Genomic DNA, 56,097 nt, shown 5'->3' on the forward strand with positions numbered 1-56,097 from the left:
CCCGGCTGGAAGATGCGCTGTGGATGGTGGCAGCCCTTGCCGCCTGCGGCTTTGGCAGCGTGCTGGCCAAACGCTACGCTTATCTGGGTATTACGCGGCTGACCACGCGGGTCATGCAGAAAATCGGCATGGAATCGTTTGCGCATGTGCAGCGCCTGAGCACCGACTGGCACGCCAACACCTTTGCAGGCTCCACGGTCAGGCGGCTCACCCGTGGGATGTGGGCGGTGGACATGCTGGACGACACGCTCCTGCTCATGCTGCTGCCCGAGTTCTGCCTGCTGGTGCTGACAACCTTTGTGCTGGGTTGGCACTGGCCCGCCATGGGGGTGCTGCTTGGGGTTCTGTCAGTGCTGTTTGTGGCGCTGTCCTGCACCTTGACGCTGTATTATGTGGCGCCTTTCGCACAGGCTGCCAATGCGGGGGATAGCAAGGTTGGTGCGGCCCTTGCCGATGCAATGACCTGTAATGCTGTGGTCAAGGCATTCGGGGCCGAAGCGCGGGAGGAAGCCCATCTGGCCCGGATACTGGACCAGTGGCGCACCGCAACCGCCCGGATGTGGATACGCGGCACGGATAGCGCCAATATTCAGGCCGCGGCCGTGGTGGTCATGCGCCTGTCTCTGGCGGCTGCGGCTATCTGGCTGTGGTGCAAGGGCCGCGCGGGGCCGGGGGATGTGGCCTATGTGCTGACCATGACCTTTCTGGTGCAGGGCTACCTGCGTGAGATCGGGCAGCAGGTTTCCGTCGTGCAGCGCTCGGTGAACGAAATGGAAGAGCTGCTTCTGCTCTGGCGCACCCCCGCAGGGGTGGCAGACCCCGCACAGCCGGTTGAACTGCGTGTGACACATGGGGAGATCGCGTTCGAACACGTGACATTCCAGTATCCGGGGCAGCAGACACCCCTTTTTACCGATCTGTCAGTGCATATTGCACCGGGTAGCCGTGTGGGGCTGGTCGGGCCTTCGGGGTCGGGGAAGTCCACATTGACCAAGCTGCTTTTGCGGTTATACGCGCAAAACAGCGGTCGTGTGCTGGTTGATGGTGTGGATACGCAGAGCGTGCGTCAGGCCGACCTGCGCCGCCAGATTGCCCTTGTGCCGCAGGAGCCAGTTCTGTTCCATCGCTCGCTGGCCGAGAATATTGCCTATGGCAGGCCGGATGCCACACCCGAACAGATTGTGCAGGCGGCTCGTCTGGCCAATGCGGCGGATTTTATAGAACGCCTGCCCGAAGGCTACGCAACTCTGGTGGGTGAGCGGGGTATCAAGCTTTCAGGCGGGGAGCGCCAGCGCGTGGCCATAGCCCGCGCCTTTTTGGCGGATGCCCGTATTCTGGTGCTGGATGAGGCCACGGCCAGTCTGGATTCCGCATCCGAAGCCTTGGTGCAGGAGGCCATGGAACGGCTGATGGAAGGCCGCACGGTGCTGATTGTGGCACACCGTCTTTCCACCGTTGTCGGGCTGGACCGCATACTGGTGTTTGAACACGGCCAGATTGTGGAGGACGGCACCCATGCTCAACTGGTCCAGCAGGAGGGGGGGCTGTACCAACGGCTCTATAACCTCCAGAGCCTGTAAGACTGGCGTAGGGTAAAGCGACGTGACCCGGTTTATAAAAAATGGGGAACAGGCTGAAGATATAAGGATTTTTTGAATAAAATCTCCATGCTCTGTCCACTGCTGTGCTGGCAGTCTGGGGCAGAAGCTGGCTGGATATGCCCGGAAAAACGGGAGGTAAGCCGCGCTCATCCCGCATCACCATGACATTTGATGAACTTGCCGCCCGTCACGATGACTGAAGACGCAGGCTCAGAGGACGAACAGAAGGTCTATAAAGTCGGGTTCGACGACAAAGCGCTGGAGGAATGGGACGCACTGGATGGAAGCATCTGTAAGCAGTTCCGGAAGAAATTACAGAAACTCAGGCACAATCCCTATTCCCCCGGCAATGCGCTTACCGGAGGATTGTCGGACTATTACAAGATCAAGCTGAGAGATGCCGGTTACGATCATGGTGGGCGTGTGCGTTGACTGTCTGTTCCACAGCAGCGATGCATGCCCTGATCGATGCGTTGAAAGAGTCATTACGGGAGTAGTGTCTGCTTCTGGGATAACCAACGTGCCCAAGCATCTTCCGAGATGTAGGCGATTTCCGTCTATCTGCTGGATGCTCACGGAACCGACAGGCAGTTCTGGCAGACCCGCCGAGCGTTATGTTGTCGGCGGGATTGCCCGACGCAAAGATCGTCACCTGCGATGATGCCGTTTCGGTTGGCACGATAGGACTGTGACACCAGCCGTATCTTCAAAATCGCCCGGATGTGCCGTGAGAGGCATGGACACGACATCGTCGTTCCGATGGTCGGCATAGACGAACGTCAAATAGTAAGATCGGTCGTCGTTCGAAGGATCGCCATCAAACATCTTGTTCCATTCCAGCAGGTTGCGTCGCAGCGGTGATCCGACGTCGCCGCTGCGGGTCCAGACCGCCGACACACAGGTCGAAACACGCTCGACGCGCACGATCAACCGCCCATTGAGAAACGCTTTTCCATCAAGCTCCTCGTTGAACATCGTATTGCCGTTGTAAGACTGTTCCTCCAAAGACTCCGGTCTGGCGCCCGCGTGCGCGGTGCCGCTGATACAGACAGCGCAAATCAGGCTTAGGATAGCGCGGAGCATCAATATCGTCCTTCCAGCAGCAGCATGGCCTCGTCATGCCGTCTCCGGACCAGACCACGCAAGACCTTGCCTTTCGAGCGTACCTGCGCCTCGATGATTCCGACGGCCTTGCGTTTGTCGCCGCTGTTGATAGCAGCACGGACACCCGGCCAACCTCTTCCTGGATTGTAGACGAACGACACGAGGGCATTGAACTCATTTTGTGTCAGGGAGATATGAATGCCCCGACGAACAATCGCTTCATAGCTGGGAAGATTGACCTGTAGAAGACGACTCTGCTGATCGTCCGTCAGATTGACGAGATTTTTATTATCCCGTGCGAATTTTTTGGCCGCTTCGCCACGCAGACCAGCACCCGCCGCCGCCTTGGTCGCCAGATCGGAGGGGAGTTTTATAAACCGCAATTTCTGCTCGACCTCCGCTCGGGAACGGTCGCGCATGTCATAACCAGGTCCGAGCGTTACGCCGGACGCCCCGCCCGGCCAGTGCAGACGGTTGCTGACGCCCCTCATCTCTTCGTGGCGTTCAATAAAACTGCTTCCTTGAAGCGACGTCTTAGTCGCGCTGGGAACTCGTGACGATTCTGATGGTGACCGGGTGTGGGACGGATTGCAGGTACAGTTTGATCCAGACATATTTCCTCATTTCCTGTGGCTTGATGCCACAGATAAGCTAAAAAGTTCATCAGCACGGAGCCAGAGAAAGACGCGTGGCCCCGGCCATTTCCACAGCCCCGAAGCCAACCGTAGCCAGACCTTCGGCCCGGTTAAGGGTTTTCTGGCTTGGTAGATAGCGTCTGACGAGTTGGTGTTCGCTCATGACAAATGTCAGGACGGGATGCCGGTTGGTATTCGACATGACGTGTCCTGAAATGCAGACACAAAAAAAACCCGCCGGGCCAAGGCGAGCTTTGCGTGTCGCGTGGGTGATCCTTGCCACAGCTCTGCCATAGCAATTTTGGGGAGGATCATGATTTTGTGGAAAAGTCCGAATCAGTGGATATCACTATCCGAACTATATTTAATATATAGCAAAAGCCGCGCGCGGATACCAAAGGAAAATAAACTGGCGGAACTTTACCAATGTCCGGTTTTGCGAAACTTTTAGCCATCCGCAAATGTTTAATATAAGGGCGAGTGCTGCCCGTCTGCTCAATTCTCGAAGCCTACAGGCAGAACAGCGAAGTCACGCATGAAGACGATTCGTCTCCTGTACTGCGCCTCGCTTGGTCAGGGTTACCTGTTTGAGGTACAAGTCGATGACATCCGAAAGCGAGGTCTCGCGCTCTCTGGTCTGGTCAACATAAGTATTCCCGTCAATCTTGCTGACCGTCTCTGTTTTGAATTGGACGGCCTCGGCAAAACTGTCGAAGGTTCGGCCGGCCGCGACCCCCTTTGCGTCGGATCTTGACCTCGTATTGGCCTGGACCGCGACGGTAAATCCCTGGCTCTTTCGTCTTCTCGTGCTTTGCCATTTTGCCATCTCCATGACGGACAGACCCTGTCCGTTTCTGGATATGATTTTAGTAATTGTCGCAAATTGTCGCAAAAAAGGCTGCTGAACGCACGAAAAAGCCTTGGAACAAAGCCGGAATGTCCCGGAATCCATTTTCTTAATCTATTGATTTATATGGATACTTTGGCGGAGGGGAAGGGATTCGAACCCTCGATACGACTTGACATCGTATAACGGTTTAGCAAACCGCCGCCTTCAGCCTCTCGGCCACCCCTCCGCCGAAGAGTGCAGACACGACGTTTGCATCGCTGCTTTTAGGGGGTTTGGCGCATTCCGTCAAACCCCCTGATGCGTAATTTGGTGTTATTTTTTATCTGGTCGTTTTTACGCGTCCAGATGGGTCTTCAGGGCGTCGTTCACCATGGCCGGGTTGGCCTTGCCCTTGGTTTCTTTCATCACCTGCCCCACAAAAAAGCCGAACAGCTTGTCTTTGCCGGAGCGGTATTCGGCCAGTTTGTCGGGGTGTTTTTCCAGCACGGCGGTAATGGCCGCATCAATCGCACCCGTATCGGTAACCTGCCGCAGGCCCTTCTTTTCCACGATGGCATCGGGGCTTTCGCCCGTTTCCACCATGTCTTCAAAGACCTCCTTGGCAATTTTGCCGTTAATGGTCTTGTCCGCAATCAGGTCCAGCATCTTGCCCAGTGCATCAGCACTGACCGGGCTGGTCTCGATCGTGTTGCTGGTGCGGTTGAGGGCGGCAAACAGGTCGCCCATAACCCACGTTGCTGCCAGCTTGCCGTCCCGCCCACGGGCAACGGCCTCGTAATAGTCGGCTACGGCCTGCTCGGCTATCAGCACCCCGGCATCGTAAAAGGCAATGCCGTATTCGGCCTGAAAGCGTGCGCGTTTGGCATCGGGCAGTTCGGGCAGTCTGGTGGCCAGTTCGTCCACCCATGCCTGTTCCAGCACCAGCGGCAGCAGGTCTGGGTCGGGGAAGTAGCGGTAGTCATGCGCATCTTCCTTGGAGCGCATGGTCCGCGTTTCGCCCCGACTGGGGTCGAACAGGCGGGTTTCCTGATCTACTTCGCCCCCGTTTTCCCAGATTTCCACCTGACGGGCGGCTTCCACCTCAATGGCCTGCATGACAAAGCGGATGGAGTTGACGTTCTTGATCTCGCAGCGCGTGCGGAAGGGTTCCCCCGCCTTGCGGACCGATACGTTGACATCGGCGCGCATGGAGCCTTCTTCCATGTTGCCATCGCAGGTGCCGAGGTAGCGCAGGATCTGGCGCAGCTTGCGCAGGTAGGCCCCGGCTTCTTCGGGCTCACGGATGTCAGGTTCGCTCACGATTTCCATCAGCGCCACGCCGGAGCGGTTGAGGTCCACAAACGACTTTGTGGGGTCCTGATCGTGCAGCAGCTTACCCGCATCCTGCTCAAGGTGCAGGCGGGTAATGCCGATTTCGCGCACATCCCCGTTCTGCAGTTCGATGCTGATGGTGCCCTTGCCCACAATGGGGTGCTCGAACTGGCTGATCTGGTAGCCCTGCGGCAAATCGGCGTAAAAGTAGTTCTTGCGGTCAAACCGGCTGAACAGGTTGATCTGCGCGTTAAGCCCCAGCCCTGTGCGAATGGCCTGCGCCACACATTCGTGGTTGATGACGGGCAGCATGCCGGGGAATGCGGCATCCACCAGACTGACCTGTGTGTTGGGGTCCCCCCCAAAGGTGGTGGACGCACCGGAGAACAGCTTGGAATGGCTGATAACCTGTGCGTGGACTTCCAGCCCGACCACAATTTCCCACGTGCCGGTGCGGCCTTCAATCGTGTAGCTCATGCGCCTGCTCCCGCATGGACGGATGGCGTGTGCGTAAAGCCTGCCGCCGCTTCCAGCGCGCCGCCAATGGACAGCACGGTTTCTTCATCAAAATGCCTGCCAATAACCTGTAGCCCCAGCGGCAGTCCGGCATCGTTCAGCCCTACGGGAACGGAAAGTGCGGGCACACCGGCCATGCTGGCGGGCACGGTAAAGATGTCGTTAAGGTACATCTGCACCGGGTCGTCCATGTTCTCGCCCTGTGCAAAGGCGGCGGACGGGGCGGTGGGGGTCAGCAGCACATCCACGTTTTCAAACGCGTTTTCAAAGTCACGTTTGATCAGGGTGCGGACCTTCTGCGCCTTCAGGTAATACGCATCGTAATATCCGGCGGACAGAACATACGTGCCCATGAGAATACGGTTGCGCACTTCCTGCCCGAAGCCTGCGGCACGGGTGGCTTCGTACACACCATCCAGCGAGGGGGCGTCCTTGCGCAGGCCAAAGCGGATGCCATCATACCGTGCAAGGTTGGAGGAGCATTCGGCTGGGGCAATAATGTAGTAGGTGGTCAGCCCGTAGCGCGTATGGGGGAGGGAGACATCCACCACTTCGCAGCCTGCGGCCTTCAGCCATGCAATGCCCTGTTCCCACATGGCCACAATTTCGGCTGGCAGGCCGGGGGCGCGGTATTCTGCGGGAATGCCCACGCGCAGGCCCTTAACACTTTTGCCCACGGCTTTGTGGAATGCGGGCACGGGGCGGTTGGAGCTTGTGCTGTCCTTGGCGTCAAAACCCGCCATGGCTTCCAGCATCAGCCCGGCATCGGCCACGCTGCGGGTCATGGGGCCTGCCTGATCGAGCGAACTGGCAAAGGCAATGGTGCCCCAGCGGCTGCACCGGCCGTAGGTGGGTTTAAGGCCGACAATACCGCAATAGGCTGCGGGCTGGCGGATGGAGCCGCCTGTATCTGTGCCCGTTGCGGCCAGCGCCATGCCTGCGGCAACCGCAGCGGAGGACCCGCCGGAGGAGCCGCCGGGCACAAGGGCGGTGGCCTCGTCCCCCTTGCGCTTCCACGGGTTTGTGGCCGGGCCGAAGGCGGAGTTGATGTTGGCCGAGCCCATGGCGAACTCGTCCAGATTGGTCTTGCCAAGGAACACTGCGCCTGCGTTCAGCAGATTGGCGGTTACCGTGCTCTCATAGGGGGGCACAAAGTCGGCCAGTATCTTGCTTGCAGCCGTGGTGCGCACGCCCTTGGTGCAGAACAGGTCTTTTACGCCAATGGGCAGGCCGTCCATAATACCGGCCGTGCCGGCTGCGTAGCGGGCATCTGCGGCGTCGGCGCTGGCCAGTACGTCGGCTTCGGGCAGGACGGTAATATAGGCGTTAAGTGCGGTGTTCAGGCGGCCAATGGCGTCCAGATGAGCCTGTGCCAGTTCCCGCGCGGAAAACCTGCGGGCGGCAAGCCCGGCGCGGGCTTCGGTTAGGGTTAGACCGGTCAGCATTATTCCACCACCTTGGGTACGGTATAAAAGGGGCCAGATGTTTCGGGCGCGCAGGCCAGCAGGGCATCGCGGCAGTTGCCGTCGGTCACCCTGTCTTCACGCTGGCGCAGGGTTTCGGTTTCTGTTCCCACCATGGGCGGCACACCCGTAACATCCACTTCGGCAAGCTGGTCAATCCAGCCCAGAATGCCATTAAGCTTCTGGCGCGTGGCCTCCAGCTCGTTTTCCTCAAGCCCTATACGGGCCAGTTTTGCGATGCGTCGGGTGGTCGCAAGGTCTAGCGACATGAGAGTGGGCCCCTCTTTCTTCAGTCTGATATAGAGAATTGCACCTAGCATAATCGCGCGGAAGGCAACATACCATGGGCATGACTCTTCTTACTCTTCCCCAATTAGCTGCCACCCTGCCCAGACATGCCCGTCTTCTGGGCATAGACCCCGGGCGCAAACAGGTGGGGCTGGCGCTGTCCGATGTCTCCCGCATGGTGGCCTCCCCCTTCCAGACCGTAAAGCGCGGCAAGCTGGGGCAGATGGCCACCTTTATCCGTGCTGTTGCGCAGGAGCATGGGGTGGCGGGGCTGGTTGTGGGGGTGCCTCTCTCGCTCGACGGGTCGTTTGGTCCGGCGGCGCAGGCCAGCCGGGACTGGGCCATGGACCTGTCGGCCCAGACCGGCCTGCCCACCTGCCTGTGGGACGAGCGTCTGTCCTCCTCCGCAGTCAACCGGATGCTCATACAGGAGGCCGATCTGTCCCGCGCGAAGCGGGCGGAAGCGGTGGATAAACTGGCCGCCGCCTATATTTTGCAGGCAGCGTTGGACAGCATGCCCAGCGCCATCACGCCTTTCTGATTCCAGATTGGGGGCTTTTTTTTGCCACAAAAGGGCTTCAGACCCAGAGAACATAAGAGACATTACAGGATATTCAGAAAGGAACGGCCCAATGACCAAGCAGTCATGTGCTACCGCGTTAGTGACCATGGTGGGTGCTGCCGTATTTGCTGTCAGCCTGCCCGCAGCCCCTGTGCATGCGGAAGATGGCGCTCTGACAAAAGCATGGAATTCCACCCGTCAGGGGACGGAAAAGGCGTGGGACAAAACCAAAACCGGTACGTCCGAGGCATGGGACAAGACGAAAGAGGGCACATCCAAGACGTGGCACAAAACCAGAGCTGACACCGACAAGGTCTGGGACAAGACCAAAACCGATACGGACAAGGCCTGGGATAAAACCAAATCTGGCACGGAAAAGGCTTGGGACAAGACGAAGTCCGGAACCGAAAAAACGTGGGACAGGACCAAAACCGGCACCACGGATGCAGCGCATGACGTAGGCAAGTGGGGCGAACGCACGGGCCAGAAAATTGGTAACACCAGCACTGCCGTCGGGCACGATATCCGTAACGGCTTTACGGATGATAACAAGAAATAGGTCCGGATCGGTCTGGCCCATAAAAAACCCCGCCCTCCGGTCTGGAAAGGGCGGGGTTTTTTATGGGCTTCGCACGGCTGGCCGGATGTGTCCGCTCCGGATCAGGCGAAGGTGTCCAGTCCGCTGGTGTCGTTCTGTGCGGAGTTGGAGGCCGAACCCGAGGAACCACCCGTTGTGGTTGTGGAAAGGATATCCCCGCTGGCATCCTTGACGATGGTTGTAATGGAGCCGTCGGCATTAAATGTCTGGCTGGTCGTGGTGGTGGAAGAAGAGGAACTGTCGCTCCCCGAAGCAGAAGAGCCCGAAGCCGTGCCGTTGGAAGAGGACGTGCCGAACAGGCTGTTGACAGCGCTGCTGCCGCTCAGATTCGAAATGGAAGAAGACATAGGGACACCCCGTCTCTCTGATGGTTTAAAAAAACTCGCGGTATTGTCGAACCGGGGCGAAAGGGATGTCAATCTTTATCCATCAGGTCCGCCCTGCGGAGACTTTAGAGGCGGAGGACGGGCTGTGCGTTAATGGTCCGCGTTATGGACCTGCCAGTAGGTGCGGTGCGCGGAGCGGAGCGTGGCCAGCCCGGTTTTCAGGGCCAGCCAGTAAGCTGCGAAGGCAGTCATGCGCGTGACCTCCATCAGTTTAAATTCTTTTTTATCCTAATGGGGAATCATGGCCTGACTATGACCCCGGCCTGACCCGCGCAGGCAACAGCCCGTGACCGGCACATACACAAAAGGCGACTCCCCCGCCCCCGTGGGGGAAGGAGAGCCGCCTTTTGCAGCAGGTTTAGTCCCGTAAGGGGGAGCTGATCAGGCTTTGGCTTCTTCGATCAGGATCTGTTCAATAATGTCCAGCCCTTCATCAAGCAGCGCGTCAGATGCGGTCAGGGGGGTCAGAATGCGGATGGTCGCACCCTGCACACCGCAGGCCAGCAGGATCAGCCCTTTTTCGCATGCTCTGGCGCAGAGCTTGGAGGCAAAGCCTGCCCGCTGTTCCACGCCTGCGTGGCGTTCAAGAATGTCAAAGGCGATCATGGCGCCCAGACCGCGCGGCATGCTGATGGGCAGCATGTCCGTGCGCCTGTGCCATGCGGTTATGCGTGCCTTCAGGCGTTCGCCCATGGCGTTGGCGCGGTCGAGCAGTTTTTCCTCGTCAATCACGTCCAGCACGGCAAGGGCTGCGGCACAGGCCAGTGGCGCGCCTGCATAGGTGCCGCCCAGCCCGCCGGGGGGGACGCTGTCCATCAGGTCCGCATGGCCAATCACGCCAGAAAGCGGCAGGCCACCGGCAAGGGATTTGGCAACGGAGATCAGGTCCGGTTCCACGCCGGAGTGTTCAATGCCAAACAGCTTGCCGGTCCGGCCAAAACCGCTCTGCACTTCATCGGCAATCAGTTTAATGCCGTGCTGGTCGCACAGGGTGCGCAGGTGCCTGAGCAGGGCCGGAGGGGCTACGCGGAACCCGCCTTCGCCCTGTACGGATTCAATGATAATGGCGGCGACATTGCTGGGGGCAATATCGGCGGCAAACAGGAAGTGCAGCATTTTCAGGCTGTCTTCCACCGTAATGTCATGGTCGGGGAAGGGGACATGGTACACTTCGCCCGGCAGCGTACCAAAAGGCGCCTTGTAGGGCAGTACCTTGCCGGTCATGGCCGAAGCCAGCAGCGTGCGGCCATGGAACCCGCCACAAAAGGCGATCACGCCATTACGGCCGGTAGCGGCACGGGCGATCTTGACCGCGTTTTCGGTTGCTTCCCCACCGGTGGTGAAGAAAATGGTCTTGGCCGGGCCGGAAAAGGGCGCGCGCGCGTTCAGCTTTTCGGCCAGTTCAATGTAGGATTCGTAAGCCGAAACCTGAAACGCCGTGTGCGTAAAGCGTTCGAGCTGCTTTGCCACCGCAGCCATCACCCTGGGGTGGCGGTGGCCCACGTTCAGCACGGCAATACCGCCAGCAAAATCAACGTAGCGGCGGCCTTCCACATCCCACAGCTCCGCGTTTTCGGCCCGGTCGGTAAAAACGGGGGTGGAGGTGGAAACCCCGCGCGGCACGGCGTTGTTACGGCGGGCCAGCAGGTCTTTGTTGGTGGTGCTCATGTCAGGTTTGGCTCCGGTTGACGGTCTATGGTCCGGCCCATGCCTGAGGCGGGGCAGACATGTTTGTTCCGTAAGTGGTTTTATTGCACGCGGGGAGGCGCTTTTTTGGTGCCTGGGTGGTGATGAAAAATCAACACCCGATCAACCGGCGCCAGACCGCAACCTGCTGGCAGTTTACGCCGGAGGGGGCGGGATGGTGTCGGCCTCCTGCGCGACCTGTTCCATCAGCCAGATGCGGAAGGTGCGCAGGGAGGGTTTTTCCCACATCTGTTCGGAGGCGCGCAGCACGTAGGCCCCCAGCGGCGTGGCCTTGAGCGGGGTCTGTGTGGGTTGTACGCGCACCAGCCGCCCGCTCAGCAGGTCATCACCCAGCAGGAACGGGTTGCCAAGGGCTATGCCCTCCCCCGCGCGGGCGGCGGCCAGCGTAATATGGGCCTGCCATAGCCTGCCTGCGGTGGGAATAATGGCGGCATGGACCCCCTGCGCTGCAAACCAGCGCCGCCATTCCGTATCGTCCTCCTCATGCAGCAGGGGGGCGTCCAGCAGGTCTTCGGCTGTGTGGGGCTGGCCGCCAAGGGCCTGAAGGCACTGGGGCGATGCCACGGGAAAAACCGGGGGCCGCGCAATGACCATGTGCCGGATGGTGCGTGGTTCTGGCGTTGTGCTGCCATCGCGCACATAGCCGATCTGGGCATGGTTGGTGGATTCCACACCGCTGATGTGGAAGGCCGCACTGGCGTCCACCGAGCGGAGCTGCACCTCCATATGGGGGTGCAGTTTGCGAAAGGCGTAAAGCCGGGGCAGCAGCCAGTGGTAGGCGAACCCGTGTACGCAGGTCACGGTCAGGGGGGCTACGCGGTTGCGCATATCTGCCGTAGCCGTGGCCAAACCGTCCAGCAGGGGGGCTATGCGGTCGTAATAGGTCTGGCCTGCCTGGGTTAGTCCGCCGGTCGTCCTGTCCCGCAGGGTGATCCCGAGCGAGACTTCAAGATCGCGGATATGGCGGCTGATGGCGGCGTGGTCCACGCGCAGTTCCGTGGCTGCCCGCCGGATGCCACCCGTGCGGGCAAAGGTGACAAAGGCGTTCAGGGCGGACAGGGGGGGAATGCGGGAGCGTGGGTCCATGGGTCTGGTGTGCTGGGTCATGTCCGGCGGGGCTGGTCCGCCATTGGAGGGTAAATGGCCCAAAAAGCAAGCACCTGTCCCATGTTTGCCTCTGCCTGTGTTGGGGCGGTATGGCGCGTGGGTAGGGTTTTTGCATTGCAAATCGGGTAAGAGATGGGTTATTGCGCAATCCATTATAGCCAACGGTCCCGCGCAAGCGGAATAAAAGGGAATGCCGTATTCTCCCTCTGCGGGAGATCAGTCGGCGACTGCCCCCGCAACTGTAGGCGGAGAGTATCTGGCCCGAGCGGTGTTCTGCATCGCTGCCACTGGTTGCCTCGCAACCGGGAAGGTTGGGCCTGATGCGTTGATCCGCAAGTCAGGAGACCTGCCGTTGCCGCTCATGCCCTGATCGCCGGACGGGGGTGCCGGAGGTGGATGCTTGACCATGCGACTTTATTCCTGACCGTCTTTTTTCCCACAGGCACATTCCATTCAACAGCACGCCTCACTTTGGGGTGGGGAAAACAGGCTTGATTTCATGATTTTCTTACAAAAAACAGCCCGCAGGCGGTGGAGTCTGGCGCTTTTGTGCCAGTCCGTAAGCATTGCGGGCGTTCTGCTGCCCGCTGCGGCATTTGCGCAGAATGCGGAGACGCAGCTGGAGCAGGACCGCAGGCGCCTGGGCAATTCCGGCCCTCTGGTTTCCGAGGTGGACCCGGCTACGGTGCGTGACAGCATGCGCGCGGCAGAAGCCGCCGCCACCGCAAAAAATGACGAGGACCATCCCGACCTGAGCGACCACCTGCTGGGCAATATGTGGGGCGCGCGCGACTGGATGGGCCGCCATGGCGTAACCTTCGACCTTCAGGAAGTGGACGAACTGTGGGGCAATACCTCAGGCGGCACCGCATCCTCGGCCGACGGGCCGGATGGCTCGGGCACCGGACCCTCCTATAATGGTATGACCATGCCAACCCTGACCGTGGACATGGAAAAGTTCATCGGCCTCAAGGGCGGGATTTTCAACATCAGCGCGCTCCAGCTGCGGGGGCGCTCGATCTCGCAGGATCATCTGGCCGTGTTCAACCCCGCATCCGGGTTTGAGGCAGACCGCTCCACCCGCCTGTTCGAACTGTGGTACCAGCAGTCCTTTCTGGGCGGCAAGCTCGACGTCAAGATCGGGCAGCAGGATATGGATACCGAATTCCTGATCAGTAATTACGGCAGCCTGTATCTCAACGCCAACTTCGGCTGGCCCATGGCGCCATCGGTCAACCTGTATGGGGGAGGGCCGTCCTGGCCGCTGGCGTCGCCCGCCATCCGTATCCGCTACCGGCCCACGGACCAGTTTACCGTCATGTTCGCCGCAGCGGATGATAACCCGCCGGGCAACCGCTACAACTCCACCGCCATCCAGCAGGCCACGGGCTCGAACGCAGGGCAGACCAACGACCCGACCAGCCAGAACGCCAACAACAACGCCTCGGGCACCCAGTTCAACATGGGCACGGGGGCCCTGCTCATAACCGAGCTGCAATACGCCCTCAATCCCCAGCCCGATGACATGTCCAAGGTCACCAAAAACCCCGGCCTGCCCGGTATTTACAAGCTGGGTGGTTTTTACGACACCGCCAAGTTCGCCGATTACCGCTATAACAGGAACGGAGGCTCGCTGGGGGTTGCCGCGGCCAATGCGGCCAATGGGGGCGATGTGTCCCAGAGTGATCTGACCCCACGCTGGGACCGTGGCAACTGGATGGTTTACGGCATTGTGGACCAGATGCTCTGGCGGCCCTCGCTCCAGTCTCCCCAGTCAGTGGGTGTGTTCGTCCGCGCCACGGGCAATGGTGGGGACCGCAACCTGATCAGCTTTGCAATGGATGCGGGGATCAACCTCAAGGCCCCCTTCAAGGGGCGTGACAATGACACGCTCGGCGTGGGCTGGGGTATTGGCCGCACGTCCTACGGGCAGCGCCAGTTTGACCGGGATTATGGCAAGCACCCGCAGGCGAATGAAAACCATCTGGAAGTCACCTATCAGGCGCAGGTCATGCCCTGGTGGGTCATGCAGCCGGACTTCCAGTATGTCTGGAACCCTTCGGGCGGGGTTCCTCTCTCATGGGGGGACTCACCCAAACGCGTCGGAAACGAAGCCATCTTCGGACTCCACTCCAGTATCACTTTCTGATGACCCAGCAGGCAGGGGGAATGATGCAGGAGGATGGCGGCCCGTCGGTTAAAACTCTTGCCGTGTGATGCCATAATTCTATGATGCACCCACGACAACCATGAGAGTACGCAGTTTTTCTGACTGACCCGCACATGTTTTGCGTTGTGTCACCTTGCCAAGATAGAAAAGGATAACATCATGAACACATCCGTTCATACAAATGCCCCCGTACTGGTGGCTGATGCCGGGATCCCCCTGCGTGAGATTCTGCCCTGGGCCGTGTTCGGCCTGATCATGGCAGCACTGCTGATTTATTTTGTGGGTGCGGAACAGGGTGCCACCTCCCTTATTTCTGGTCATTCCGTGCATGAATTCGTGCATGACGGCCGCCACCTTCTTGGCTTTCCCTGCCATTAAATAACGAACTGTCAGGAAAGAACTCATCTCATGGTTGGTCGTCTTCTAGCCCGCGGCATGGTCGCGGGTATTGTGGCTGCGTTGTTGACCTTTGTGTTCGCCAAACTGTTTGGCGAGCCACAGGTGGCTCTGGCCATTGCCTTTGAAGCTGCACAGGACGCCGCAGCAGGTAACGCGCCCGAACCCGAACTGGTCAGCCGTTCGGTGCAGGCATCCTATGGCCTGCTGACCGCAGTGCTCATGTATGGCGCGGCATATGGTGGTGCGTTCGCCATTGTGTTTGCTCTGGCTTACAAACGCCTGAACCTGTCCAGCCCCCGTGTGTTGGCCCTGCTGCTTGCCGGGGTTGGTTTTTTAACCTTTGTCTTTATCCCCGACCTTAAATATCCGCCAACCCCCCCCGCTGTAGGGCTGGAGGAAACCATTGGTCTGCGCACGGGCATGTATTTTGCCATGGTGGGGCTTGCCATTGCCATTTCCATGATTTCGCTGCTGGTTGGTCGGGCTCTGGTTGCATCTCTGGGGTGCTGGAACGCGGTATTGTGCGGTATCGCTCTTGGTCTGGCGCTTGTGGTGGTTGCGCAGTTCGGCCTGCCAGACATTAACGAAGTACCGGGTAATTTTCCCGCCATTGTGCTCTGGCGCTTCCGCGAGGCGGCCATTGGCATGCAGCTTGTCATGTGGTCCACTCTGGGGCTGGTTTTTGGCGCACTGGCCGAAAAACTGTTGCAGTCCCCGCGTGCGCAGGCGCGCTAACGCAAAATACAGTCTTCATACAGGTATAAAAAAAGGGCCACGCATTTGCATGGCCCTTTTTTATTGGATCGTACGGCTTTGCCTGAACAGGCCATATGTCCGGCAGATCAGAAAGTGATACTGGAGTGGAGTCCGAAGATGGCTTCGTTTCCGACGCGTTTGGGTGAATCCCCCCATGAGAGGGGGACCCCGCCCGAAGGGTTCCAGACATACTGGAAGTCCGGCTGCATGACCCACCAGGGCATGACCTGCGCCTGATAGGTGACTTCCAGATGGTTTTCATTCGCCTGCGGGTGCTTGCCATAATCCCGGTCAAACTGGCGCTGCCCGTAGGACGTGCGGCCAATACCCCAGCCCACGCCGAGCGTGTCATTGTCACGCCCCTTGAAGGGGGCCTTGAGGTTGATCCCCGCATCCATTGCAAAGCTGATCAGGTTGCGGTCCCCACCATTGCCCGTGGCGCGGACGAACACACCCACTGACTGGGGAGACTGGAGCGAGGGCCGCCAGAGCATCTGGTCCACAATGCCGTAAACCATCCAGTTGCCACGGTCCCAGCGCGGGGTCAGATCACTCTGGGACACATCGCCCCCATTGGCCGCATTGGCCGCGGCAACCCCCAGCGAGCCTCCGTTCCTGTTATAGCGGTAATCGGCGAACTTGGCGGTGTCGTAAAAACCACCCAGCTTGTAAATACCGGGCAGGCCGGGGTTTTTGGTGACCTTGGACATGTCATCGGGCTGGGGATTGAGGGCGTATTGCAGCTCGGTTATGAGCAGGGCCCCCGTGCCCATGTTGAACTGGGTGCCCGAGGCGTTGTTGTTGGCGTTCTGGCTGGTCGGGTCGTTGGTCTGCCCTGCGTTCGAGCCCGTGGCCTGCTGGATGGCGGTGGAGTTGTAGCGGTTGCCCGGCGGGTTATCATCCGCTGCGGCGAACATGACGGTAAACTGGTCCGTGGGCCGGTAGCGGATACGGATGGCGGGCGACGCCAGCGGCCAGGACGGCCCTCCCCCATACAGGTTGACCGATGGCGCCATGGGCCAGCCGAAGTTGGCGTTGAGATACAGGCTGCCGTAATTACTGATCAGGAATTCGGTATCCATATCCTGCTGCCCGATCTTGACGTCGAGCTTGCCGCCCAGAAAGGACTGCTGGTACCACAGTTCGAACAGGCGGGTGGAGCGGTCTGCCTCAAACCCGGATGCGGGGTTGAACACGGCCAGATGATCCTGCGAGATCGAGCGCCCCCGCAGCTGGAGCGCGCTGATGTTGAAAATCCCGCCCTTGAGGCCGATGAACTTTTCCATGTCCACGGTCAGGGTTGGCATGGTCATACCGTTATAGGAGGGTCCGGTGCCCGAGCCATCCGGCCCGTCGGCCGAGGATGCGGTGCCGCCTGAGGTATTGCCCCACAGTTCGTCCACTTCCTGAAGGTCGAAGGTTACGCCATGGCGGCCCATCCAGTCGCGCGCGCCCCACATATTGCCCAGCAGGTGGTCGCTCAGGTCGGGATGGTCCTCGTCATTTTTTGCGGTGGCGGCGGCTTCTGCCGCGCGCATGCTGTCACGCACCGTAGCCGGGTCCACCTCGGAAACCAGAGGGCCGGAATTGCCCAGGCGCCTGCGGTCCTGCTCCAGCTGCGTCTCCGCATTCTGCGCAAATGCCGCTGTGCTGGAGAGTAGGGATAAGGTGAGAGATACAAAAACAGTTTTTGAAAACGCCCTGTTTTTATGCCTGTTACCAGGTGGTGTAAGGTGTGGCGCCAGACAGGAGATTGACATCGGGTTGCATCCTATATGCGAATAATTCTCAAATTCATTAATATGGGAATGGGGCATAAGTCAAATATGTTTTAATGACAACCGCGAAATATAAAAAAAGGGCAGGGATTTGATATAATCCATGCCCTTTTCACAAAAAATCAGAAAAAATTATTTCTGGGGGTAGTTAAACGTAAAGCTTTCGGTAAACGGCGCCCAAAAACCCGGCGTGCCGGTTTCCTTGTCGGTGTGATGCAGGAAGCCGTTGGTTTCGGGCGAGCTGTAGCGGAACATAACCGTATAGGTGCCCGGGCCATCCATTTTGACATTGTTGGCGTAGTGCGCACCATCTTTTGCAGTCATGGCGTGCAGAATACCTTCATTTTTCCAGTTGGAGCCCTTTTTGGTCAGGGTGTAATCCACGCCGATGTAGGGGATCCATGCACCATCGGGAAAACCCCAGGGATTATCGGCAGTTGCATGGACATCGGTTTCCAGATGGATGGTGTCCGGGCCCATGGCCATGTCCTTGGGCATGGGGGCCATTTCCACCCCGATCAGGTAGTTTGCGGCAATTTCCATATCGTGGGCCTGCACGGGGCCACCAATGGGGTATTCACGTGCCATGGCCGGAGCGGCATGGACGGCGGAAAGGGCGGTCAGAACGGAAAAGACTGTGATGCAACGCTTCATTTCAGGTCTCTATGATCAGAGGTGCCTCAGGCACAGGGTTGAGGAAGTGGGATTTTATGGTGAGGGGGAGGGGTGTGGGCGGGTGCGCACAAAGCGTTCTGTCGCCAGCAGGCATACAAGGGTCAGGCCCCAGACCAGAATCTGGACCCCTGTTGGCCTGTCGGTGTAACCGGCAAGGGCTTTGGCCGTGCGGCCGGCAAGGCTGCCATCGGACAACAGCCAGGATGTATCCCAGATGTCGTAACCCAGTGCCGGAATCAGGTCATCCGATGCGAGCAGGGCCGCGGCCTGAGAGGCCATGCCAGCCGCCAGAAGGGAGACCAGAATATTGGTAACGGCAAAAAGATGCCGCAAGGGAATAATGATCAGCCCGCGATACAGGGCATAAGATAGGGCGGCCCCCCCCAGAACACCCAGCAGACCACCGCTGAGCAGGGAAAACGCGCCAACATGGGTGGATACGGCAATACCATACAGGAACAGCACGACTTCCATCCCCTCGCGCAGCACGGCTACGGCCACCACAGTTGCCATGGCTCCAAGGGAGCGGCTGCCCGAAGAGACGGCAGCACCCATCTGCTGCATTTGCTGGGCGAGTTCGCGCCCGTGCCGGGCCATCCAGATGACGTGCCAGGAGAGCATGAGCACGGCCAGACACAGAATGGCGGCGGAAAAAATGTCCTGTCCATTGCCTGAAAATGCTGTGGAGAGCGCACCGGCAAAGGCCGCCGCAATGGCAGCACCCGCCACACCTGCGGCCACACCACCAGCCACCCACCAGCCACGTCCGGCAATACCCCGTGTTGCCGCAAGAACAATGCCAACAACCAGCCCGGCTTCTATAACTTCACGAAAAACAATGATCAGACTGCCAAGCATGGTTTACGGCTTTGCTTCTGCGGTGACTGTTCCCTTGGCCTGATCGGGGTGATAGTCATCAAAAAAAGTATAATGTCCGGGGTGTAGTGGGCCTGCGTGCACGCGAATTTTCGATCCGGGGACAATAATTTTTTCAAATTTCATGTCATAGCTCTCAAGCTCGTCTGTCGTGCTGTCCTGATTTTCCAGTTCAATGATAAACCGTTCACCAGCAGGCACGCTCAGATGCTCAGGTTCAAAATGGTGATCTTTAAGTGTAAGATGAAAAACGGTTTGCGCCTGAGCCTGTAAGGGAGGAAAAAGATACATCCCGGTTAAAAGGGGGAAGGCCGCAAAAAGCCGTTTCATTTTCTGATTCTCCGCATGTCTTGACTGTTTGGGTTAGTGAGAATCATTATTAAAGTCAATGTTTATAGCGATCGGTGAATTGTAAGCTCATGTCAAACCATCCTCTGGCTTTTATGCGTCTGCCAACCGACCTGCTTATGGTGCTTGATAGCCGGACGTTCCATTTCTGGTTCCAGCCGGTGCATTATCTGGTCAGAATGCTGCATATTCTGAGCATGGGCGGGTTTTTCGGGATGGAGCTGCTGTTCGCGCTCGCTGTTGTCCAGCAGATGGACAGGGATGCGCTGGTCAGGCTTTCACGTTTTATGCTGCGTCCGTTGCATATTAGCTATGCCATAGCCATGATCACTGGCTTCGCCCTGTTTTTTTACGATCCAGTGCATATTGGCGCACGTGCCTATATCACGCCCAAGCTGCTGGCGCTGGTTTTGTCGGGGCTGCTGGAATGGTACGGTCACAAGGCCCTGTACTGGCCGATCATGAAGGGACGGGACGAAAAAGTTTCCTTGTGGTGCAAGGTGTTTTGTTTTTCCGCCTGCCTGGTCTGGGTGGCGGTTATCGTGTTCTCGTGCCTGAATTCAGAAGGCGTGCCAAAAGTGTTTCTGCGGCATTATTTTTAACGGAATGTGTCAAAAAATATGGAGAACAGGCAAACCCATTCTCCATATTTATAAATATTCAGGCAGTTATACGCCGGCATACCTTATTCGGCGGCAACATACACCTTGCCGCCTGCCTGCCGGAATTCCTTATTCTTCTGTTCAATGCCCGCAAGGCGCGCGGCATCTTCCTTCAGGTCCTGGCTGATGCGCATGGAGCAGAACTTGGGACCACACATGGAGCAGAAATGCGCCGTCTTGTGTGCATCACGCGGCATGGTTTCGTCATGGTACGCGCAGGCCGTATCGGGGTCGAGCGAGAGGTTGAACTGGTCCTCCCAGCGGAAGGAAAAGCGTGCGCGGCTCAGGGCGTCATCACGCAGCTTGGCCCCCGGGTGCCCCTTGGCCAGATCGGCCGCATGGGCGGCAATGCGGTAGGTGATCACCCCGGTTTTGACATCGTTCCGGTCGGGCAGGCCCAGATGCTCCTTGGGGGTAACGTAGCAGAGCATGGATGTGCCGAACCAGCCGATCATGGCCGCCCCGATAGCCGAGGTAATGTGGTCGTAGCCGGGGGCAATGTCGGTTGTTAACGGACCAAGCGTGTAGAACGGGGCTTCGTCACATTCGCGCAGTTGCTTGTCCATGTTCTCCTTGATCTTGTGCATGGGCACATGGCCCGGCCCTTCGATCATGACCTGACAGCCTTTGGCCCATGCCATCTTGGTCAGCTCGCCCAGTGTTTCCAGCTCGGCAAACTGTGCGGCGTCGTTGGCATCCGCAATGCTGCCCGGGCGCAGGCCATCACCGAGGGAGAAGGACACGTCATACGCACGCATGATGTCGCAGATGTCTTCAAAATGTTCGTACAGAAAGCTTTCGCGGTGGCCGTTCAGGCACCAGCTCGCCATGATGGACCCCCCGCGCGAGACAATGCCCGTGACGCGGTTGGCGGTCAGCGGCACGTGTTGCAGGCGCACACCGGCATGAATGGTAAAGTAGTCCACGCCCTGTTCGGCCTGCTCGATCAGCGTATCGCGGAAGACCTCCCAGTTCAGTTGGCTTACATCTCCGCCCACTTTTTCCAGCGCCTGATACAGCGGCACCGTGCCAATGGGGGTGGGGGCGTTACGCAGGATCCAGTCGCGGATGTTGTGGATGTTGCGGCCCGTGGACAGGTCCATGACCGTATCGGCACCCCAGCGGATGGACCAGACCAGTTTTTCCACTTCATCCGCGGCGGAGGAGGTAATGGCCGAATTGCCGATATTGGCGTTGACCTTGACCAGAAAATTGCGCCCGATCACGACCGGCTCAAGCTCGGGGTGGTTGATGTTGGCCGGAATAATGGCGCGCCCGCGTGCAATTTCTTCCCGCACGAAGTCAGGGGTCACAAACTCGGGCAGGGCGGCGTTAAAGGAGTTGCCGTCCCCGAGCTGTGCTGCGGCATCGTCCAGCGCCTTCTGGCGGCCCAGATTTTCGCGGTGCGCCACATAGATCATTTCCTCGGTAATGATCCCGGCTTTGGCGAATTCATACTGGGTAACGGGTTTGCCCTCTGCACCCTTGAGCACCGTGTGCGGGGCCGGGCAGGGCTGGACCAGATAGCTGCCCTCGGCCCCGCCGTTGTCTTCCGGGCGGATGCTGCGCGGGGTTGTGGCGGTCAGGCTGCGTTTGGCAAGCCATGCGCTGCGCAGTTTGGGCAGGCCCGTGCGCACATCAATTCTGGCGGTGTGGTCCGTGTAAGGGCCGGACGTATCGTACACCCGCAGGGGCGGCTCGTTGGCTGCCGGGTCGAGTGCGATCTCACGGAACGGCACGCGGATTTCGGGGTGCCCATCGGGGCTGGAATACACCTTGCGCGACCCGCGGATGGGGCCAGTGGTGACCTGCCCGGGGGCTGGGGCAGCCGTGTTGGCCGGTTTGGGGTTGCCGCCCTGTGTGGGCTGTGTGGTGGTGGCAGACATGCTTCAAAGTCTCCTCAGGCGCGAGGAGGACAGGCCCGTACGATAAGGAGTGCGACCACTGCTGGCAACGCCACGCGCAGACTGGCGGGGCGTTTGTTCCTTAACAGGCACCAGTCCCTCCGCCGGTATGAGCCGGATCAGGTTCCCCGCCAGAACCTTATGTTGCTGGCGGCAGGGTCGCCACGGTGCCCTGCGATGGACGCAGTGCAAAAAGTGGCCTCTCAGTTCCTTGGCCCGGAACCCCCCTTGGTTATGTGCAAGCAGATAGCCAGAGGTGTGCCTGTGTCAAGCATTTACACCAATATGTGACCCAATGCAGGGGACAGACACGGGAAATGCATAAAAGGAAAAGGGGCAGGAGGGCCGTAAAACGCGGCTTTTGCCATGTGTCTGGTGAATGGCATGCACCATCCCACATACCACGATAAATAGAAATTAGTAAGATATGCAAGTTTTTTCGAGTATGTCATGATTGTCTCATGCAGACAGAAAGAAATAAAACGCTTGATGCGGTAAAAAATCTCGAAATATCCCCGCGCGCTCATTACGTCTTGTGGATAGCGGCATTTGTGTCTGCCATATGCGGTGGTCTTTACGGATACGATACGGGAATTATTTCCGGCGCACTCCTCCTTATTGCCAAGGACTTCCATTTAACCTCCGTGCAGGAGGAAATGGTCACCTCGGCCATTCTGGTCGGGGCGGTTATTGGGGCTGTTGGGGTTTCCTGGTTTTCCGAGCGGTACGGTCGCCGGATTTCGGTCATGCTGGTTACAGCGGTGTTCGTGCTGGGGGCTATTGCCTGCGCTTATGCTTCAAGCGTGACCATGCTGGTGATCGACCGCGTGTTCCTTGGCTTTGCGGTAGGCGGGTCCACGCAGGTGGTGCCGACCTATATTTCGGAACTTGCCCCCGCGGCCAGGCGCGGTAACCTGGTGACGTTATTCAACGTGGCCATTGGTATTGGCATTTTCATGGCCAATCTTGTGGGCTTTACCATGCGGGATGCATGGGGCTGGCGGCCGATGATCGCCATTGCCGCCATTCCCGCGGCCGTGGTGTTCGTGAGCATGTTCTTCCTGCCCAAAAGCCCCCGCTGGGTGGCCGAAAACGAGGGCATGGTTTCTGCCGTCAAGCAGCTTGGGCGCGTGCGCACATCGCGCAAGGTCATCCAGCGTGAGATCAGCGAAATCCGCAAGAACGTGCTGGGCATGGATGAGGATGAACGGGGCTGGAAAGGTCTGCGCCTCCCCTGGGTGCGTCCAGCACTGGTGGCGGCACTGGGCATTGCGTTCTTTACGCAGGCCGGTGGTCTGGAGATGATGATCTACTATACCCCGACCTTCCTTTCGGATGCCGGGTTCAACAGTTCATCCGCTCTGCTGACCAGCCTTGGCGTTGCCATGGTCTATCTGGTCATGACCCTGCTGGGCTGCCTGTTCGTGGACCGTATTGGTCGCCGCCGTCTGGTGCTGGTCATGGGGCCGGGGTCCGTGCTCAGCCTGATCGGGCTTGGCGTCATGTTTGCCCTGCACCCCGATAAGGGCAGTGTCGGGAGCTGGATGATCGTTGTATTCCTGCTGCTGTTCATGGTGTTCAATTCTGGTGGTATTCAGGTCGTGGGTTGGCTGCTTGGGGCGGAACTGTTCCCCCTGCCCATGCGTGCGGTTGCCACCAGCCTGCATGCCGCCGTGCTGTGGGGGGCCGATCTGCTGGTAACGGCAACAGCGCTCTCTCTGGTTCAGCTGGTTTCCCTTGGCGGAACAATGTGGATTTATGCCGGGGTTAATCTGGCGTCGGTTGTTTTTGTCTATTTCTGCGTGCCCGAAACCAGTGGGGCCACGCTGGAAGATATTGAGATGGCCCTGCGTGATGGTGAGTTTGTGCCACGGGCCCGGAACAACTACGCCATTCCCCAGTATGAGGTGGATGAGGAGGGGTCTTCCCCCGCCCCCATCCAGCAGGCCAGCCGCCCGGCCTGAAAGTGCGATAACCGTGCCCCCTGCCGCCATGTACGGTGGGAGGCTCACAGAAAAGGCCGGTCCAGAGTATGGACCGGCCTTTTTGCATAAGCTGTTCGGCTTGTGGCGGCTTAGTGCGTGCGCGCCATAAACTGTTCCAGCCAGTGAATGGTGTATTCCCCGCTCTGGAAAGCAGGGTCTTCCAGAATGGCGCGGTGGAGTGGAATGACGGTTTTAATCCCTTCCACCACAAACTCGTCCAGTGCGCGCTGCATGCGGGCAATGGCCAGCGCGCGCGTGGGGGCATGGACGATCAGCTTGGCAATCATGCTGTCGTAGTACGGGGGAACGCGGTAACCGGTATAGAGTGCGCTATCCACCCGCACACCCAGACCACCGGGAGGATGGTACACCGCCACGGTGCCGGGGCAGGGGGCAAAGGTAGCGGGGTCTTCGGCGTTAATGCGGCATTCAATGGCATGGCCGGAGAATGTGACATCCGCCTGCGTGTAACCAAGCTGTTCGCCTGCTGCCAGACGGATCTGCTCGCGCACCAGATCCACATCGCACACCATTTCGGTAATGGGGTGTTCGACTTGGAGGCGGGTGTTCATTTCAATAAAGCAGAACTGTCCGTCCTGATACAGGAACTCCAGCGTGCCCGCGTTACGGTAGCCCATGCGCGAGAGCGCTTCGGTTGCCGTGCGGCCAATGGTGTCGCGCTGTTCGGTGGAAATGGCGGGGGAGCCCGCTTCTTCCAGCACTTTCTGGTGGCGGCGCTGGAGCGAGCAGTCACGCTCGCCAAAATGGACCACGTTCCCGTAATTGTCGCCCAGAATCTGGAGTTCGATATGGCGCGGGCGGTCCATGTATTTTTCCATGTACACCGCATCGTTGCCAAAAGCTGCGCGCGCTTCGGTGCGGGCCATGCTCCATGCATCGGACAGTTCATCGGCGGAGTGGGCGACCTTCATGCCGCGCCCACCACCACCGGCGGCGGCCTTGATCAGCACAGGGTAGCCAACGCGGCTGGCCACTTCGTATGCTTCCTCAAGGTTGGCCAGTTCCCCGTCCGAGCCGGGGACCAGTGGCACGCCAAGGGCGAGCATGGTGGTTTTGGCGGTAATCTTATCGCCCATCATGCGGATATGCTCCGCCGTGGGGCCAATGAAGACCAGACCGTGGGCTTCCACCGTTTCGGCAAAATCCGCGTTTTCGGACAGGAAGCCGTAGCCGGGGTGAATGGCTTCCGCCCCGGTTATGGTCGCAGCGGACAGGATGGCCGCCACATTCAGGTACGAATCGCGCGAGGAGGCCGGGCCAATGCACACGGCCTCATCCGCCAGACGCACATGCATGGCATCGGCATCAGCGGTGGAATGGACCGCCACGGTTTTGATCCCGAGTTCCCGGCAGGCGCGCAGGATACGCAGGGCGATCTCGCCACGGTTGGCGATAAGGATTTTGGAGAACATTACTCGATAATGACGAGTGGCTGGCCAAATTCGACCGGGTCGCCCGAAGTCACCAGAATGGCCTTGAGCGTGCCGCCCCTGGGAGCCTTGATCTGGTTGAAGGTCTTCATCGCTTCAATCAGCATCAGGGTCTGCCCTGCGGTTACGATCTGCCCTTCGCTCACAAACGGGGCGGAGGACGGGTCGGGCGTCAGGTAGGCCACGCCCACCATGGGGCTGGGCACCGCACCGGGATGGCGGGAGAAGTCAGCCGGGGCGGCACTTTCCCCAGCTGCGGGGGCTGCGGCCACGGGGGCGACAGGGGCCACCGGCGCGGGGGCTGCTGCCTGCACGGTTGCGGGGGCACGGGCCACGCGAATGCGGCGGTCTTTTTCAGACACCTCAATTTCGGTCAGTCCGGTTTCAGTCAGAATTTCGGCCAGAGCCCGAATGGCATCCGCGTCCACGAGCAGTCCGCTCATTGGTCATCCTCATCCAGAATAAGATCAGTCATTGCCTGCAGGGCCAGAGAATACCCGCCAACGCCCAGCCCGCAGATAACGCCGCTGGCGGCGCGCGAAACGTAGGAGTGGTGGCGGAATGGCTCGCGACGGTGAATGTTGGAGATATGGACCTCAATTACCGGCAGGTCCGTAGCCAGCAGTGCATCCAGCAGGGCGATGGACGTATGGGTATATCCTGCGGGATTGATAATAATGCCTTTGGCCCGCCTGCGGCACTCCTGCACCCAGGAGATCAGCTCGCCTTCAATGTTGGTCTGGCGGAAGTCTATGGCCAGTCCCAGCTTCTCGGCGGTCTGAAGGCACAGCTGTTCCACGTCGTCCAGCGTCGCCCGCCCGTAGATTTCGGGCTGGCGCTGGCCGAGCATGTTCAGGTTGGGGCCGTTCAGCACAGCAATGAGAGGTCTTTCCATGACAGACGGGGCCGTAGCACGATGCGCCTGCGTATCTCAAGAGAAAGCGGCACGAAAAGTGGCTCCATACCCCCCGATCCTGCGTTTTGCCTTGAATGTGAGGGGGCAGGTGCGTCATATTTTTGCCATGTGGGCGGGCAATACAGGGTGGGCTACCCCACGTGGTGGTCGAAAAAGGTTGCCTTTGGGTGGTTAAAGCGCCCATTAAGGAATGGTCTATTACGGAAACGGAGTTAACAGGCGGATGTCAGCCCTGCGCCGGGCACTTCTTGGAAGTGTATTTGTCACAACCTCTTTGTTTGCGCTCCCTTCGGCCCATGCGGCCACGGCGGAGGCGTCGAGTGGCACTGCATGGGCCGAGTCCGTGCAAAAAGCCCTTGCCGCGCGCGATGCGCAGGATGTGACCAATGCTGACCCCGTCTCTGGCCACAAGGCCTCCCAAAAGGGGATGGCAAGCTGGTATGGCGCGCGCCAGCACCTGCGGCGCACATCCTCGGGCATAAAGTTTGACCGGAACCGCCTGACCGCCGCCCACCCCACGGCTCCTCTTGGCAGCAAGCTGCTTGTCACATCGGAAGAGACCGGCCGCTCCGTTGTTGTAACGGTGAATGATCGCGGGCCTTACAGTCAGGGGCGGATTATTGATCTTTCACAGGCCGCCGCCGCCCGGATTGGCATGCTGAACACGGGTGTCGCGCATGTGAGTGTGCAGGCTGCAACACCGGAGGAAGTGGCCGCCGCGCCTGAGACAGGCACGTCTTCCACCTTGAGCGCATCGCCCAAACAACAGTCTGGCAAGCATGGTCGCCCGCTGCACCTCCAGCGCAAGCGCTTTGGTCACCCGTAAATAATTTAAAGTGCGTCACGGCCCGGTCGGGCCGGGCGTGCAGCTTGTTTACAGGTCCGCGCGTGGTGCCTGAGGGCAATCCGTTGGTGTTGCAGGCTTGCTGGCCAGCATGGAATCGGTTTCGGGGGGATGGATAAGCCCCAGAGCATACCCCTCCATCTGGGCATTCAGTTCCGCCCCCATCAGCACCACCCATGCGGTGACAAAAAACCACATCATGATGGCGATAAACGCGCCCAGTGGCCCGTAGGTCGCGTTGTAGCTGGCCAGATGCGCCACGTAGTATGAGAATCCGAGCGAGGCTATGATCCACGTAATGGTGGAGGTCAGCGCACCGGGCAGCACCCAGCGCCATTGGGTACGCCGCTTGCGGTCCGGGCCAAAACGGTACAGGGCCGACAGGGCCAGCGTTTCAAACGTAAACATGACCACCGGCCCGCTCCACCGGGCCAGAAACTCGATGGAGCCGGGCGGGGTGGGAATATGCAGGATGGCGGGCAGCGTTAAAAACAGCGGCATGGCCACCAGCAGGGCCAGTGTGAGCACAGCGCCCAGAATGCCAGACAGGGTCATGGCGAAGGCGGTGGCCTGAAAGACCAGAAAATTCCGGTTCTCGCGCGTGTTGTAGGCAATGTTCAGGGCCGACAGGATGGAGCGCGTGGCGGCCGATGCCGACCACAACGCAACCGAGAGCGAGATGATCAGGTTTACGGTCAGGGAGGACGGCGGCTCGGCCACCAGTGTCTGCACCCGCTCATAGAGCAGGTTGAAGGCGCTGGGGGGCAGCAGGTTGCGCAGGATATCCATCTGCGGGGCCACGGTCTGCACGTCAAACACCAGCCCGTAAATGGAGATCATGGCGCTAATGGCGGGGAACAGCGAGAGGGTGGTATAGAACGCGCACCCCGCAGCCACCAGAGTTGTCGGCCCGAACACAAGGTTCTTGACCGTGTTGGAGAGAATGGTCCGCCAGTCCCCGCGGCTCATGACCCAGGGGCTTGCAAAGCGCAGCCTGGCGACCTGAGTGGGCGCATCGTGCCCGGTACGACGGGGGAGCGGGGAACGGTCCGACTGCCAGAGAGCCTGCATGAATCCAGAAAAATCCTTGATCTGTGGTCCGGCCCGATTGCGGTATCGGGCGTTCCACGTGCGCACCATGGATTCGGCCAGCGGGGGGCCGGTTGTGGAGTCTGGCAAGGTTTACTTCACAATGGGGCGCACTAAAGATTTTGCGTGAAAAAGCAGGAGAAAAGCGTGAAGCAACCGTAATGTTTCCAAGTCTTATCGGGGCTTGGGGGGGTATGCCAAGTTTTTTTGGTTTGTCTGGATTTTTTACTTGCGCTTGTGTCGGTTTGGCCGCATATGCACGCCCCTACGCAGCAACGCACGTGCCACTGGCCCTCTGAGGTTACGCAACGACGTCAAGCGTTCTGGCTAATCCGGACCTCTTTGCAGGTCTGCCTTTCGCTGGTCCGTTAGACCGTTTCGCAACGTCCTTCTCCGCTGTGCAGGCGGGGGAGCCTGATACTGGGGGAGTGGGGACATGAATCCCAAAATCACCCGTTTTCTTGCCGAACAAAAACCGGCAACGCCCTGCCTTGTCGTCGATGTTGACCAGGTGGAAGCCCGTTATCGCGCGCTGGGCAAGGCTCTGCCGCTCGCGCGCATTTACTATGCCGTCAAGGCCAACCCGGCCATGCCGATCCTGACCCGTCTGGTCGGGCTTGGCTCCTGCTTTGATGCCGCATCCTGGGAGGAAGTCTCCCTCTGTCTTGAGGCAGGGGCGGACCCTGAGGATATTTCCTTTGGCAACACGGTTAAAAAAGTGTCTGCCATTCAGGCAGCCTACAGGGCTGGCGTGCGCATGTTCGTGTTTGACTGCCGCGAAGAGCTGGAAAAAATTGCCCAGCACGCACCGGGCAGCCGCGTGTACTGCCGCCTGCTGGTGGACAATTACGATGCGGAATGGCCGCTCTCACGCAAGTTTGGCACCACGGTTGAATCCGCACGGGACCTGATGCTTGAGGCCCGCGCGCTGGGGCTGGACCCGTATGGCCTGTCCTTCCATGTCGGGTCGCAGCAGCTTTCGGCCGAGGCTTACGAAGCCGCCATTGCCCGCGTGGCCAGCCTGTTTACGGACCTGAGCGATGCCGGGCTGGACCTGCGGATGATCAATCTCGGTGGGGGTTTTCCCATCCGTTACCGCGAGGATGTGCCCGAGATCGACCATTTTGCCGGGGCGATCTGCCGCGCCATGACCGAGCATTTTGGCAATGCGCTGCCGGAAATGCTGGTCGAGCCGGGCCGTTTTATTGTGGGCGAGGCAGGCGTTGTGCATACCGAGGTGGTGCTGGTGAGCGCACGTGGCCGGCAGGACGGGCCACGCTGGGTTTATCTGGACATCGGGCGTTTTGGTGGTCTGGCGGAAACGGAGGGCGAATCCATCCGCTACGCCATTCGCACCGCGCGTGATGGCTCCCCCACGGGGCCGGTGGCGCTGGCGGGACCAACCTGCGACGGGGCGGATATCCTGTACGAAAAAAGCCATTACGACCTGCCGCTGGACCTGCGCTCGGGCGAACAGATCGACCTGCTGGGGACGGGGGCTTACGTTTCCACCTACTGCTCGACCCGCTTTAACGGCTTTGCGCCCCTGAGCGAGTATTACATCTGAGCACACGCCTTACGGGGTGTTCAGCTAGTGGTTTTTCCCTTCCTCCGCCGGGTTGTGCTGGCCCGGTGGAGGAGGGGTTTTTCTTTTCTGCCCAGCCTCACCCCCTGCCGTAAAGGCAGCCCTGTATTGTGTGTGCAGCCCTTTGCAGATGCTCCGATGCGCTTAAACATTACCCCCGATACAGGCTCATGATCAGGGGTCTGGATAAAGGGAGTTATCATGACACGAATGGGTATGCTGCTGGGTACGGTTCTGGTGGCAACAACTGTTGCAACACCTTTGTATGCACAGCAGGCGCAGTCTGGTGCCGCAGCGTCCAGCACGATTGCACAGTCCGCCGCCACGCAGGACTTCAGCCGTCTTTCCGATGATGGCAGCATGGCGTTCGAATATCTGACCCTCGCACGGAGCGCCATTTTTGATGGTGATCTGGTCGGGGCCAAGGCGCTTATCGCCAATGCCCAGCAGGCACTGACCACGGCCCGCTCGGACAATACCGCCTTCCAGAAGGCCGCCGCTGAACTGATGCCGAGCAAAACCGGCCAGTCCCGCCCCCGCTCCGCTGCGCCCACAACGCAGCAGGTGGCGTGGCTCCCTATTGATGGGGAACTGGTCCTGAACGCCAATACAGAAGAAACACCGGAAAAAACCGCCGTTGTGGCCGCTGCCAACCGGCACCTCAAATCCGGCAACCCCGCCCGTGCGGCTGAAGTGCTGCGCGTGACCAGCGTGGATGCGGATTATGTGATTGCCGCCGTGCCGCTGGAGCAGGTGACGCAGGACGTGGCCCGTGCCGCCAAGCTGATCGGCAAAGACCCCTACAAGGCGAGCGAAGCGCTGCGTGATGCGCAGGAAGCCGTGCGTTATGCCTCGGTGGATATTCAGGCCGCGTCCAACCCGGCAACAAACGCCAAAGCCGCTCCGGCTCCGGCGGCCCCGGCTGCTGCTCCGGCAAAATAAGCAGACAGGCCGGCCCGCTGTGCCGGACAGGTTAAAAAGAAGGGGGATGGCCACAACATGGTCGCCCCCCCTTCTTTTTATAGTGTGGCTTACTCCGCTGCTGCGCGTAATCCGGCCCCTGCGGCAAGGGGGCAGAGCGGGAGCGTGCCTGCAACAAATGCACCCAGCAGTTCAAGGTCTGGCTGCCAGGGCAGGCCGTTGGCGGCTGCGTCTATGGCGGCCGCGCCAAAAATAAGGGCAGGTGTTGCCAGAGGCAGGGTCAGCAGGGGGAGCAGCACGCCACCCCGCCGTGCACCCAGAACAATGGATGCGCCCATCCCCCCGATAAGCGAGAGCACGACAGACCCCAAAAACAGCCCCCCCAGCAGCACCGGCAGGGCGGACGAGGGCAGCCCCAGCATGACCGCAAGCGGAACCGCGGCCAGCAGCAGCGGTACGCCGGTTGTCAGCCAGTGAGCTGTTATCTTGGCCAGTGCCACCAGTGCGGGCGGCAGGCCAAGCAGGAGCAACTGGTCCAGAGAGCCATCTTCCAGCTCCGCGCCAAACAGGCGGTCCAGCGGCAAAAGGGCGGCCAGCAGGGCGCATACCCAGATAATGCCCGGTGCCATATGGCGCAAAAGCTCGGGCGAAGGGCCAAGAGCCAGCGGGAACAGTGTTGCCGTCACCACAAAAAACAGCACGGCCCCCAGCGTGTCCGCCCCGTGGCGCAGCGCCAGCCGCAGGTCCCGCATGACAATGCCCCAGAACAGCCGGTTCATGCGTAGTCTCCCTCAAACGCGCCAAAGGGGCGGGGGTCGGCGGCACCGGGCAGGTCCAGTGCGCAGGTGTTGTCCAGTGGCAGGGGAACATGGGTTGTGGCGATCAGGATTCCGCCGCGCGCACGGTGGGCCGCCATGGCGCGGCCCAGCAGGGTTATGGCGGCCGAATCCAGTCCCAGACTCGGCTCGTCCAGTAGCCAGAGCGGTGCCTGCGCCAGCAGAACGCGGGCAAGGGCGGTGCGGCGCTTCTGCCCCGCAGAAAGCAGGCGTGCGGGCAGATCGGCCAGTGCGCGCAGGTCCATGGCCTCCAGCGCTTCGCTCAGGTCTGCGCCGGGGCGGGTGAACAGGTGCAGGTTTTCGCTCACGCTCAGGCCGGGTTTTAGCGCGTCCTGATGGCCAATATAGGCCACGCGCTCCGTATGGGCGGCGCGGTCATCAAAAATGGACTGGCCATTCCATGTCAGTTGCCCCGAATCCGGTTTGCGCAGCCCGGCCAGCACACGCAGCAGGGTGGATTTGCCCGCGCCGTTGGGGCCGGTCAGCAGCATGGCGTCCCCCGCATGCAGGGTCAGGCTTACGCCGTCGAGCACCAGACGGTCCCCGCGAAACACGCAAAGAGAGTCCGCCTCCAGCACCGTGCCGCTGGGGGTGGGGGGGCCAGATGGGGTTCTGGCACGGGGTTCAGACTGGCTCACGGAGATGGGACTTCTCCTTTTTGTTACCGTAATAACACAAAAAGCGGGAGTGCTCGCGCGGTCGTGGTCATTCCCCCGCTTGTGCCTTTTATTAGTGCCGGTATGTTCTAGCCCCAACGGGATATCAAGCCGGTTGTCCGAAGAGCGGACACGCACGCAACGCCGTGCGGAACAATACGGAACACAACGGTGTCCTGAACGCATCACCAGCCATCGGCTGTGATCGGGGAGAAAGCGACGATGAAATCGGTTGGCCACGACTCACTCAAAACAGGCCGCACCCTTGAGGTTGACGGCAAGACCTACCACTATTTTTCCATTCCCGAAGCGGCAAAGACCATTGGCGACGTAAGCCGCCTGCCGGTTTCGCTCAAGGTTCTGCTGGAGAACATCCTTCGGTTCGAAGATGCGCGCTCCTACAGCGTGGAAGACGCCAAATCCATTGCTGGCTGGCTGCCCAAGGGCAGCAGCTCCAAGGAAGTGCCCTTCAAGCCTTCGCGCATTCTTATGCAGGACTTCACGGGGGTTCCCGGTGTTGTGGACCTTGCAGCCATGCGCGACGGGATTGTCAACCTCAAGGGCGACCCGCAGAAGGTCAACCCGCTGGTGCCGGTCGACCTTGTGATCGACCACTCCGTGATGGTGGACTTTGCCGGGACCGATGAAGCCCTGCAGGAAAACATCACCCTTGAGTTCGAGCGCAACGCGGAACGCTATGCCTTCCTGCGCTGGGGCCAGGAAGCGTTCGAGAACTTCTCCGTGGTGCCGCCCGATACGGGCATCTGCCATCAGGTGAACCTTGAATACATCGCGCAGGTGGCATGGACCGCCAACGTGGGTGGCAAGGACTACGTGTACCCCGATTCGCTTTACGGCACGGACAGCCACACGACCATGATCAATGGTCTGGGCGTTCTGGGCTGGGGTGTTGGCGGGATCGAAGCCGAAGCCGCCATGCTGGGCCAGCCCATTGCCATGCTTATCCCCGATGTGATCGGCTTCAAGCTGGTTGGCAAGCTGCCCGAAGGCGCTACGGCCACCGATCTGGTGCTGACCGTAACCCAGATGCTCCGCAAGAAGGGCGTTGTTGGCAAGTTTGTGGAATTCTTTGGCCCGGCTCTGGACCACCTGCCCGTTGCCGACCGTGCCACCATTGCCAACATGGCCCCCGAATACGGCGCAACCTGCGGCTTCTTCCCCGTGGACGAACTGACGCTGGACTTCCTGCGCCAGACCGGCCGCGACGAACACCGCATTAAACTGGTCAAGGAATACCTGCAGGCGCAGGATATGTTCCGCACCGAAAAAACGCCCGAACCCGTGTTTACGGATGTGCTGGAACTGGACCTGAGCACGGTTGTGCCGTCTCTGGCTGGCCCCAAGCGTCCGCAGGACCGCGTGGAACTGAAGAACGCCACCACCGCGTTTGAAAAAGAACTGACCTCCTCCCTTGGTGTTCCCGCAGCCGAAGCCAACAAGAAGGTTCCGGTCGCTGGTACCAATTACGAGCTGGGCAGTGGCGATGTGGTCATTGCGGCCATTACCTCGTGCACCAACACCTCCAACCCGGCGGTGCTGATTGCTGCTGGTCTGGTGGCCCGCAAGGCGCGCGCTCTGGGCCTGACCCCCAAGCCGTGGGTCAAGACCTCGCTTGCCCCCGGCTCGCAGGTTGTGACCGACTACCTCAACCGCTCCAACCTGACCGCAGACCTGGACGCCATGGGCTTCAACACGGTTGGTTACGGCTGCACCACCTGCATCGGCAACTCCGGCCCGCTGCCCGGCAACATTGTGGACGCGATTGAAAACAACAACCTGGTTGCTGTTTCCGTCCTGTCCGGCAACCGTAACTTTGAGGGGCGTATTTCCCCCAACGTGCGCGCCAACTATCTTGCCAGCCCGCCGCTGGTGGTTGCCTACTCGCTGCTGGGCACCATGCGGCAGGACATTACCACAGCCCAGCTTGGGACTTCCAAGGATGGCAAGCCGGTGTACCTGAAGGACATCTGGCCTTCCAACAAGGAAATTGCCGACCTGATCGCCTCGTCCATCACGCGCGAAGAGTTCATCAAACGCTACGCAAACGTGGGCAAGGGCACCAAGGAATGGCAGGGCCTCAAGGTTGCCACCGGGTCCGAAACCTACAAGTGGGACCCCAAGTCCACCTACGTGCAGGACCCCCCGTACTTCAAGAACATGGCGGTTGAGCCCACGGCTCCGGGCAACATCAGCGGTGCGCGTATTCTGGCCCTGCTGGGTGACAACATCACCACCGACCATATCTCTCCCGCTGGTTCCATCAAAAAGGACAGCCCTGCTGGCCGCTACCTGATCGAACACGGTGTGGAACCCAAGGACTTCAACTCCTACGGGTCCCGCCGCGGGAATGACCGGGTGATGGTGCGCGGCACGTTCGCCAACATCCGTATCAAGAACGAAATGGTGCCGGGCACCGAAGGGGGCTATTCCAAGCACTACCCCGACGGCAAGGAAGGCGCGATTTACGACGTGGCCATGGAATACAAGGAAGCGGGCGTGCCGCTGGTTGTCTTCGGTGGCAAGGAATACGGTATGGGCTCCTCGCGCGACTGGGCTGCCAAAGGCACCCTGCTGCTGGGCGTCAAGGCCGTGATCGCGGAAAGCTTTGAACGTATCCACCGTTCCAACCTTGTGGGCATGGGCGTTCTGCCCCTGCTGTTCAAGGAAGGTACAACCCGCCAGACCCTGGGTCTGAAGGGGGATGAAGTGATCAGCATTTCCGGAATTGACAAACTCACGCCTCGTATGGACGTGATTATGACAATTACAAGAAATGACGGTTCCAAGCAGGAAGTACCGCTGCTTTGCCGGGTCGATACTCTGGACGAGGTAGAGTATTATAGGCATGGTGGCATCCTTCAGTACGTCTTGCGAGGGATGACGAAAGCTGCCTGAGAACTTATCCGTTCAAGGTGAACGTCTTAATGCCGGCCCGGTGCAAACCGGGTCGGCTTTTTCTATGAATGACCCCGTGGTTCTGAGTGCGGAACGGTTGCACAAGGACTTTGGCGAAGGGGAAGTCCTGTGTGGTGTGTCCATGCAGGTTCGCAAGGGGGAGCTGGTGTCCATCATCGGTCCTTCGGGTTGCGGCAAATCCACCTTCCTGCGGTGTCTCAATTTTCTGGAAATACCTGACCGTGGCACGGTAACGGCCATGGGGGTGACCATTGCGCGCAATGGTGGCCCGTGGCGGAGCGCGGATGAGCATATGGCCCATCGGCTGCGGACCCATGTGGGCATGGTGTTCCAGAGTTTTAATCTGTTTCCACACCTGAGCGTGCTGGATAACGTGATGCTGGCCCCCCGTGTGGTCAAAGGTGGTAACGCCGAAGCTGACCGGGAAGAGGCCATGGCCCTGCTGGAAAAAGTGGGGCTGGCCAAGGTGGCGCAGCGTTACCCTGTTTCGCTCTCTGGCGGTCAGCAGCAGCGTGCGGCCATTGCCCGCGCTCTGGCCATGCGGCCCGAGATCATGCTGTACGACGAACCCACCTCCGCGCTGGACCCCATTGTGGCCGAGGAGGTGCTTAACGTCATGCGCACACTCGATGATGAGGGCATGACCCAGATTATCGTGACCCATGACATGCGCTTTGCCGAAGTCGCGTCCGATACGGTGGTGTACATGGACGGCGGGCATGTGGTTGAGGCCGGTCCGCCAGAAGTCCTGTGCGTGAACCCCGAACATGAACAGACCCGCCGCTTTATGAGGACCGTCCTGTGATGAAGACCGCACAGCCCCGCCCTCGCCGCCTGCCGGGTGTCCTGTCTGGCCTGTTTGCAGCGCTGCTGGTGCTGGCAGCCGCCCCCGGCGCAGCTCCGCTTGCCCATGCGCAGAGCAGGCCGTTCCACTGGGCAGCCGATTCCTCGGCCGATGTGCCCTACACGTTCCATGACCTCAAAGACCAGAACAAGCTGACGGGCTTTGAATATGACCTGATGCAGGAACTCAGCCGCCATATGGGCGCGCCGCTGGACTTCATCAACAACGACTGGGACGGGCTTATTCCCGGCCTGCAACGTGGCCTGTACGATATGGTCATCTGCGGGATCGAGATAACCGATGAACACGCTGAAGGCATTGACTTCAGCATCCCCTATTACGTGACCTCCGAACGGCTGGTGGTGCGCCGCAAGGGCAGGCAGTTCACCACACTGGCGGATCTTGAAGGGCACAAGGTTGGTACAATCAAGGATACGCAGGCCGAGCGTATGCTGACCAACAACACCAAAATATCCCTGAGCACCTATGACGAAGAAACAGATGCCTTCATGGATCTGGTCAATGGACGCACGGATGCCATCCTGATCGACGGCCCCATTGCCAAATATTACGGGGACACCAACCCCGCCCTGCATATTGTGGGCGAGCCCATTGGCCGGGTGCAGTATGGCATTGCCTTTGCCAAGGGTAAGAACACGGACCTGCGCGAGCGGGTGAACGCAGCACTGCTGGCCATGCAGCAGGATGGCAGCCTGCACCATATTCTGGTGCGCTGGGACCTGTGGACGCCAGAAATGGCGCAGCTCACCAACGACCACACCCAGCCCAACGTAACCCCCGCGGCATGGAACAACTATGTGGCCGAGTTGCAGGGCAAGGGCGGGTTGCGCGTCAGGCTTGAGCGTTATGCCGGTTTTGTGCCTCAACTCGTCAGAGCGGCAGGGCTGACCCTGCTGGTCTCTCTCTGCGCCATGGTTGTTGCGGTTGCACTGGGGCTGGGGCTTGCGCTGCTGCGCCTGTATGGTCCGCGCCCGCTGGCATGGTTTGCCACAACCTATGTAGAGCTTGTGCGCGGCACACCACTGCTTATTCAGGTGCTGTTCATTTTCTATGGCCTGCCTGAATTTGGCATCAGCATGTCCCCCTTTGTGGCCGGTGTGGTCAGCCTTGGGCTGAACTACGCGGCGTATGAGGCGGAAAACTACCGGGCCGGTCTGCAATCGGTGGCCCATGGGCAGATGGAAGCAGCCCTTGCCCTTAACATGACCCACCCGCAGGCCCTGCGTTATGTGCTGGTGCCGCAGGCGTTCAGGCTGGTCATGCCGGTCATGACCAACGACTTTATCTCCCTGCTCAAGGATTCGTCTCTGGTCAGCGTGATAACCCTGACAGAACTGACACAGACCTATATCCGCCTGTCCTCTGCCTATTTTGACTATTTCGGTACGGGGCTTATGGTCGGTGCCGCCTACCTGCTGCTGGGTCTGCCCTTTGTGCGTCTGGCGCGTCTGGCGGAAAAACGCCTTGCCATGCCGCATACCCGCCACCGTCAGGGGTAAGGGGTTGCGGTCGTGTCCATGGCGTGAATGCGTTATGGGCATGGCCGCTTCTTGCTCAGTCCATGTTGTATCAAACCTGACCTTGCTGCAATAAGGGGGGTGATAAACTCGTAGCCTGACACAGCATGCTGGTTACAGGGCGGGATGGTTGGTGGCCTGGTTTTCGGCATACCCGGAACTGTCTTGCCTGTTGTTGTCGGCAGCACTGGAGAGGGCTAGCCGCCTACACAGGAAACGGTGCCGACCTCCATGGATCTTCTTTCCGCACTTCACAGTTTTGTGCGTGTTGCCGCTACAGGCTCATTTTCCGCCGTCTCGCGCGAGACGGGGGTCAGCCAGCCAACAATTTCGCGCCATATTGCCTTGCTGGAGGCGCATTACGGCACCACGCTGTTTGCGCGTACCACCCGCAGCCTGACCATGACCGAGGACGGTCGCAGCCTGCTTCCCCATGCCTATGAAGTGCTGGAAATACTGGAAACGGCAGAAACCGTTCTGGGCCGCAGGCGTGCTTCGGTTTCCGGTCTTGTGCGGCTGGGTGTGACCACCGCCTTTGGCCTGTGCCTGACGCGCAGGATGGGCGAACTGCTGGACCGCCACCCCGATCTGTCGGTGGAGGTGGTCATGCGCGACTCGTTTGGAGATCTGGTGGAAGAAGGGCTGGACCTGGCCGTACGCGTGGGCGAAATTGCCGAAGGCACGCTCATCGCGCGCAAACTGGGGCTGGTGCACAAGTGGCTGGTGGCGTCTCCCGCCTGTCTGGAACGCCACAACACGCCCGAGCACCCGCGCGCGCTCACCGAATATCCCGGCGTTGTCTATAATTACGGTTCCAGCCGTCTGGACTGGAATTTTGAGCGGGATGGGGAGGAAAGTGTGATTGTCCCTACCGCCGTGTTTCGCGCCAATAGCAGCGAAGCCGTGATGTATGCGGTGGAAGCGGGCATTGGTGTTGGTCTGCTCCCCGCTTTTCAGGTGCGGGATGCGGTGGCCAGTGGGCGTCTGGTGCGCCTGTTCGCGGACTGGAACATTCCCGGCCTGCCTTTTTACGTCGTGCATACCGGCCCGCGCACTCTGCCACTGCGGACCCGCACGGTTATGGATTTTCTGGTCGAGGTTTCAGCCGACCTGCTGCGCGATGGCGGGGCCTTATCCCCCGTTCTGTAAAGGGGCAAAATGGGGCAGGCCATGGTCTGGAGTCATGGCCTGCCCGACCTAGCCGTGAAAGGCCGGGTCCATGGCTTCCGCCGGGGAGGGAGCGTTCGGCGTCAGCCTGCTTTCAAACCCGCGCTGGAGGGTGGGCACCCAGCCACGTAGCCAGCCATTGGTGCGTTGCACAAAATCCGTGACCGCAGCCGAGTCGGTCATGCCCGCGCGGGACCAGTTCTCCGGCTCGCCGGGCACACGGCGGGTACCTGTTCCGGCCGGGCTGAGCAGCGTATGCACGCTCATAAAATCCACACCCGTGCCGGATTTGCTTTTTTCCACCAGATTCCAGCCTGCATCGACCAGAATAGGGGGCAGGTCAAAGCCCATGATGGTCAGGCGCTGCACGGCGGGGGGAATGTACATCTGGTCACTCAGGAGTGCCTGCAGGGGCTCGTTGGAGGTCAGGAACAGATTGTTCACCACCCGTATGGGAGTGGTCATCCAGCATATGCTCCGGTTGCCGTCCTGCGGGGCTGCCTCGTTCATGAAGTTGAAGGAACTGTGGCATTGCGCCTGAATCATGTTCATGGCGGCAAGGGGAAGGGACTGGGTGGTGGCCTGCGCAATGATCAGCCCGGTGACAATGCCCTGAGCGGAGCGGACATAAAGGGTCGTCAGTACTTCCCCGTGAGCCACATCGTCCTGAAAGTTCACAACCGGGTGCCATTTGCCCGCAGGCAGGGGAAGCTGCCGCCCGGCAAAAACAACCAAGCCTTCAAACTGCGCATCCATGGGGGGGATGGAAACCGTGCGCTGGTCCTCATCAGGGTGCAGGGCATCGCTCGCCTCGGTGCCACCGAGGGAGGAGGGGAGCATGTGCCGAATCTTGCTGCTGAGCGCGCCATAGCCCGGCACGCTGGAGGTTAGCCACGGGGCCGGGAACAGAACGGACAGTGTGCCGCATACGCCTGCGGTTATCAGTGCGGTGCGCCATAACGGGGCACGGTGCCACAGGCGGGTAAAAGCGGTCATGCGGTAGCCTTGGTTGTGTGGGCGGCGTCAGGGAGCGGCTTGGCCGGGTGGCGGGTCAGGGGGTCAGGCGGGCATGCAGCCCGTCATCGCGGTTGTCGGCCACTTTGGCGACAACCGTGCCATCGTCCTCCTTGAGCAGCCGGACCATGGTAGCCCCCTGCTGGCGGGCAATAATAAGGGACTCGCTGATCATGTCCTCAATGGAGCGGACCAGATCACGCGCGGAGGCCGCATCCCCCATGCGGCTCTGGCGGCGCATGACATCGACCAGCAGGGAGGCGTCAATCCCGCTGGTTTCCACCTTCAGGCCGTAGCCTTCGATCATGGCTTCAATTTCCAGCGCGCCAACACGGGCAATATCCAGCCCACGCAGGGTGCGGAAGACAAAAATACGGTCCAGACGGTTCAGCACTTCGGGGGCAAAGCCAGCCTGCCGCAGGGCCTCGACCGATTCGGCACGCATGCGGTCGGGGTCATCATGCAGGCGGTCGGCAATTTCGGTCAGGGCATCGGTGGCAATGTTGGAGGTCAGCACAAAAATGGCCCGCACGGTGGAAATCTGCTGCCCGGTGGAGGCCTCCGTAATGTGGCCGTCGTTCCATGCGGTCAGGAATTTCTTGAACACGTCGGGGTGGGCTTTTTCAATTTCGTCCAGCAGCACCACGGCATCGGGCTTTTCCTTCAGCCCGCCGGTCAGCTTGCCGTAGGTGTCCGAGCCGACATAGCCCTTGGGCGAGCCAAAAAGCTGGGTGGCGGCGTGGGGGCTGCTCATCTGCGTCATATCAAAATGCAGCAGGGGGCGTTCGAGCTGGCGGGCCATCTGCTTGGCCAGATAGGTTTTGCCCGTACCCGGAGGCCCGGCGAGCAAAAAGATGCCAACCGGCTTGCCACGCACCTGAAGCGCCAGACGGCGGCGGAGCTGGACGGCAATATCCTCGCATACCTGATCCTGCCCGATCACGCGGGCACGCAGGTTTGCGGCCAGTTCCTCGGCGTCTATGGTGGTTTCGCGCTGTTCACGCGCAAGCATTTCTTCCAGTTCGGCGCGATTGGTCAGTCTGGCAAGAACGTCCATGATGAACCCCCGTCGGCGTAGTAGCCCTTTGCGGGCCAGATGTTCGGCCCGAGTTTCAAACAGCAGTCCCGCAACACTCAGCACAAGGCCGGATGCCGCCAGAACAGGCCAGGCAGATGCACACCATTGCAGCACATGGGCTACGGAATGCAGGGAAAGATGCAGGCTGAGCGCGATCTGGATGCTGGCGAGCACCAGAAAAATCACCATCATCAGCGGCATCAGCCGGTTGAGTGCGGGGAGCAGACCCTTCATTGCGCGATCACCGTAAGTGCAAGGGTATCCCCCTGTTTATAAAGAACGGGCAGGGGCATGGGGCCAAAAACCGTTATGGCGCCGCTGCCGATCCCCGCCGGGCCGGGTGGGGCTGTGGGGATAATGTCCACATGCCCGCTCATGCTTATGGGCAGGATAACCGTTGTTGGTCTGGCCGTAAGCCCTACACTCTGCTGCCATGGGCCGCAGACAAGGGTAATTATGCCGCCAGCCCCCGTGGCATCATAGACCGGCATGGCCACCAGCCGCACATCCCGCCGTTTGACAGCGGCCAGAATATCCGCCTGCTGCCGGGCGGAAAAGCTGGAGCCCGCCAGTGCCTGCGCCGCATTCTGCGGGGCAATCACATTCAGGGGCAGCCCCATGCGCTGGGAGTCGTCGCTAGTGGCGGACTCGGCACCCAGAGCCGGGCCGGAGGTGTTTTTGCCTGCGCCATAAAAATGCAGCCCCGCCCCCGCCATCAGCACACAGGCCGCCATGCCAATAAGCCCGAGCCGTAGATTGGGGGATTTTTCAGCCGTCTGGGGTTGAGGCTGCCATGCCGGGTCCGGCTTGTTCTGCATGATAACGGTCAGCCTCCTTAGCCTTGGTAATGGAGCGTTGCAGATATGTCGCAGCCAAAGCAATAAAAGCACGTCTGTGGGTTGGCGCAATGCGCAAAACTGGTCCTGCGATAATTTATTTTTTATGGTCAGCCGTGCACAAACAGGGGGGAGGCGGTTTCTACCCTTGCAGTCTGTGCCTTTGTGCACTAGACAAAGCATCATCCTTCTCAATTTGAATGACGTTTCGGGGGGTGGCCTTAGAAGGGCCGCCTTTTTTGCTTTGGACAAAGATATTTCTGCCCATTCCGGCCTTGAGGGCCGCCTGCTCGCACTGATTGCTCCTGCCGTAGAGGAAATGGGGTACGAAATCGTGCGCGTGGCAGTGCTTGGACGTGAGCGCCCTACGGTGCAGATCATGGCCGACCGGGCGGACGGAATGTTGATCAATGTCGAGGATTGTGAGCGGATCAGCCACGCGGTAGGCGCTGTGCTGGACGTGGAAGACCCCATTCCGGGGGCATGGACGCTGGAAGTGTCCTCCGCCGGAATCGACCGCCCGCTCACACGTGCCAAGGACTGGACCCGTTTTGCAGGGCATCAGGCCAAGGCGGAAGTTCTGGTCCCCATTGAAGGGCGGCGTCGTTTTGCCGGTATTTCTCTGGGGTCTGATGGAACAGTGGCCCGTATGCGCCTGGACGACGGCACGGAAGTGGCTCTGCCACTGGCCGAAATCCGCAAGGCGCGACTGGTGCTGACCGATGCGCTGATTGAAGACAGCGCCCGTATGGTACAGCCTGCAACGGATGCAGGTGTGGAGCAGGATGGCACAAAAGAGCCGCCCGCCTCCCGGGTACATTGATAAAGCTGCCTGTTTTGGAGAGCTGAGAACATGGATACCTCCGTTTCCCGTCCTGAACTGCTGCTGGTGGCAGACGCTGTTTCACGCGAAAAGGGCATTGACCGTGAAGAGGTTCTGGAGGCCATGGAGCAGGCCATCCAGAAGGCTGGTCGCGCCAAATACGGGCATGAAAAGGACATTCGCGCCACAATCGACCGTCGGTCGGGCGAGGTTCGCCTCTCCCGCTGGACAGAAGTTGTGGATCAGGTGGAGAATGAGGATGCACAGATCTCTCTCTCCATCGCCCGCAAGTTTCGCCCCGAAATTCAGGTTGGCGAATATCTGATCGACCCGCTGCCCCCGATTGATTTCGGGCGTATTGCGGCCCAGACCGCCAAGCAGGTTATTGTGCAGCGTGTGCGTGAATACGAACGCAAACGCCAGTACAATGAGTTCAAGGACCGCGTGGGCGAGATCGTCAACGGCACCGTCAAGCGGACCGAATACGGCAACCTGCTGGTTGAAATCGGCTCTGCCGAGGCGCTGCTGCGCCGTGATGAGCTGATCCCGCGTGAGACGTTCCGTAACTCCGACCGTGTGCGCGCCTACATCTACGATGTGCGTGATGAGCCGCGCGGTCCGCAGGTTTTCCTGTCCCGCACGCATCCGGCCTTTCTGGCCAAGCTGTTTGCGCAGGAAGTGCCCGAAATTTACGACGGGATCATCGAAATCAAGGCCGTGGCCCGTGACCCCGGCTCCCGCGCCAAAATGGCCGTGATCTCGCGCGATGCCTCCATTGACCCGGTCGGGGCCTGCGTTGGTATGCGCGGCTCGCGCGTGCAGGCTGTTGTGGCCGAACTGCAGGGCGAAAAAATCGACATTATCCCCTGGAGCCCGCAGGCCGCGACCTTTGTGGTCAACGCTCTGGCTCCGGCTGAAGTCAGCAAGGTGGTGATGGACGAGGAAGCCGGGCGCGTTGAAGTTGTGGTGCCTGATGACCAGCTCTCCCTCGCCATTGGTCGGCGCGGGCAGAACGTGCGTCTGGCCAGCCAGCTGACCCGTTGGGACATTGATATCCTGACCGAAGCGGAAGAATCCGAACGTCGTCAGGAAGAGTTCCGTCGCCGCAGCGGCCAGTTTGTCGAAGCGCTGGACGTGGATGACGTGATTGCTGGCCTGCTGGTGACCGAAGGCTACCATAGCATCGAGGAACTGGCTTTTGCCGACCCCGATGAGCTGGTGGGCATTGAAGGCTTTGACGACTCGGTGGTGCAGGAACTGGTCCAGCGCGCCGAAGGCCATCTTGTCCGGCAGGAAGAAAAGCTGGATGAGCGCCGTCAGGAGCTTGGTGTTACCGACGATATTGCAAATATGGGTGTGTTCACCAACCAGATGCTTGTGACTCTGGGCGAAAAGGGTGTAAAAACTCTGGACGACCTTGGTGATCTGGCTGGCGATGAGCTGGTCGAAATTCTGGGGGCGGATGCCATAGAAGAAGACGCCGCCAATGAGATCATCATGGCAGCGCGTGCGCACTGGTTTGAGGGTGAAGAGGGTGCAACCCCTTCCTCCACGCCAGAAGGCGGGGCGGGCGTCTGAGGCCTTGATACAGGGTGGGTGGTGATTTCTTGCCAGCAGCAGAAGAGAAGGGCAGCCTCCGCAGGTGCGCAGTCACGCGGGAGGAAGGCATTCCGGCTCAGATGGTGCGGTTTGTTATCTCACCCTCATCCATAGTCGTCCCTGATTTGGACGCGCGTCTGCCGGGACGGGGAATATGGTTGAGTGCCCGCCGGGATGTGATAGAACAGGCCAGCAAACGCGGCGTGTTCGCACGTTCCGCGCGGATGCAGGTCAAGGTGCCGGAAGATCTTCTCTCTCAGGTGGAAGTGGGTCTGCACCGGCGGATGATAGAAGTGGTTGGGCTTGCGCGCCGCGCTGGTCAGGCCATTAGTGGCTTCGTTAAGGTGCGCGAATGGGTTATGCAGCGTCGTGCTGCTGTTATCGTTCACGCATCGGACGGAAGCAGGGAAGAACTGGACCGCCTGATTTCAGGCGGGCGGGATATTCCTGTCGTTGATGCGTTGTCGTCTGAAGAACTGGCTAAGGTTTTCGGGCGTGAACGTGTTGTGAATGTGGCGCTGGCGGCCGGCGGGCTGGCTACGCGTCTTTGTTGTGAAAACAGACGTTTTGCGGGGGTGGCCGTTGGCGATCCCCGGGTCTGCCGGACCTTTCCGGCGGATGGGTGTGAACAGGCGGGTCAATGAGCGAAGGCAAGGATCAGGATCAGGGTAAGGGGCGTTTGTCCCTTCGGCCGGCAGGGCGTCCGGAGGTCGGACGGACGGTTGATGCCGGGTCCGTGCGGCAAAGTTTCAGTCATGGCCGTTCAAAGGTCGTGCAGGTGGAAGTGCGTAAAAAACGTGGTCCGTCCCCGGCTGGCGCTGGTGGGCGCTCCGGCGGTTCCCGTGCAGGTGGCGGCCGTACCCTGACCGCAGCCGAACTGGCCATGCGCCAGCGCGTGCTTCAGGAACAGAAGCAAGAGGCGGAAGACGCCGAACGGCGTGATGCCGAGCGGCGCGAAGCCGAGAAGATTCGTATTCTTTCCGCCGCTGAGGAAGCGCGCCGGAAGGAAGAGGAAGACAGACGTCTGGCTGAAGAGCGCGCCGCTGAAGAAGCCGCAGCGACCGATGCCGAGCGCAAGGCCCGCATTGACGCGATCAAGCCGATCGAAGTCAAAGCACCTGTCGTGTCTGCCGTGCCAATCCCTGGTGAAGTCACACTCGCACCTCCTGCGGGGCGTCTGCGTCCGCTGGCTGAGCGTGCGATCATGCCTGCCAAGCCGCTCAAGCCTGCTGCTCCTGCACGCACGCCAGCTGCTGCCCCCGCTGCTCCCGAAGCGGAAAAGGACGTCAGTGCCGCCCAGACCCTGCGCCTGCGCAGCGGCCGTGGTACGGAAGGCGAGGAAGAACAGCGCCGTGGCCCAGCCCGTAACAAGGCCGTGCCGCCCCGCAAGAACAGCAGCGGTCGCAAGGGTGAGACCGGTGGTGGCCGCCGCGCAGGCCGGATTGACGTGCAGGCCGCGATTGAGGGGGATGACGACAAAACCCGCTCGCTCGCATCCGTACGCCGCCAGCGTGAGCGTGAGCGCCGTCAGGCCGAGCTGGAACGCCTGCGTTCCGATCAGGTCAAGGTCGTGCGTGACGTTATCCTGCCCGAAACGATTACGGTGCAGGAACTGGCCAACCGTATGGCCGCCCGTCAGGGTGAAGTGATCAAGGCGCTCATGAAAATGGGTGTTATGGCCACCGTAACCCAGAGCATTGATGCCGATACGGCGGAACTGGTGGTGGAAGAATTCGGCCACCGCGTACGCCGCGTTTCCGAATCGGATGTGGAACTGGGTATTGAGGGCGTGGAAGACACGACCGAAGATATGCTGGCCCGTCCGCCTGTGGTGACCATCATGGGGCATGTCGATCACGGCAAGACCTCCCTGCTGGACGCCCTGCGCACAACGGACGTGGCAGCGGGTGAAGCCGGCGGCATTACCCAGCATATCGGGGCGTATCAGGTTACGCTGGAATCCGGTGCCAAGATCACCTTCCTTGACACACCCGGACATGAAGCCTTTACGGCCATGCGTGCCCGTGGCGCGTCCATTACGGACGTGGTGGTGCTGGTGGTTGCCGCCGATGACGGCGTGATGCCGCAGACGATCGAGGCCATCAAGCACGCCAAGGCTGCCAATGTGCCCATGATCATTGCCATCAACAAGATGGACAAGCCCGGCGCCAAGCCTGACCGTGTACGTCAGGACCTGTTGCAGCACGAGATCGTGGTTGAATCCATGGGTGGTGACGTGATGGACATTGAAGTGTCCGCACGCCAGCGCACAGGGCTGGACAAGCTGGAAGAAGGCATTCTGCTTCAGGCGGAAATTCTGGAACTTCAGGCTAACCCAGACCGTGCCGCCGAAGGTGCTGTGATTGAAAGCCGTCTGGACCGTGGTCGCGGTTCCGTGGCGTCCGTGCTGGTGCAGAAAGGTACGCTGCGCAAGGGTGACATTGTGGTTGCCGGTGCAGAATGGGGCCGTGTGCGCGCTCTGGTTGATGACCGTGGTCGTCAGGTGGAAGTGGCTGGCCCGTCCATGCCGGTGGAAATTCTCGGCCTGTCCGGGGTTCCCGCTGCTGGTGCGCCGTTTGTGGTCGTGGAAAACGAAAACCGCGCACGTGAGATTTCCGAGTTCCGCCAGCGCAAGCTGAAGGAACATCAGGTGGCCGGGCAGGTTGCGGCCCGTGGCACGCTTGACCAGATGCTGGCCCGTATTCAGGCCGGTGTGCAGAAGGAAGTCTCCGTCCTGATCAAGGCGGATGTGCAGGGTTCGGCCGAAGCGCTGCAAACCACGGTGCTCAAGCTGGCTAACGAAGAAGTGGGCGTGCGCGTTCTCAACGCCTCGGTTGGCCAGATCACGGAAAGTGATGTGCAGCTTGCCAAGGCGTCGGATGCGGTCATTATTGCCTTTAACGTGCGTGCAACCTCTCAGGCGCGGCTTCTGGCCCAGCGTGAAGGGGTGGACATCCACTACTATTCCATCATCTATCAGGTGGCGGACGACGTGGAACTGCTCGTACGTGGCAAGATGGCGCCCAAGCATCGTGAAAAGTTCCTTGGCTATGCCGAAATCCGCAAGGTTTTCGAAATCAGCAAGGTTGGCAAGGTGGCCGGTTGCTTCGTGACCGATGGCGTTGTCAAACGTGGCTGTGGCGTACGTCTGCTGCGTGATGGCGTGGTGATCCATGAAGGGGATTTGAGCCAGCTCAAGCGCTTCAAGGACGACCAGAAGGAAGTGACCAAGGGTTACGAATGTGGTCTTTCCTTTGCAGGCTATAACGATCTGCGCGAAGGCGATGTGGTGGAATGCTTTGAAAGCGAGTTAATTCCAGCATGAGTCGTCGCCACGGATCAGGCAGTAAAACAGGGGGACCGGCAGACTATCTTGCCGGTTTTTCCTCATCTGGAGGCCCATCGCAGCGGCAGTTGCGGGTAGGCGAAGAAGTGCGGCGCGTTCTGGCTGAGCTGTTTGCGCGCACCACTTTTCGCGACCCGGACCTGTCCGATGTTGCCATTACCGTGACCGAAGTCCGGCTTGCGCCAGACTTCAAGCATGCCACTGTTTTTGTCACACGGCTGGGGCGCAGCGATGTTGCGGCCCTTCTGCCCGGGCTTAAGCGGGTGGCCCCGTGGCTGCGCACCCAGCTTGCTCACAAGCTGAGCATACGCACGGTGCCCGAACTGCACTTTCAGCCCGATACGGCGCTGGATACGGCCATGCATGTGGATTCGCTCCTGCGCCTGCCAGAAGTCCAGCGTGACCTTGGCAAAGCAGGCAACGACCAGCCGGATGAAGATTAAGGTCTGGCTGGCAGCCTGTCATGGCAAAGAGCTTTTAAAAAACCTGCCAGGGAAAACTCTGGCAGGTTTTTTTTGAGCCTGAGCCTGAGCCTGAGCCTGAGCCTTACCCGCCCGTCTGTGCTTTTTCCTGCTGAACAACGGGGCGGATGGCAAAATTGCTTTGAATGCGCACAACACCGGGCATGCGGGATAATTCTTCCTTATGGATGCGCTCGTAATCTTGCATGTCGCGCGCTTCCACCCGGAGCAGGTAGTCGGCGTCTCCCGTCATCAGGTAGCATTCCTTTACGTCGGGGCATTCGCGGATGCGGCTTTCAAAGCGGCGGAGGCATTCTTCTGTCTGGCGTTCGAGTGTGATCTGCACAATCACCGTGGCGACAGGGGGTGCGTTGCGGCGGGCGATAATGGCCTGATACCCGCGTATAACCCCTTCTTTTTCCAGCATTTTTACCCGCCGCAGGCAGGCCGAGGGGGAAAGCCCTATACGCTCGGCCAGTTCGGCGTTGCTCAGGCGGCCATCATGGCGCAGGTGGCGGAGAATGGCCTCGTTAATGCGGTCTGGCATGATCTGTCTTTTGTGGTTTTTTGGCGCAATATTATGCAAAAATAAAAAGCAAACGCCCCGATCATGCACCACAATGGCAGGATATGCCATAAAGAGTGGGGTAAAATTCTGATACCGTAACAGAACGGATAGATGTCGTGACCCAAGCTCCCACCCCCACGCACGCTGGCTGGCCCGCACAACGCGCCGGAGCGGTGCTGAGCATCAATCTGGATGCGGTAGCCCATAATTACCGTCTGCTTCAGGCCCGTGTGCCCAACGCGGTCTGTGCGGCTGTGGTCAAGGCCGACGCCTATGGGCTGGGAGCGGCACAGGTTGCCCCCGCGCTGGCGCAGGCCGGGGCCACGCAGTTTTTTGTTGCTCATGTGGACGAGGGGCTGGCCCTGCGCCCGCATGTGGGGGCGCAGGCGGGCATTACCGTCCTGCACGGCCCCCGGCCTGATGCGGTGGAAGCCTGTCTGGCGCATGGGCTGCGCCCGGTGCTAAACAGTGTGGAGCAGATTGGCTGGGTCCGTGCGGTGGCGCAGGCGCAGCAGCGGCGCGTGGGTGTTGTACTGCAACTGGACACGGGCATGTCCCGCTTTGGCCTGTCCGCGCAGGACGTGGCGGATATTGCCGCCAACCCCGCCGTGCTGGACGGGCTGGACGTGCAACTGGTCATGAGCCATCTGGCCTGTGCGGATGAGCGGGCGAACCCTGCCAACGCGGAGCAGGCGGCCCGTCTTGTGGCCTATGCCGCCCGGTTGCCGGTTTCTGCCCCGCTCAGCCTTGCCGCATCCTCCGGGGTATTTCTGGGACCGGATTACCATTTTGGCCTCGTGCGCCCCGGTGCCGCACTGTATGGCGTGGCTCCCCAGCCGGGCGAGCCGAACCCCCTGCGCCCGGTTGTGGGGCTGAAGGCCCATGTATTGCAGACCCGTGCCCTCAGCAAAGGGGACCGGGTCGGTTACGGGCTGACATGGCGGGCTGAAGGGCCATGCCGTGTGGCGACCATTGCCGTAGGCTATGCGGATGGTTTTGTACGCGCCCGCGCTAATGGCCTTGTGTGGTTCGGGGGGCGGCCCCTGCCCATACTGGGCCGTATTTCCATGGATTCCATGACCGTGGATATTTCCGCCATTCCGCCGGGCCAGCTTGAGGCCGATGGCATGGTGGAACTGCTGAGCGACACATACGGCGTGGACGACGTTGCCCGCGCTGAAGGGACGATCGGCTACGAAGTCCTGACATCGCTCGGGCATCGCTATCATCGCAATTATATACGGACTGCCTGAGGGCAGAGCAGCAGGGAAAGAGTGAGATCATGAAGGTTCTTGTTCTGGGTAGTGGTGTTGTGGGTGTCACAACCGCCTGGTATCTGGCGCAGGCAGGGCATGAGGTCACGGTTGTGGACCGCCAGCCCGGTGCCGGGCTGGAAACCAGCTTTGCCAATGCGGGGCAGGTGTCTCCCGGTTATTCCTCCCCCTGGGCGGGGCCGGGTATTCCGCTCAAGGCGGCCAAATGGCTGTTCATGAAGTACAGCCCCTTTGTGTTCTGGCCCATGCCCGACCCGCATCTGTGGAAGTGGCTGGTGCAGATGCTCGAAAACTGCAACACCCCCGCCTATGACCGCAACAAGGGCCGTATGCTGCGTCTGGCCGAATACAGCCGCGATGTCATGTGCGATCTGCGGCGCGAAACCGGCATTACCTATGATGACCGCCAGCAGGGTACCTTGCAGGTCTTTCGTACCCAAAAGCAGATGGACGGCATTGCGCAGGATATTGCTGTGCTCCGGCAGTACAACGTACCGTTTGAGGAACTGAATACCGCCCAGTGCGTACAGGCCGAGCCGGGTCTTGCGCCTTCGGCTGGCAAAATCGTGGGTGGCCTGCGCCTGCCGGGGGACGAGACGGGCGATGCCTTCAAGTTCTCCCAGCGTCTGGCGGAAATGGCGGCAGCCGCGGGTGTGACCTTCCTGTATAACACCGATATTCGCGCAATCCGGAGCGAGAGCGGGCGGGTCAGCGGGGTGGAAACATCACGCGGGGTACTGAACGCTGAGAGCTATGTGCTGGCACTTGGCAGCTTTTCCCCCGCTCTTGTGCGACCTCTGGGGCTGGACCTGCCGATTTACCCGGTCAAGGGCTACTCCCTGACGGCGGATATTACCGATGCGGCGCGCGCCCCGGTTTCCACCATTATGGATGAAACCTTCAAAATCGGCATTACCCGTCTGGGAGACCGTGTGCGCATTGGCGGCACGGCGGAACTGGCTGGTTTTAGCACCCGCCTGCGTGCGCCACGGCGGGCCACGCTGGAACATTCGGTAACAGACCTGTTCCCCAACTGCTGTAACGTGCCCGCGGCCCAGTTCTGGACCGGCCTGCGCCCCATGACACCGGATGGCACCCCCATTATCGGCCGCACGGGGCTGGACAACCTGTACACCAATACGGGCCACGGCACGCTGGGCTGGACCATGGCCTGCGGGTCCGCCCGCGTGCTGGCGGATATTATGTCCAACCGCAAGCCAGATATTGCCTATGAGGACCTGAACCTGTTCCGCTACCGGCCCTGAGCCTGAGCCTGAGCCTGAGCCTGAGCCTATAGCGGCCCTTGCGGCGCAGGCTTAAGGGCCGGGTGTTTTCGTCCCCTTCCCATGTCCCGGTCGGGGTGTTGCTCGGGTGTTCAGGTGTGTGCGGGTGGAGACAGGTGAGCTTTTGCCGCACCATAAATATGGTAGAGCGAGCTTGCTGGCATGTGGTCCACCGCTGGTGTGCCGTCCGGCCCCATGCGGTCGATCCAGCCGCCGTGCAGGTGTGCGGGAGCAAAATCTGTAAAAAACAAGCGGGTCAGGTCAGTCTGCAGCCGGTTGTCTTCCGCAGTGCCGGCTCTTTCTGCCTGCCTGCATGCCAGCAGGCGGAGCAGCTCGGTCTGGGGCCAGATGCGGGTGCCGGTCTGGGTGAGCGTGCCGTCATCCATCATGCCGTCCCGCACAAGCTGGTGGGTTACACCGTGCCGCCTGCCGGACTGGTAAAGATGTTCGGCCACATGGCGGAGTGCTGGTACGGCCTTATCGGTGGGGTTGAGGCGCGTATAGGCGCCAAGCAGCCATGCCCACTCAAACAGGTGCCCCGGTTCCACCGGGTTCTGGCCGTATGCGTGGCAGGGTGTCCAGTCGGGGCCAAAAAATTCCAGCAGCAGGCCCGAACGCGGGCTGATAAAGCGCTCGCGCGCCAAAGCGACCAGAGACTGCGCGCGGTCGAGGTAAAACTGGTCCGCCGTGGCCTCAAAAAGCGCGAGATACGCTTCCAGCAGGTGCATGTGCGGATTCTGGCGGCGGGTGGCATCTGCTGCGGGCACGGCATCGGCAAAACCGCCGTGGGGGGCATGGAAAATGCTTTCCACCTCCAGCACGGTTTTGTGCGCAATCGCAAGCAGTGCGGGCTCTCCGCTCAGGCGGTAGGCCCATGCGTAGGCAAACAGGATGAAGGCGTGGGCATACAGGTCGCGCACGGTGCTGGAAGGGCGGCCATCTGGCCCGATGGCAAACACCCAGCCCGGCTGGCCATCGGCCTGCCAGTAGCGGGCCTGCACTGTGGCCAGAGCGTGCAGGGCATTGTCTGCCGCGTTAAAAACACCATCCAGCCGGGCCTGACAGAAGGTGGCAATCTGGCGGGCCTGTACCATAAGGCGCAGATGGAGCAGGGGCAGTGGTGTGGCATCAAACGCCAGCCGCTCGTGGTACAGGTGGCGGGTGGGGTCGTAGCCTGCGCTGCTCCATAAGGGGAGCGCCTTATGGGCCAGCCACGCGGCCCATGGCGGTGTGCCGGGCTGCGCCGTATGGTCAGACATTGGAAGACCTGGTGTGCGGCGCGTTCATTTTCCTGACCAGATTGCTGGTTGAACAGCCCGCGACCAGCGAGACCAGTTCCACCCGCCCCCCGGCCGCCTTGACCACATCGGCCCCGACCACGGTATCCTCTGTGTAATCCGCCCCTTTAACCAGCACATCGGGCTGGAGGGCGGTAATCAGCTCCAGTGGGGTATCTTCTTCAAAAATGACCACCATATCCACATCGCGCAGGGCGCGGATCACTGTGGCGCGCGCCATTTCGTCCTGCACGGGGCGGGTTGGGCCCTTGAGCCTGCGGACGGAGGCATCGCTGTTAATGGCCACCACCAGCTTGTCCCCCAGTTGTGCTGCAGCATGAAGGAGGGAGACATGTCCCGGATGCAGCAGGTCAAAACAGCCATTGGTGAACACAACGCTGGCCCCGTGCTGGTGCCACCGGCGCATGACCGCACAGGCCTGTGGCCATGTGGCGATCAGCCCCGTATCGGGGTTGTCTTCCTTGAGCTCCTCGGCCAGTTCGGCGCGGGTAACGGCGGCAGTACCCAGCTTGCTGACGGCAATGGAGGCCGCCACGGTGGCAATGACAATGGCGGTATCCAGATCCTGCCCGGCGGAGAGCACGCTGCCAATGGTGGCGACCACCGCATCCCCAGCACCCGAGACATCATACACCTCGGATTTGCGGGCGACCTGATGGCGGATATGCCCGTTGCGCTGCCACAGGGTCATGCCCTCTTCGGAACGGGTGATCAGCACATCACCGCCGAACTGGGCGGAGGCTGCCTGAGCCGCGTGCTCCACCTCTGCGTTCGTGTGCAGGGGCAGGCCGGTGGCCACGGCCATTTCCGCCCGGTTGGGGGTTATCAGGCTGGCGCCACGGTATGCGGCAAAGGTCTTGCGCTTGGGGTCCACAATAACGGGAATGTTTCTGGTCCGTGCATGCCCGATAACCGCCTGTAGCACCGGCTCGGACAGAACACCCTTGGCGTAATCCGAGCAGATCAGCACGTCTGCCGCATCCAGTGCGGCAATGCAGTGCGCGATCAGGCTGTTCCGGGTGGCGGGGGAAAAGTCGATAATGGTTTCATCATCAATACGCACGATCTGCTGGTGCCCGCTGACAACCCGCATTTTGGAAATGGTTGCCCAGCCCGGTTCAGCCACAAGGCCGTGCACATCTATGCCGGGCCATGCGGCAAGGGCGCTGCGCAGGGTCTGGGCGTTTTCATCCTGCCCGACAACGCCAATCAGGCTGACCGTGCAGCCCAGTGCCGCGGCATTGACGGCCACATTGGCCGCCCCGCCGGGTACGGCACTCTGGCAGGCCTTGCGCAGCACCGGCACGGGGGCCTCGGGCGAGATCCGCTCCACCGTGCCAAAAACATACTGGTCCAGCAGCAGGTCGCCGATAACAACAAGCCGTCCGAATTCAAAATTTTCAATCATGGATGCTCATGCTCGCGGGGGCGGGGGCGGGGGGGCTGGCGGTCATGGTGTGTGGTCTGGCTGGGTGCGTAGCAGGTGGTGCACATAGTCGGCCACGCCGTTTGCCACATTGTCCAGTGCTACGGTGCACCCGGTGGCGCGCAGGGCGCGCATGTCCGCCTGTGTATGGCACTGGTAGCGGCCACGCAGCGTATCGGGGAAGGGGACGTATTCCAGTATGCCGGTGCGCACCATTTCGGCCCGGTCCAGCGGAGGCAGGCGGCGTGCGGCGCGCACGGTGTTTACAACTGTTGTGGCGACATCATTAAACGGCTGGGCCCTGCCTGTGCCCAGATTGAACACGCCGCTATGTCCGGGGTTGTCAAAGAACCAGAGCTTGGTGGCTACCAGATCCTTGACCGCAATAAAATCGCGCATCTGCTCGCCCGGCTGGTACGGCCCGTATTCCCCAAACAGGCGGACGCGCCCTTCGGCCATGAACTGGTTGAAATTGTGGAACGCCACGGAGGCCATGCCGCCCTTGTGCTGCTCGCGCGGCCCATACACGTTAAAGTAACGGAAACCCGCAACCTGCGTGGTCAACCCGGGCAGGGCGCGCCTGACCACCTGATCAAACAGCAGTTTGGAATAGCCATAGACGTTGAGCGGCTTTTCGTTGGCGGGGGCTTCGGTAAAGGTGGTGGACGCGCCATAGGTGGCAGCGCTGGAGGCGTAGAGCAGGCGGGTGCCCGTGGTCTGGCAGTAGGCCAGCAGTTTTTTGCTGGGTTCGTAATTGCTGGCCATCACGTAGCGGCCATTGCGCTCGGTGGTGGAGGAGCAGGCCCCTTCATGAAAAATCGTGTCTATTGGCCCGTAATGGCCTGCATTCAGGGCATCGTAGAACGTGTCCTTGTCCACGTAGTCGCTGATCGCAAGGTCGGCCAGATTAAGCGCCTTGTCGCCGTTGGTCAGGTTGTCCACGGCAATAATGTTGGTCAGCCCGCGCTGGTTAAGGGCATGGATGATGTTGCTGCCAATAAACCCGGCACCCCCGGTTACAATAAGACGTCTGGCCATATCAGCACGGCACCATGTGCTCGGGGGGAAGAACGGTTACGGTCATAGGCGCCAGCTCTGTGTTCTGTGTCTTTGCACGGTGGTTCAAAACAGCGGACGCGCCCTTGGGGCTTCCAGCCTGAGCCGATACTAATTGCACAGGCATGAACAGGCAAATACAACCCCGCCTCCCACCGGGGGCGGGTGTGTTGGGGCCTGTTCGGGTGGCGGTCAGTCGCTGCCGAACAGGTCGCGGGTGAACACGCGGTCCTTTACATCAGCCAGTTCGGGGTGGTGGCGGTTGCTGACAATAATGGAAGACACAGCCTTGAACTCATCCAGATTGCGCAGCACGCGCGAGCCAAAGAACTGCTCTTCCGCCATGGCGGGTTCATAGACCACAATCTCGATCCCTTTGGCCTTGAGCCGCTTCATGATCCCCTGAATGGAACTTTGCCGGAAGTTATCGGATGCCGTTTTCATGGCCAGCCGGTAAATGCCGACCACCTTGGGCTGCATGGCCAGAATCTGGTCGGCCAGAAAATCCTTGCGGGTGCGGTTGGCGTCCACAATGGCGCGGATCAGGTTCTGGGGGACCTGCATGTAGTTGGCCAGAAGCTGTTTGGTGTCTTTGGGCAGGCAGTAGCCGCCATAGCCGAAGGAGGGGTTGTTGTAATGCTGGCCTATGCGCGGGTCGAGGCAGACACCCTCTATAATCTGGCGGGTATCCAGCCCACGGGCCAGTGCGTAGCTGTCCAGCTCGTTAAAAAAGGCCACGCGCATGGCAAGGTAGGTGTTGGCAAACAGCTTTATGGCCTCGGCCTCCGTGGCTTCGGTAAAAAGCAGGGGCACGTCTTTTTTGATCGCCCCTTCAAGCATAAGGGCGGCAAAGCGTTCGGCGCGGGCGCTGCGCTCACCCACAATAATGCGCGACGGGTGGAGGTTGTCATACAGCGCGCGGCCTTCGCGCAGGAACTCGGGGGAAAAGATGACCTGCTCGGTGTTCAGCTCCGCGCGGACCTGGTCCACAAACCCGACCGGAATGGTGGATTTGATCACAATGGTCGCCTCGGGGTTGAGCGCGCTCACACGGGCAATCACATCCGTTACGGAGGATGTGTCAAAGTAGTTTTCCTGCGCATCATAATTGGTCGGGGTGGCTATGATGACAAAGCTGGCATCATGGCAGGCAGCGGTCAGGTCTGTTGTGGCACTCAGGTGGAGTGGCCTGTTGTGCAGGTAGTCCTCGATCTCGGTATCAATAATGGGGGAGACCCGGTTATTCACCTTGTGGACCCGCCCGGCATCCACATCCACGGCCATTACGTCATGGTGCTGGGCCAGCAGAATGGCGTTGGACAGGCCAACATACCCAAGACCGACAACTGCAATTTTCATGGTGTTCTTTCCCCCACACCCTGCGTGATCGGGGCGTATTGTCCCGGTGCGTCAGGGCGTTGCAATACATGAGCGGCCAAAATCCGTCACGCTGTTTTGCAGGATGTGGCGTAGCGGCATGCGCCGGTGGGGAGCATGGACGTAGGGGCAGGGGCCGCCCTAGTGAGCCTGCACGCGCAGGCGGAATGTTGCCGGGCGTGGGGGGATGACG

Annotated in this window: 53 protein-coding genes, 1 tRNA gene and 1 riboswitch (2 of these 55 running past the window's edge); of the genes, 23 read left to right on the forward strand and 31 right to left on the reverse strand. The window is 60.3% G+C overall.

Features of this window, described 5'->3' with window-relative positions:
• Positions 1–1,580, forward strand: the 3' portion of a protein-coding gene (locus AB2L51_RS07950) for an ABC transporter ATP-binding protein (protein WP_395582353.1). The gene continues 214 nt to the left of window position 1, outside the view; only the last 1,580 of its 1,794 coding nucleotides appear in the window; its start codon lies beyond the left edge, outside the window; its stop codon occupies positions 1,578–1,580.
• Between the two features lie 192 nt (positions 1,581–1,772).
• Positions 1,773–2,033, forward strand: a complete 261-nt coding sequence (locus AB2L51_RS07955; RefSeq protein WP_395582352.1) for a type II toxin-antitoxin system RelE family toxin — start codon at positions 1,773–1,775, stop codon at positions 2,031–2,033.
• A 216-nt stretch (positions 2,034–2,249) separates the two neighbouring features.
• Here AB2L51_RS07955 and AB2L51_RS07960 read toward each other — a convergent pair whose 3' ends face one another.
• From AB2L51_RS07960 to gatC, 8 genes are all read right to left on the reverse strand, one after another.
• On the reverse strand, positions 2,250–2,684 hold the full coding sequence (locus tag AB2L51_RS07960) for a hypothetical protein (RefSeq protein ID WP_395582351.1): 435 nt from the start codon (positions 2,682–2,684) through the stop codon (positions 2,250–2,252).
• The gene (locus AB2L51_RS07965; RefSeq protein ID WP_395582350.1) at positions 2,684–3,124 is read right to left on the reverse strand and encodes a glycoside hydrolase family protein; all 441 of its coding nucleotides are present in this window, start codon (positions 3,122–3,124) and stop codon (positions 2,684–2,686) included. Before AB2L51_RS07965 ends, AB2L51_RS07960 begins: the two co-directional genes overlap by 1 nt.
• 244 nt (positions 3,125–3,368) lie before the next feature.
• Positions 3,369–3,542, reverse strand: a complete 174-nt coding sequence (locus tag AB2L51_RS07970) for a hypothetical protein (RefSeq protein ID WP_395582349.1) — start codon at positions 3,540–3,542, stop codon at positions 3,369–3,371.
• Between the two features lie 327 nt (positions 3,543–3,869).
• The gene (locus AB2L51_RS07975) at positions 3,870–4,172 is read right to left on the reverse strand and encodes a hypothetical protein (protein WP_395582348.1); all 303 of its coding nucleotides are present in this window, start codon (positions 4,170–4,172) and stop codon (positions 3,870–3,872) included.
• Positions 4,173–4,323: 151 nt separating this feature from the next.
• Positions 4,324–4,416: transfer RNA gene (locus AB2L51_RS07980), tRNA-Ser, on the reverse strand.
• Positions 4,417–4,523: 107 nt separating this feature from the next.
• Positions 4,524–5,978: an Asp-tRNA(Asn)/Glu-tRNA(Gln) amidotransferase subunit GatB gene (gene gatB, locus AB2L51_RS07985; RefSeq protein WP_395582347.1), complete on the reverse strand. Its 1,455-nt coding sequence runs from the start codon at positions 5,976–5,978 to the stop codon at positions 4,524–4,526.
• Positions 5,975–7,462 carry an Asp-tRNA(Asn)/Glu-tRNA(Gln) amidotransferase subunit GatA gene (gene gatA / locus AB2L51_RS07990; RefSeq protein ID WP_395582346.1) on the reverse strand — a complete coding sequence of 496 codons (1,488 nt, stop codon included), beginning with the start codon at positions 7,460–7,462 and terminating at the stop codon, positions 5,975–5,977. The genes gatB and gatA overlap by 4 nt, the downstream gene beginning before the upstream one ends.
• Positions 7,462–7,749: an Asp-tRNA(Asn)/Glu-tRNA(Gln) amidotransferase subunit GatC gene (gene gatC / locus AB2L51_RS07995; RefSeq protein WP_275178373.1), complete on the reverse strand. Its 288-nt coding sequence runs from the start codon at positions 7,747–7,749 to the stop codon at positions 7,462–7,464. Before gatC ends, gatA begins: the two co-directional genes overlap by 1 nt.
• Positions 7,750–7,829: 80 nt before the next feature.
• Between gatC and ruvX the strand changes: the two genes are divergently transcribed.
• Entirely contained in the window at positions 7,830–8,309 is a 480-nt protein-coding gene (ruvX, locus tag AB2L51_RS08000) for a Holliday junction resolvase RuvX (RefSeq protein WP_086647107.1), read from the forward strand.
• Between the two features lie 91 nt (positions 8,310–8,400).
• On the forward strand, positions 8,401–8,889 hold the full coding sequence (locus tag AB2L51_RS08005; protein ID WP_395582345.1) for an endoglucanase: 489 nt from the start codon (positions 8,401–8,403) through the stop codon (positions 8,887–8,889).
• 101 nt (positions 8,890–8,990) lie between these two features.
• Here the strand turns inward: AB2L51_RS08005 and AB2L51_RS08010 are convergent, their stop codons facing one another.
• The 3 genes from AB2L51_RS08010 to AB2L51_RS08020 form a co-directional block, all read right to left on the reverse strand.
• Complete coding sequence (locus AB2L51_RS08010) at positions 8,991–9,275, reverse strand: hypothetical protein (RefSeq protein ID WP_395582344.1); 285 nt, start codon at positions 9,273–9,275, stop codon at positions 8,991–8,993.
• A 420-nt stretch (positions 9,276–9,695) separates the two neighbouring features.
• The gene (gene gabT, locus AB2L51_RS08015; RefSeq protein WP_395582343.1) at positions 9,696–10,982 is read right to left on the reverse strand and encodes a 4-aminobutyrate--2-oxoglutarate transaminase; all 1,287 of its coding nucleotides are present in this window, start codon (positions 10,980–10,982) and stop codon (positions 9,696–9,698) included.
• Positions 10,983–11,156: 174 nt separating this feature from the next.
• Positions 11,157–12,107 (reverse strand): LysR substrate-binding domain-containing protein, encoded by a 951-nt coding sequence (locus AB2L51_RS08020; RefSeq protein ID WP_395582394.1) that lies wholly within the window; start codon positions 12,105–12,107, stop codon positions 11,157–11,159.
• Between the two features lie 166 nt (positions 12,108–12,273).
• Positions 12,274–12,496, forward strand: a riboswitch (cobalamin riboswitch).
• Between the two features lie 131 nt (positions 12,497–12,627).
• Here AB2L51_RS08020 and AB2L51_RS08025 point away from each other — a divergent pair.
• The 3 genes from AB2L51_RS08025 (at position 12,628) to AB2L51_RS08035 (ending at position 15,432) form a co-directional block, all read left to right on the forward strand.
• Positions 12,628–14,277, forward strand: coding sequence for a carbohydrate porin (locus tag AB2L51_RS08025; RefSeq protein WP_400921453.1), 1,650 nt, complete (start codon positions 12,628–12,630; stop codon positions 14,275–14,277).
• Between the two features lie 180 nt (positions 14,278–14,457).
• A complete protein-coding gene (locus AB2L51_RS08030) occupies positions 14,458–14,676 on the forward strand; it encodes a CbtB domain-containing protein (RefSeq protein ID WP_166117248.1) in 219 nt (72 codons plus the stop codon).
• 30 nt (positions 14,677–14,706) lie between these two features.
• A complete protein-coding gene (locus AB2L51_RS08035; RefSeq protein WP_395583033.1) occupies positions 14,707–15,432 on the forward strand; it encodes a CbtA family protein in 726 nt (241 codons plus the stop codon).
• A 107-nt stretch (positions 15,433–15,539) separates the two neighbouring features.
• Here the strand turns inward: AB2L51_RS08035 and AB2L51_RS08040 are convergent, their stop codons facing one another.
• From AB2L51_RS08040 to AB2L51_RS08055, 4 genes are all read right to left on the reverse strand, one after another.
• On the reverse strand, positions 15,540–17,213 hold the full coding sequence (locus AB2L51_RS08040) for a carbohydrate porin (RefSeq protein WP_400921457.1): 1,674 nt from the start codon (positions 17,211–17,213) through the stop codon (positions 15,540–15,542).
• A gap of 150 nt (positions 17,214–17,363) precedes the next feature.
• Positions 17,364–17,885 carry an iron transporter gene (locus AB2L51_RS08045; protein ID WP_395581980.1) on the reverse strand — a complete coding sequence of 174 codons (522 nt, stop codon included), beginning with the start codon at positions 17,883–17,885 and terminating at the stop codon, positions 17,364–17,366.
• Between the two features lie 54 nt (positions 17,886–17,939).
• Complete coding sequence (locus tag AB2L51_RS08050; protein WP_166113788.1) at positions 17,940–18,764, reverse strand: FTR1 family iron permease; 825 nt, start codon at positions 18,762–18,764, stop codon at positions 17,940–17,942.
• A 3-nt stretch (positions 18,765–18,767) separates the two neighbouring features.
• Entirely contained in the window at positions 18,768–19,112 is a 345-nt protein-coding gene (locus AB2L51_RS08055) for a cupredoxin domain-containing protein (protein WP_395581979.1), read from the reverse strand.
• A gap of 89 nt (positions 19,113–19,201) precedes the next feature.
• Here AB2L51_RS08055 and AB2L51_RS08060 point away from each other — a divergent pair, with 89 nt between their 5' ends.
• On the forward strand, positions 19,202–19,732 hold the full coding sequence (locus tag AB2L51_RS08060) for a hypothetical protein (protein ID WP_395581978.1): 531 nt from the start codon (positions 19,202–19,204) through the stop codon (positions 19,730–19,732).
• 83 nt (positions 19,733–19,815) lie between these two features.
• Here the strand turns inward: AB2L51_RS08060 and thiC are convergent, their stop codons facing one another.
• Positions 19,816–21,678, reverse strand: coding sequence for a phosphomethylpyrimidine synthase ThiC (gene thiC, locus AB2L51_RS08065; protein ID WP_395581977.1), 1,863 nt, complete (start codon positions 21,676–21,678; stop codon positions 19,816–19,818).
• A 479-nt stretch (positions 21,679–22,157) separates the two neighbouring features.
• On the opposite strand from thiC, the gene AB2L51_RS08070 reads away from it, so the two are divergent.
• The gene (locus AB2L51_RS08070) at positions 22,158–23,660 is read left to right on the forward strand and encodes a sugar porter family MFS transporter (protein WP_395581976.1); all 1,503 of its coding nucleotides are present in this window, start codon (positions 22,158–22,160) and stop codon (positions 23,658–23,660) included.
• Positions 23,661–23,770: 110 nt separating this feature from the next.
• On the opposite strand, the gene accC is transcribed toward AB2L51_RS08070, so the two are convergent.
• The 3 genes from accC to aroQ are packed head-to-tail and all read right to left on the reverse strand — an operon-like array spanning position 23,771 to position 26,027.
• On the reverse strand, positions 23,771–25,114 hold the full coding sequence (gene accC / locus AB2L51_RS08075; RefSeq protein WP_395581975.1) for an acetyl-CoA carboxylase biotin carboxylase subunit: 1,344 nt from the start codon (positions 25,112–25,114) through the stop codon (positions 23,771–23,773).
• Positions 25,114–25,575, reverse strand: a complete 462-nt coding sequence (locus tag AB2L51_RS08080; RefSeq protein ID WP_395581974.1) for an acetyl-CoA carboxylase biotin carboxyl carrier protein — start codon at positions 25,573–25,575, stop codon at positions 25,114–25,116. Before AB2L51_RS08080 ends, accC begins: the two co-directional genes overlap by 1 nt.
• Positions 25,572–26,027: a type II 3-dehydroquinate dehydratase gene (gene aroQ / locus AB2L51_RS08085; RefSeq protein WP_395581973.1), complete on the reverse strand. Its 456-nt coding sequence runs from the start codon at positions 26,025–26,027 to the stop codon at positions 25,572–25,574. Before aroQ ends, AB2L51_RS08080 begins: the two co-directional genes overlap by 4 nt.
• Before the next feature lie 244 nt (positions 26,028–26,271).
• Here aroQ and AB2L51_RS08090 point away from each other — a divergent pair, with 244 nt between their 5' ends.
• Positions 26,272–26,874, forward strand: a complete 603-nt coding sequence (locus tag AB2L51_RS08090; RefSeq protein WP_395581972.1) for a septal ring lytic transglycosylase RlpA family protein — start codon at positions 26,272–26,274, stop codon at positions 26,872–26,874.
• 48 nt (positions 26,875–26,922) lie between these two features.
• Here AB2L51_RS08090 and AB2L51_RS08095 read toward each other — a convergent pair whose 3' ends face one another.
• A complete protein-coding gene (locus AB2L51_RS08095; protein ID WP_395581971.1) occupies positions 26,923–28,071 on the reverse strand; it encodes a YihY/virulence factor BrkB family protein in 1,149 nt (382 codons plus the stop codon).
• A gap of 346 nt (positions 28,072–28,417) precedes the next feature.
• On the opposite strand from AB2L51_RS08095, the gene AB2L51_RS08100 reads away from it, so the two are divergent.
• Complete coding sequence (locus tag AB2L51_RS08100) at positions 28,418–29,548, forward strand: type III PLP-dependent enzyme (protein WP_395581970.1); 1,131 nt, start codon at positions 28,418–28,420, stop codon at positions 29,546–29,548.
• Between the two features lie 219 nt (positions 29,549–29,767).
• Entirely contained in the window at positions 29,768–30,508 is a 741-nt protein-coding gene (locus AB2L51_RS08105; RefSeq protein WP_395581969.1) for a YfdX family protein, read from the forward strand.
• A gap of 89 nt (positions 30,509–30,597) precedes the next feature.
• Here the strand turns inward: AB2L51_RS08105 and ccmB are convergent, their stop codons facing one another.
• Positions 30,598–31,266, reverse strand: coding sequence for a heme exporter protein CcmB (ccmB, locus tag AB2L51_RS08110; RefSeq protein ID WP_395581968.1), 669 nt, complete (start codon positions 31,264–31,266; stop codon positions 30,598–30,600).
• The gene (gene ccmA / locus AB2L51_RS08115) at positions 31,263–31,901 is read right to left on the reverse strand and encodes a heme ABC exporter ATP-binding protein CcmA (RefSeq protein WP_395581996.1); all 639 of its coding nucleotides are present in this window, start codon (positions 31,899–31,901) and stop codon (positions 31,263–31,265) included. The genes ccmB and ccmA overlap by 4 nt, the downstream gene beginning before the upstream one ends.
• A 300-nt stretch (positions 31,902–32,201) precedes the next feature.
• Here ccmA and acnA point away from each other — a divergent pair, with 300 nt between their 5' ends.
• The 4 genes from acnA to AB2L51_RS08135 all read left to right on the forward strand — a co-directional run bounded on the left by acnA (position 32,202) and on the right by AB2L51_RS08135 (position 38,447).
• On the forward strand, positions 32,202–34,895 hold the full coding sequence (gene acnA / locus AB2L51_RS08120; RefSeq protein WP_395581967.1) for an aconitate hydratase AcnA: 2,694 nt from the start codon (positions 32,202–32,204) through the stop codon (positions 34,893–34,895).
• Between the two features lie 64 nt (positions 34,896–34,959).
• A complete protein-coding gene (locus AB2L51_RS08125) occupies positions 34,960–35,721 on the forward strand; it encodes an amino acid ABC transporter ATP-binding protein (protein ID WP_395581966.1) in 762 nt (253 codons plus the stop codon).
• Positions 35,721–37,280: an ABC transporter substrate-binding protein/permease gene (locus AB2L51_RS08130; protein WP_395581965.1), complete on the forward strand. Its 1,560-nt coding sequence runs from the start codon at positions 35,721–35,723 to the stop codon at positions 37,278–37,280. Before AB2L51_RS08125 ends, AB2L51_RS08130 begins: the two co-directional genes overlap by 1 nt.
• A 249-nt stretch (positions 37,281–37,529) precedes the next feature.
• The gene (locus tag AB2L51_RS08135; RefSeq protein WP_395581964.1) at positions 37,530–38,447 is read left to right on the forward strand and encodes a LysR family transcriptional regulator; all 918 of its coding nucleotides are present in this window, start codon (positions 37,530–37,532) and stop codon (positions 38,445–38,447) included.
• Between the two features lie 48 nt (positions 38,448–38,495).
• On the opposite strand, the gene AB2L51_RS08140 is transcribed toward AB2L51_RS08135, so the two are convergent.
• Genes AB2L51_RS08140 through AB2L51_RS08150 form a run of 3 tightly spaced genes read right to left on the reverse strand, consistent with a single transcriptional unit; the run spans position 38,496 to position 41,375 of the window.
• A complete protein-coding gene (locus AB2L51_RS08140; protein ID WP_395581963.1) occupies positions 38,496–39,461 on the reverse strand; it encodes a hypothetical protein in 966 nt (321 codons plus the stop codon).
• A gap of 55 nt (positions 39,462–39,516) precedes the next feature.
• Positions 39,517–40,791 carry an AAA family ATPase gene (locus AB2L51_RS08145; protein WP_395581962.1) on the reverse strand — a complete coding sequence of 425 codons (1,275 nt, stop codon included), beginning with the start codon at positions 40,789–40,791 and terminating at the stop codon, positions 39,517–39,519.
• Positions 40,788–41,375 carry a hypothetical protein gene (locus AB2L51_RS08150; protein WP_395581961.1) on the reverse strand — a complete coding sequence of 196 codons (588 nt, stop codon included), beginning with the start codon at positions 41,373–41,375 and terminating at the stop codon, positions 40,788–40,790. Before AB2L51_RS08150 ends, AB2L51_RS08145 begins: the two co-directional genes overlap by 4 nt.
• A 262-nt stretch (positions 41,376–41,637) precedes the next feature.
• Between AB2L51_RS08150 and rimP the strand changes: the two genes are divergently transcribed.
• Genes rimP through rbfA form a run of 5 tightly spaced genes read left to right on the forward strand, consistent with a single transcriptional unit; the run spans position 41,638 to position 47,604 of the window.
• Positions 41,638–42,216, forward strand: a complete 579-nt coding sequence (gene rimP, locus AB2L51_RS08155; RefSeq protein ID WP_242005496.1) for a ribosome maturation factor RimP — start codon at positions 41,638–41,640, stop codon at positions 42,214–42,216.
• A 30-nt stretch (positions 42,217–42,246) separates the two neighbouring features.
• Positions 42,247–43,794: a transcription termination factor NusA gene (gene nusA, locus AB2L51_RS08160; protein WP_275177382.1), complete on the forward strand. Its 1,548-nt coding sequence runs from the start codon at positions 42,247–42,249 to the stop codon at positions 43,792–43,794.
• A gap of 14 nt (positions 43,795–43,808) precedes the next feature.
• Positions 43,809–44,459, forward strand: a complete 651-nt coding sequence (locus tag AB2L51_RS08165) for an RNA-binding protein (RefSeq protein ID WP_086646147.1) — start codon at positions 43,809–43,811, stop codon at positions 44,457–44,459.
• A complete protein-coding gene (gene infB / locus AB2L51_RS08170) occupies positions 44,456–47,140 on the forward strand; it encodes a translation initiation factor IF-2 (RefSeq protein ID WP_395581960.1) in 2,685 nt (894 codons plus the stop codon). Before AB2L51_RS08165 ends, infB begins: the two co-directional genes overlap by 4 nt.
• Complete coding sequence (rbfA, locus tag AB2L51_RS08175) at positions 47,137–47,604, forward strand: 30S ribosome-binding factor RbfA (protein WP_166113729.1); 468 nt, start codon at positions 47,137–47,139, stop codon at positions 47,602–47,604. Before infB ends, rbfA begins: the two co-directional genes overlap by 4 nt.
• 103 nt (positions 47,605–47,707) lie before the next feature.
• Here rbfA and AB2L51_RS08180 read toward each other — a convergent pair whose 3' ends face one another.
• Positions 47,708–48,169, reverse strand: a complete 462-nt coding sequence (locus tag AB2L51_RS08180; RefSeq protein ID WP_086646187.1) for an Lrp/AsnC family transcriptional regulator — start codon at positions 48,167–48,169, stop codon at positions 47,708–47,710.
• Between the two features lie 128 nt (positions 48,170–48,297).
• On the opposite strand from AB2L51_RS08180, the gene alr reads away from it, so the two are divergent.
• Together alr and AB2L51_RS08190 are read left to right on the forward strand one after the other, a co-directional pair.
• Entirely contained in the window at positions 48,298–49,443 is a 1,146-nt protein-coding gene (gene alr, locus AB2L51_RS08185) for an alanine racemase (protein ID WP_395581995.1), read from the forward strand.
• Positions 49,444–49,472: 29 nt separating this feature from the next.
• Positions 49,473–50,729 (forward strand): D-amino acid dehydrogenase, encoded by a 1,257-nt coding sequence (locus tag AB2L51_RS08190; protein WP_395581959.1) that lies wholly within the window; start codon positions 49,473–49,475, stop codon positions 50,727–50,729.
• 110 nt (positions 50,730–50,839) lie between these two features.
• On the opposite strand, the gene AB2L51_RS08195 is transcribed toward AB2L51_RS08190, so the two are convergent.
• The 5 genes from AB2L51_RS08195 to AB2L51_RS08215 all read right to left on the reverse strand — a co-directional run.
• Positions 50,840–52,006 carry an AGE family epimerase/isomerase gene (locus AB2L51_RS08195; protein WP_395581958.1) on the reverse strand — a complete coding sequence of 389 codons (1,167 nt, stop codon included), beginning with the start codon at positions 52,004–52,006 and terminating at the stop codon, positions 50,840–50,842.
• Positions 51,999–53,453, reverse strand: a complete 1,455-nt coding sequence (gene rfaE1, locus AB2L51_RS08200; RefSeq protein WP_395581957.1) for a D-glycero-beta-D-manno-heptose-7-phosphate kinase — start codon at positions 53,451–53,453, stop codon at positions 51,999–52,001. The genes AB2L51_RS08195 and rfaE1 overlap by 8 nt, the downstream gene beginning before the upstream one ends.
• A gap of 42 nt (positions 53,454–53,495) precedes the next feature.
• A complete protein-coding gene (gene rfaD / locus AB2L51_RS08205; RefSeq protein ID WP_395581956.1) occupies positions 53,496–54,509 on the reverse strand; it encodes an ADP-glyceromanno-heptose 6-epimerase in 1,014 nt (337 codons plus the stop codon).
• 210 nt (positions 54,510–54,719) lie between these two features.
• On the reverse strand, positions 54,720–55,886 hold the full coding sequence (locus AB2L51_RS08210; RefSeq protein WP_395581955.1) for a nucleotide sugar dehydrogenase: 1,167 nt from the start codon (positions 55,884–55,886) through the stop codon (positions 54,720–54,722).
• A gap of 159 nt (positions 55,887–56,045) precedes the next feature.
• Positions 56,046–56,097: the end of a hypothetical protein gene (locus AB2L51_RS08215; RefSeq protein ID WP_395581954.1), read on the reverse strand. Its footprint extends 449 nt past the window's final position; 52 of the gene's 501 nt are visible here — the last part of the coding sequence; its start codon lies off the right edge, out of view; its stop codon occupies positions 56,046–56,048.

Source organism: Acetobacter fabarum, assembly GCF_040702925.2.
In the GTDB taxonomy this organism is placed as follows: domain Bacteria; phylum Pseudomonadota; class Alphaproteobacteria; order Acetobacterales; family Acetobacteraceae; genus Acetobacter; species Acetobacter fabarum_B.

Coding starts and splice junctions, on each gene's coding strand:
- AB2L51_RS07955 (WP_395582352.1), top strand. CDS start 1,773: ATGAACTTGCCGCCCGTCACGATGACTGAAGACGCAGGCTCAGAGGAC.
- AB2L51_RS07960 (WP_395582351.1), bottom strand. CDS start 2,684: ATGCTCCGCGCTATCCTAAGCCTGATTTGCGCTGTCTGTATCAGCGGC.
- AB2L51_RS07965 (WP_395582350.1), bottom strand. CDS start 3,124: ATGCGCGACCGTTCCCGAGCGGAGGTCGAGCAGAAATTGCGGTTTATA.
- AB2L51_RS07970 (WP_395582349.1), bottom strand. CDS start 3,542: ATGTCGAATACCAACCGGCATCCCGTCCTGACATTTGTCATGAGCGAA.
- AB2L51_RS07975 (WP_395582348.1), bottom strand. CDS start 4,172: ATGGAGATGGCAAAATGGCAAAGCACGAGAAGACGAAAGAGCCAGGGA.
- gatB (WP_395582347.1), bottom strand. CDS start 5,978: ATGAGCTACACGATTGAAGGCCGCACCGGCACGTGGGAAATTGTGGTC.
- gatA (WP_395582346.1), bottom strand. CDS start 7,462: ATGCTGACCGGTCTAACCCTAACCGAAGCCCGCGCCGGGCTTGCCGCC.
- gatC (WP_275178373.1), bottom strand. CDS start 7,749: ATGTCGCTAGACCTTGCGACCACCCGACGCATCGCAAAACTGGCCCGT.
- ruvX (WP_086647107.1), top strand. CDS start 7,830: ATGACTCTTCTTACTCTTCCCCAATTAGCTGCCACCCTGCCCAGACAT.
- AB2L51_RS08005 (WP_395582345.1), top strand. CDS start 8,401: ATGACCAAGCAGTCATGTGCTACCGCGTTAGTGACCATGGTGGGTGCT.
- AB2L51_RS08010 (WP_395582344.1), bottom strand. CDS start 9,275: ATGTCTTCTTCCATTTCGAATCTGAGCGGCAGCAGCGCTGTCAACAGC.
- gabT (WP_395582343.1), bottom strand. CDS start 10,982: ATGAGCACCACCAACAAAGACCTGCTGGCCCGCCGTAACAACGCCGTG.
- AB2L51_RS08020 (WP_395582394.1), bottom strand. CDS start 12,107: ATGGACCCACGCTCCCGCATTCCCCCCCTGTCCGCCCTGAACGCCTTT.
- AB2L51_RS08025 (WP_400921453.1), top strand. CDS start 12,628: ATGATTTTCTTACAAAAAACAGCCCGCAGGCGGTGGAGTCTGGCGCTT.
- AB2L51_RS08030 (WP_166117248.1), top strand. CDS start 14,458: ATGAACACATCCGTTCATACAAATGCCCCCGTACTGGTGGCTGATGCC.
- AB2L51_RS08035 (WP_395583033.1), top strand. CDS start 14,707: ATGGTTGGTCGTCTTCTAGCCCGCGGCATGGTCGCGGGTATTGTGGCT.
- AB2L51_RS08040 (WP_400921457.1), bottom strand. CDS start 17,213: ATGTCAATCTCCTGTCTGGCGCCACACCTTACACCACCTGGTAACAGG.
- AB2L51_RS08045 (WP_395581980.1), bottom strand. CDS start 17,885: ATGAAGCGTTGCATCACAGTCTTTTCCGTTCTGACCGCCCTTTCCGCC.
- AB2L51_RS08050 (WP_166113788.1), bottom strand. CDS start 18,764: ATGCTTGGCAGTCTGATCATTGTTTTTCGTGAAGTTATAGAAGCCGGG.
- AB2L51_RS08055 (WP_395581979.1), bottom strand. CDS start 19,112: ATGAAACGGCTTTTTGCGGCCTTCCCCCTTTTAACCGGGATGTATCTT.
- AB2L51_RS08060 (WP_395581978.1), top strand. CDS start 19,202: ATGTCAAACCATCCTCTGGCTTTTATGCGTCTGCCAACCGACCTGCTT.
- thiC (WP_395581977.1), bottom strand. CDS start 21,678: ATGTCTGCCACCACCACACAGCCCACACAGGGCGGCAACCCCAAACCG.
- AB2L51_RS08070 (WP_395581976.1), top strand. CDS start 22,158: ATGCAGACAGAAAGAAATAAAACGCTTGATGCGGTAAAAAATCTCGAA.
- accC (WP_395581975.1), bottom strand. CDS start 25,114: ATGTTCTCCAAAATCCTTATCGCCAACCGTGGCGAGATCGCCCTGCGT.
- AB2L51_RS08080 (WP_395581974.1), bottom strand. CDS start 25,575: ATGAGCGGACTGCTCGTGGACGCGGATGCCATTCGGGCTCTGGCCGAA.
- aroQ (WP_395581973.1), bottom strand. CDS start 26,027: ATGGAAAGACCTCTCATTGCTGTGCTGAACGGCCCCAACCTGAACATG.
- AB2L51_RS08090 (WP_395581972.1), top strand. CDS start 26,272: ATGTCAGCCCTGCGCCGGGCACTTCTTGGAAGTGTATTTGTCACAACC.
- AB2L51_RS08100 (WP_395581970.1), top strand. CDS start 28,418: ATGAATCCCAAAATCACCCGTTTTCTTGCCGAACAAAAACCGGCAACG.
- AB2L51_RS08105 (WP_395581969.1), top strand. CDS start 29,768: ATGACACGAATGGGTATGCTGCTGGGTACGGTTCTGGTGGCAACAACT.
- ccmB (WP_395581968.1), bottom strand. CDS start 31,266: ATGAACCGGCTGTTCTGGGGCATTGTCATGCGGGACCTGCGGCTGGCG.
- acnA (WP_395581967.1), top strand. CDS start 32,202: ATGAAATCGGTTGGCCACGACTCACTCAAAACAGGCCGCACCCTTGAG.
- AB2L51_RS08125 (WP_395581966.1), top strand. CDS start 34,960: ATGAATGACCCCGTGGTTCTGAGTGCGGAACGGTTGCACAAGGACTTT.
- AB2L51_RS08130 (WP_395581965.1), top strand. CDS start 35,721: ATGAAGACCGCACAGCCCCGCCCTCGCCGCCTGCCGGGTGTCCTGTCT.
- AB2L51_RS08135 (WP_395581964.1), top strand. CDS start 37,530: ATGGATCTTCTTTCCGCACTTCACAGTTTTGTGCGTGTTGCCGCTACA.
- AB2L51_RS08140 (WP_395581963.1), bottom strand. CDS start 39,461: ATGACCGCTTTTACCCGCCTGTGGCACCGTGCCCCGTTATGGCGCACC.
- AB2L51_RS08145 (WP_395581962.1), bottom strand. CDS start 40,791: ATGAAGGGTCTGCTCCCCGCACTCAACCGGCTGATGCCGCTGATGATG.
- AB2L51_RS08150 (WP_395581961.1), bottom strand. CDS start 41,375: ATGCAGAACAAGCCGGACCCGGCATGGCAGCCTCAACCCCAGACGGCT.
- nusA (WP_275177382.1), top strand. CDS start 42,247: ATGGATACCTCCGTTTCCCGTCCTGAACTGCTGCTGGTGGCAGACGCT.
- infB (WP_395581960.1), top strand. CDS start 44,456: ATGAGCGAAGGCAAGGATCAGGATCAGGGTAAGGGGCGTTTGTCCCTT.
- rbfA (WP_166113729.1), top strand. CDS start 47,137: ATGAGTCGTCGCCACGGATCAGGCAGTAAAACAGGGGGACCGGCAGAC.
- AB2L51_RS08180 (WP_086646187.1), bottom strand. CDS start 48,169: ATGCCAGACCGCATTAACGAGGCCATTCTCCGCCACCTGCGCCATGAT.
- AB2L51_RS08190 (WP_395581959.1), top strand. CDS start 49,473: ATGAAGGTTCTTGTTCTGGGTAGTGGTGTTGTGGGTGTCACAACCGCC.
- AB2L51_RS08195 (WP_395581958.1), bottom strand. CDS start 52,006: ATGTCTGACCATACGGCGCAGCCCGGCACACCGCCATGGGCCGCGTGG.
- rfaE1 (WP_395581957.1), bottom strand. CDS start 53,453: ATGATTGAAAATTTTGAATTCGGACGGCTTGTTGTTATCGGCGACCTG.
- rfaD (WP_395581956.1), bottom strand. CDS start 54,509: ATGGCCAGACGTCTTATTGTAACCGGGGGTGCCGGGTTTATTGGCAGC.
- AB2L51_RS08210 (WP_395581955.1), bottom strand. CDS start 55,886: ATGAAAATTGCAGTTGTCGGTCTTGGGTATGTTGGCCTGTCCAACGCC.